The following is a 56,176-nucleotide window of genomic DNA, read 5'->3' as shown; positions in this document are numbered from 1 at the left end:
TTCTTATCACTCCATTTCCCTCTTCTGGTTACGTTGAGCGTAATTACGTTACCCCGAGCGTAATTGTTCTCTAAAAATAGCAATGTTACTTTCTCTCTTGTTTTATTTTCCATAAATGAACGCGCAGAAAGAGAAACGCCATGAGCCAACCAACCGTCAATGCAATAAGGATCGGTGAGTGCTTATTAAAAGCACTATTAATGGAGGTCTGCGCCTGGCCTAAACCAGGCCTGGTGACGCCGCATTCTCAAGGTGCGCATAACGATATGGATATCTGGCTGTTTATTACCAGTACCTCGGCCATTGCCCCCTGTTTTCAGGCTTGCGCGCAGGCCGGAGAATATCATCAGGGCTCACTGGCTGATCTATTTCCCAAAGTACGTCTTATCGGAATTCAATACGAAGCCACGCTGCTGCAATCTACCCGACAGGTAAATACCCAGCGCGGCATTCTCTTTGCCGGGGCTATTCTGGCCGCCGCCGCCGGTTGGCTAAAAGGCCAGAATCAGTCGCTTACTCGCGAGTCATTAAGCCAGTGCGTCGCCGGTCTATGCCTCGATCTCTGCCGCAATGATTTCGCCGCGCTCACCCATCGTTCAGCACAAACCCACGGCGAGAAACTGTACCTGGAGTTTGGTGTGACCGGCGTGCGCGGCGAGGCGGAACAGGGCTTTCCGCTGGTCTGCCATATCGGGCTTCCTGCTCTGCATCAGGCGCTCTCTCTGGGGTTTGGCTGGCGTGAAGCGTTAATCCATACGCTGCTCGCGCTGATGGCACGCTGCGATGATACGACGGTGATTTCACGCGCGGGCCACCACACGTTGGATGAAATGAAACAACGTGCGCAGCGTCTGGTAAATATGGGAGGAATGAGTCATCCCGGTATCGAACATGAGCTTAACGAATTTAATGCATGGTGCCTGGACAAATGGGTCAGCCCAGGAGGGTCAGCAGACTTATTAGCACTGAGCCTGGCCATGTATTTTCTTTGTCATCAATCGTATGAGGATCCTACAAGGGAAGGAATATGAGTATCTATTTATATACGTTATTAACTTATGGCATGACGATTGTTATTTCGTTTGCCGTTGTCGGAATAATTGTAGGTGTTAATAGAGTAATGAATAAGCTGAATATCACCGACGACTAACACGCCCCTATTTTGCGTTATCAGGAATATATTTTATGGATATCTTTGTTAAGCTCTTTTCGGGCATCGGAACCTTTTTTATTGAAGACCCCAAAATAGCGATCGCGCGAATATTACTTATTATTCTGGGCTTTGCCCTGGCATGGATGGGTTTTCGCCGTAAGCTTGAACCGCTGATTATGGTGCCAATGGGCTTAGGTATGATTGCCGTCAACGCCGGGGTACTGTTTCTCGCTGACGGGCAAACCGGGACCTTAATTCTCGACCCGATGATCAGCGACCCAACAGATTTAGTGAACCTGATGCAGGTTAACTTCCTGCAGCCGGTGTACAACTTAACCTTCAGCAACGGCCTGATTGCCTGCATCGTTTTCTTTGGCATCGGCGCGATGAGCGACATCAGCTTTATTCTGCTTCGCCCCTGGGCCAGTATCGTTGTGGCGCTGTTCGCCGAAGCGGGTACCTTTGCCGCGCTGCTGCTGGGCATTGAAGTCTTTGGCCTCCCCGCCAATGAAGCGGCCTCTATTGCGACCATCGGCGGTGCCGACGGCCCGATGGTGCTCTTCGCCTCGCTGATTCTGGCACCGAATCTGTTTGTTCCTATCGCCATCATCGCCTACCTGTATCTGAGCCTGACCTATGCCGGTTACCCGTATCTGGTGCGCCTGCTGGTACCGAAAAAGTACCTCGGGATGGAAGTGGATATTGAGTATCCGACGGTGTCGAAAAAGGCGAAGTTCATCTTCACCGTTTGCGCCTGCCTGCTGCTGTGCCTGCTGTTGCCGGTCGCCGCCCCGCTGATCCTTTCGTTCTTCCTTGGGATCGCTATTAAAGAAGCCGAGATCGAACCGTTCCAGAAGCTGCTTGAATCCACCTTGACCTACACCGCAACGCTGTTCCTTGGCCTGCTGCTCGGCACGCTATGCGAAGCGCAAACCATTCTTGACCCGAAAGTCGGCATCATCCTGATCCTCGGTATCGGCGCGCTGGCTATCTCAGCAATTAGCGCCCTGCTTGGCGGCTGGTTTATCTGGCTTATCTCGAAAGGACGCTACAACCCAGCTATCGGTATCGCGGGGGTCTCGTGCCTGCCAACCACTGCCAAAATCGCACAAAAAGAAGTCAGCCATGAAAACCCTTACGCCGTCATTCTGCCGCTGGCGATGGGCGCAGGCGTCAGCGGCCTGATCGTTTCGGCTATCGCTACCGGGGTCTTTATCTCCACGCTATTCCTGTTGAAATAAGGGAGTTAAAAACATGCTTAAAGAGCACAACTGGCATCAACTTAAGGATGATACGGTACAGCGCCTGAATCTTCTGGCTCCGTATTTCCATGATGGGAAGATCATTGACGCCAAAGATACCGTCGCCGCGCTGGAGGCGGTGATCCGTAGCGCCGATCGCGTCAACATTGAAGGTAACAACCAGAAGCAGGCGGATTTTCTCGCCGAGTGCTTGTGTAAAGTGGATGTGGAAAAGATCTCCGGTCTGCATATGGTGCAGTCATCGGTACCGCTCAGTTCACACCTCGATCTGTTCGAGAAAGGCATTGCTGAAAAGCTCGATTTCGCCTATGCCGGACCGCAGGATGGTCGTCTGGCGCAGCTTATTCAGCAGGGCAAAATCAAGCTCGGGGCGATCCACACCTATCTGGAACTGTTCAGCCGCTATTTTGTCGATCTCACGCCGCGAGTTTCGCTGATCACGGCGTTTGAAGCGGATAAAGACGGCAACCTTTACACCGGCTTCAACACCGAAGATACGCCAGTGATCGCCGAGGCCACCCACTTCCGCCAGGGGCTCGTCATCGCCCAGGTAAACAAGATCGTCGATAAAGTACCGCGCGTCGATATTCCCGGCGACTGGGTAAATGCGGTTATTGAAGCGCCGCGCCCGTTCTATGTCGAGCCGCTATTCACCCGCGATCCGGCGCTAATCACTGATACCCATGTACTGATGGCGATGATGGCGCTTAAGGGTATCTATGCCGAATACGGCGTTGAGCGTATTAACCACGGCATCGGTTTCTTCACCTCCGCCATTGAACTGCTTCTGCCAACTTACGGCGAAGAGCTGGGGCTAAAAGGTAAAGTCTGTACTCACATGGTACTGAACCCGCATCCGACGCTGATCCCGGCGATCGAGAGCGGGTGGATCCAGTCCGTGCACTGCTTTGGCGGCGAGCTGGGAATGGAAAAATACGTCGCTGAACGCCCGGATGTGTTTTACATCGGCCAGGATGGCACCCTGCGGTCTAACCGCGCCTTCGCTCAGGCCGCCGGGCACTACGCGCTGGATATGTTTATCGGCGGCACGCTGCAAATCGACAAGTACGGCAACAGCAGCACCGCCACCGCCAGCCGCGTTTCCGGTTTCGGCGGCGCGCCGAATATGGGCTGCGATGCCAAAGGCCGCCGCCACGTCACCCAATCCTGGCTTAAGTGCGGCGAAGAGTTCAAGGCCACCCAGCAGCAGCTGATTGGCGATATGCCGCGCGGCAAGCGCCTGGTGGTGCAGATGCAGGAGACCTTCCGCGAGAAGCGCCAGCCTGCTTTCGTCGACAAACTGGACGCCTGGGAACTGGCGGAAAAAGCCGGTCTCGCCCTACCGCCGGTGATGGTTTACGCCGATGACGTCACCCACGTGCTCACCGAAGAGGGACTTGCCCACCTGCATCGCTGTGAAGGACTGGAACAACGCATGGCAGCGATTCGCGCCGTAGCGGGTTACACCGAAATCGGCCTCGCCGCCGACCCGGCACAAACGCAAGCGCTACGCGAAGCAGGTATTGTGCAAACGCCGGAAGATTTAGGTATCGACAGACGCCGCGCCAACCGCCAAATGCTGGCGGCGAAGAGTATTCGTGATTTGGTCGAGTGGTCCGGCGGACTGTACAACCCACCGGCTCGATTCCGTAACTGGTAAGGGAATAGCAAATGGCTCTACATCAAATATCACAGCATTTCAGCGGCAAAAGCGACCGTCCGTCCCTGCCGCAAACCGTGCACTGCGGCATCGTGGGCTCCGGCGATCTGGAAGTGTTGCTGGAACCCAAAGCCCTGGCAGGCGGAATCGACATCAGCATTTGTACGCCGGTCACCGGGTTCGATGCTATCTGGGAAATCGTCCTCACCCGTTTTCTCGATAACGGTCCGTTGGGCGATATGCAGGTCAGCATCAACGATAACAACGCGACGCCTGCGGTCGTGGCGTTACGAATTCAACAAGCATTACAACAGGCCATGCCGGGAGAAAACCATTATGAGTGATCTGCGTTTTCTGGAAGCCAGCGCTCGCGTTCGCGCCGAAGGGCTGGTGGATAAAGGCACATTTACCGAGCTTATCGGCCCGGCAGCAAAGCAGGTCAGCCCACATCTGCCGGTGCTGGGCGAAGCCGTGGAGTTCGATGACGGCGTAGTTACCGGTATTGGCCTGCTCGGCCAGCATCCGGCCATCGTTATCTCGCAAGAAGGACGCTTTATTGGCGGCTCCGTCGGTGAAGTCGGCGGCGCGAAGATGGTCGGCGCACTGATGCTGGCCGACGAACTGGCGGCGCAGACCCGCGACCCGGCACGTCGCCCCGTCGTGCTTATCTCCTTTGAAACTGGCGGCGTGCGCCTGCATGAAGCCAACGCCGGTTTGCTCGCCCATGCCGAATGTATGGATATGCTGCAAACCCTGCGCGGTCGCGTACCGGTTGTGGCGCTGATCGGCAGCAAGATCGGCTGCTTCGGCGGTATGGGCTTTGTCGCCGCCGCGACGGACCTGATCGTCATGAGCGAATCAGGCCGCCTCGGGCTGACCGGGCCGGAAGTTATCGAGCAGGAGATGGGTCGCAGCGAGTTCGACGCCTCTGACCGCGCACTGGTGTTCCGCACTACCGGCGGCAAGCATAAATACATCGTCGGCGACTGCAATTACCTGATTGCCGACTCGCTGGATGCCTTCCACCAGCAGGCTGCGCAAATTGCCGATTTATCCTGGCCCGATATTGAAGCAATGCGCCGAATTGGCAGCGAGGTAAAAGTCCGCGCACAGATGGCGCTGACGCAGAAAATCAACGAGCTTGCGCCGACCGATGCGCGCGATGTGTGGGCGGCAGCGGGAAATCCTGCCCCGCAATCACTGGTTGATATGAGCCTGGAAACCTTCCTGAGCAATGTCCAACGCCTGTCCGTGGAGGAAGCATGATGGAAAATTTACTCGGCCAGGGGCGCGCCGCCATCGACCTGATTGTCGATGAAGGCAGCTTTGCTGAAAACGCCCTTACGGGACTTAATCTGCCCTGCGATGACTACGGCCCCGGTGCCGTTGTCGGCAGCGCACGCATCAACGGTGAAATCTGCACGGTGATCGCCAACGACGCCATGACCTTCAATCCGCGCTTCCCGGTCGTTTATGCGGGGATCATCGGTCTGGAAGAGGGCTACAAAATGGCGCTGGCGGTCTACCGCACGCTGGCGATGGATAAAGACAAGCCCGCAGGCGAAAAACGCCCGCTGGTGCTGATTGTCGATACTCCGGGGAACGGGCCAGGCAAACTGGAAGAGATTATCGGCATGAATAAAGCGACCGGCGCATATCAGCTGGCACTAGCCGAAGCGCGCCATGCCGGGCACCCGATTATCGCTATGGTAATTGGTCGCGCCATTAGCGGCGCGTTTCTGTGCCACGGCCTGCAGGCCGACCATATCCTCAGTCTGACCTCAGAATTCGGCACCATGATTCACGTCATGCCACTAAGCAGCATCGCCCGTATTACGCGTCAGGATGTGGAACGTCTGAGCGAACTCTCCCGCAGCAACCCGGTCTTTGCGGCAGGTCCTGAGTTCTTCTGGCAACTGGGTGGCGTGGAGGAGTTAATCAAAACCATCCCGGAGATGAGAGAGGCAATTGTTCGGCATATTGGCGATGTGCGCCGGCAAAAACAGGACGTGAGTATTCAGGCCACCGGTCCGCAGGGCCGCGGGCTCTCCGGCGAAGAGCGCGGCGGCAGAAAAATGCGTGGCGTCATTCTGGCGCAGATGCACGATGAATATCAGCAAGTGGCGGCGCGTTATCTGCCCGACTGATGCAGGGGGAAAAGTAATATGAACGATCCCATCACCACGCTCGAATGGCTGACCCAGGCGCAGCCCGGTATTCCTTCATTTGAAGAGATGCCGCGCCGGACGCTGAACGACAAAGGCATTGCCGGCCCGACGGCGGCGCACGTTATTGAAGAGATCCATACGCCGCTCAACCTGGCGCTGGTCACCTTCACTACCGGCAGCAGCGCGTTTCAGAATATCGTCGGCGTTACGCACAGCGAGCTAACGCTGCGCGCCGCCGCCGGAAAACGGGCGCTGGCTGAATGCGGCGTTACCGCAGGGCAGAACGTGCTGGTGACCTATGCGCCGCTGGTTAACGTGTTTACTCGCCAGGCGCTGGACGAGAACGGCCTTCACTGGTCGTTTTTATCCCGCTCCTGCCGGGATGCGCTGCTTATCGCCCTGTGCCAGCAGTCGCCGGACGTGGTGGTGGGAGAGTCCTCATTTTTACGCGCTACCCTGGAGCAGGCACTGAAGATGGATCTGGCGGACAGGTTGCCGAAAAAGTTGACCTTGATAACCGCAGGAACGCCGTTGGATGAAGAACTGGTTCCGCTGGCGGCTTCGCTGGGCTATGCGCTGCATGACATTTATGGCTGTCAGGAGTTCGGCTGGCTGGTGCTTGATGGCGTCCCGCTACGCGATGATATTTCGCTGGTCCACGCTCCGCAGGGTGGCGACTGGCGGGAGGCCGTGGTGGGCGGTTTGCCGACTGGCGACAGTTTTCCCCTCGCTGCAAGCGGGCATCTTTGCAATCCGCAGGGGAAAATCCAGACCTGGAAGCGCCAGCGCACCACGCCGGAGTACGACATGGTGGTGATGGCAACCACTGCGCAAAGTCGGGAGATAGTTGAACGCACAGCGCGGACAATCTTGCGCATCAAGGGGCGAATTTGTCACGTCTCGACGCAGTTGAAAACCGAAGCTGACGCAACGCATATCCGGCTCTGGCCAAAAATGATCCCCGGCGAATGTACTGCAGGAGTCTCGCCTGTCGATATTATCGGCCCGCAGGCAACGGCCCAGTTCGACGCTCTGCTACAGGCACAACGGGATTTGCAGCAGCAGGCGAAAAACGATCCGGCGTGGTGTAAAGCACGATGATGCCCCTGCAACGGCATACCCTGTGCTGGCTGGAACCTTCGGCGCTGGATGCTATTGCGGCACGGCTCGAGAGTACATTCAGCAAGCTTCCAGCCGAGCTTCGGCGACAAGTTCGGGAATGTCTGTTGAGCGGGTCACTGCCGGGGATTGTGCGTCGTGGCGAACGGCATGAAGGGCTGGCTCCACTGGGTTTTTGTTTCCCTCTGCGCTGGCAAGAGCGGCGTTTACGTCTGGCTACAGAGGTGGCGTCATCGGCAATAACGCGTACCTCAACACCAGAGCAAACGGCCTCGCTTTCGGTTGCCGGACGCACTGATGCGATACGTGCATTTAATGTGTTAGCTCAGGGGTGGTGCTGGCCGGAAATTCAGCTCGGGGTATGGGGGTCGGTGGCACTGGAAATCGTTACTCCATGGCAATGGACTGATGCTCATTCCGATCTGGATATTCGTCTTGTTCCCAGCTCATTGATGGGTCTTAACGAATGCTGGGCCAGCATATGCAATATAGAACGGCAATTTCAGTTACGTATCGATGGCGAGATGTGTTTATCCGATGGATACGCCATCAATATCAAAGAATGGTTCAGTGGAAGCTCAACTCTGCTGGCTAAAAGTGAGAATGATGTTCAATTAATATCGCGACAGCAGATCGCGGCAGCAATGAGAACATTTTTCCGTTAAATATATCAAAGGAAATTAATATGTCAGAAGTTAAATCAAAAGTTCCGGGCGTGGTTGATGAAGTGAAAGCGGCTGCAGGGGATAAAATCGAAAAAGGCCAGGTGGTTATTGTGCTGGAAGCCATGAAAATGAAGATGCCTGTTGCTTCACCAGAGAGCGGAATATTAAAAACGCTCGCGGTTAATGTGGGCGACCGCATCAACCCAGGCATGGTATTATTTGAAATCGTTGCAGAGTAAAGTGAGTTAGTACGCATTTAATTAAAAAACAATGCGACATTCTATTGTGAGATTATTTCTATGTTAATGTCATATCAGTAAGCGCTTCGCTTGCTGATATGATAAATCATAGTGACTGAGAAAAACTGTGTTCTTATGAATGTCTGCAAATAAAAATCGCTATACTAAAAGCCGCTGATTTATTTTCTTATCATTTCCCCAATGCGGGTATCATCAAACCGTTTTGTGTTATTCGCTTTTAGTATGGATAGACAAAGAGAAACATCATGATTATTTACGGATTGATGTTAATGGGATTGTGCATGTTCGCCGGATTAATCATCGGCGATCTTCTGGGCCTGCTGCTGGGTATTTCGGCCAATATCGGCGGTATTGGCTTTGCCATGTTATTTCTGGTAGTCGCTTCGCAAAAGCTGACGGAAAAAGGATTACTATCGAAACCGGCTGAACAAGGAGTCGGTTTCTGGAATGCAATGTATATTCCGATAGTCGTCGCTATGTCCGCAAACCAAAATGTTATTGCCGCGCTCAAAGGCGGTCCGGTTGCGCTCATTGCAGGCCTGGGTGCCGTTTTCATCGGCTTCCTGCTGATTAAACCGTTAAGCAAAATCGGCGGTCGTGGCGTTCAGGGAAGTTCCGCCGTTAGCGAGGAATGCAAATAATGGAGCAGCTTACAAAGATTCTTACCGGTAACTTCACCAGCAACGGCTTGATTACCGCCTTTGTCGTGGTGGGGATCGTGTGCTGGGCAGCAAGCTGGATCTCTACGCATCTGCTTCGCGGCAAGATTCATAGTTCGGCTATCGCGATCGTCGCCGGGCTACTGCTGGCATGGCTTGGCGGGGAACTGACCGGCGGTAAAAAGGGCATTGCCGACATCAGCCTCTTCAGCGGTATTGCACTGATGGGCGGCGGCATGTTCCGCGATTTCGCTATCATCTCTACCGCCTTCGGCGTAAAGCTTGAAGAGCTGAAAAAAGCAGGGATTGCAGGCGCGCTGGCATTGGTTATCTCAACCGTGCTCTCTTTTTATCTTGGCGCAATTGTCGCATGGGCTTTTGGCTATACAGATGCGATCAGTATGGCGACCATCGGTGCCGGGGCTGTGACCTTTATCGTTGGCCCGGTGACTGGCGCAGCGCTCGGCGCGAGCTCCGATGTTATTGCACTTAGCATCGCCGCGGGTGTCATTAAATCCATTGCTGTCATGATATTAACGCCGCTGGTAGCGAAAGCCGCAGGTTTAAATTCACCAGCCGCCGCCATTGTTTACGGCGGATTAATGGGTTCCACCAGTGGCGTTGCCGCAGGTCTGGCCGCGACCGACCCCAAACTGGTTCCCTATGGCGCGATGACGGCAACGTTTTATACCGGGCTCGGATGTCTATTGGCGCCATCAGCGCTCTATCTCTCTTTAACCCCCTTCTTTTAATAACACACGCCTGCTGCCATCGCGGCAGGCACAAGGGATATCTATGTATTCATTTCAGCGAATGAAGCCTGGACAAATTGCGCTTCTGGCCTCACTTTGCACGCAAGAAGATGAAGAGAATTTTCGTCAGAAACTGACGACCGATAAGCCTGAGCATAAGGTCGGTTTTGCTTTTATGGCGGGAGCATCAGATGAGATAAAAGCTAAGCTACAGCGCTGCGTCATTGGCTGCGCCTTTAAGCACCAGATTATTACCCGGCAGGAGACCGCCATCTTTACACTATGCCAGGCCAGCCATCAGGCGCTTAGCCATGCCTTAGCCAACAACATTAATGGCGATCGTATCAGAATCAAAATCGCCTTGGTGAGTAATCCGCGATGGCTTGCCGTCTCTATTTACGGCGAAACGGTGGTATATCAACGGCTAAGCCAGGAGCTCATGGGGTTTTCTCTGTGTCGTTTTTCTCCATCATAAGCTGCCTTGCATACATGCGGCACTCGGCTAACAAAGACAGCAAGCCAGGGTGATTTTCCTGGCTACGAGGGAAGACCAGCGAGATTTCCTGCTCCATCCGATAGGGTTCCTGCAACGGTAGCAGGCGAATTCCGCTTCTGAACAACCCGCTCATCCGCCCGGGGATCAAGGTATAACCCACTCCGGCATTAACCATACTCATCAATGAAAATACATCATGAACCCGAACGGTAATATCAGGGGTAAATCCGGCAATCTGAAACGCTTCCTGAAAACCTCGCCAGGTGGCAAAACCTTCGCTTAAGGCAATAAATTTTTTATTTTGCAGATGCCGTAAATCAACAGGCGTAGATAAACTGTCAGCATCCGTAACCGGTACCGCAAGGAAAATTGAATCAGAGAATATTGTCCATGTTTCGAATAGCTGAACGTTGTAATCATCGGGCGTCGAAATCAGGACTGCATCAATCTTCCCTTCGTTAAGGGCTTCTAGTAATTTCTTATTAGAGTTCATGATGAATTCAATCGTAAGATCCGGACAGCGTTTTTTTAGCCCCTGGACAATTTGTGGCGCAGTCTTTAATACAAGTGAATATAGTAATCCCAATCGTAGAACCTGAGTGTGATATCCAGAGGCTTCGCGAGTAAGATAAATACATCGCTCCATCGAGTTAATCACTTCCCGAGCTTGTTTCTGCATAACCCATGCCCCAGGCAAAGGATGAAGGTTCCGACCATTATGGGTAAACAAAGGGCAGCGTAAATTATCCTCCAGTGAATGAAGAGCACGATGGACACTAACGGATGAAATGTTCATCAGTTCTGCTGTTTTCGATATATTCATCGATTCCATATAGCTAAGGAAGATCTCGAGTTTCCGCAGAGTAATATCATTATTCAGCATATAAATATTCCCTTATTCAAGACAATATTTATAGTAAGAGAAATTAAGAGAATATTTTTTGAGCCAGATCGTTAAATCTGGCTCGGCTATAAATTCAATTATTGATAAGTCGGTAATACATTAAAACTCGACAGGAAATGCACTATGACGTTACCCAAACCGAACAGTAAAACCAGCGCAATCATCGGCTTTCCACCCCAAACGCGAAACAACGGGCTACCAAAACGTTTACGCGATGCACGAGCTAACAGCGCCGGTACAATTGCCGCCCAGATTGTGGCTGCCAGACCCGCATATCCGATGGCATACAGGAAACCATTCGGCCACAGCAGGCCACCAATCATCGGCGGCATAAAAGTGAGAATCGCGGTTTTAAAGCGCCCTAACGCGGAATCATCAAAACCGAACAAATCTGCCAGATAATCAAACAGGCCGAGAGTGACGCCAAGGAATGAACTGGCAACCGCAAAGTTTGAGAAGATAACTAACAGCAGATCCAGACTACGACTGTTCAGTACGCCACTCAGTGCCTGAACCAGCACATCAATATTACCGCCCTTCTGTGCAATACCGATAAATTCCGGACGTGGAATGTTACCCATCGTCACCAGCAGCCAAACGACATACAGCCCCAGCGCCAGCAGCGTGCCGTAAACCAAGCACTTAACGATAGTGCGTGGATTCTTGCCGTAATACTTCATCAGGCTCGGCACGTTGCCGTGATAGCCAAAAGATGCCAGGCAGAAAGGCAGCGTCATCAGCAAGTACGGCATATACGAAGCATTTTGTTCGGCGACGTTAAACAATGTTGTCGGCTGAACGTGGCCCAGCAGGCTACCGAAGGTCAGAAAGAAGGTAATGACCTTCGCACCCAAAACAATGGCCGTCATTCGACTCACCGCTTTAGTACTCAACCAGACGATAAACGCAACCAGCAGCGCAAAACCAAAGCCTGCGGCTCGAGCCGGAACGTTCAACGACATTTCCGCAAAAGTATGATGCAGGATCGAGCCGCTGGCGGAGATGTAGGCGTAGGTCAGGATATAAAGTACAAAAGCAATAGATACGCCATTGATTAGATTCCAGCCTCTGCCAAGCAGATCTTTAGTAATAGTGTCGAAGCTGGAACCAATCCGATAATTCAGGTTTGCTTCAAGGATCATCAATCCGGAATGCAGCATGCAAAACCAGGTAAAAACCAGTGCTGCCAGCGACCAGAAAAACCACGCACCGGACATGACCACCGGCAGCGAGAACATACCCGCGCCAATAATTGTCCCGCCGATAATCACCACGCCGCCAAACAAGGACGGTCGGGTTGCCGTAGTGGTAAGTGTCGCCATTTGCCGAAATCTCCAGTCGAAAATACTTTATCTCATTATGAATGTGACGCACTGTACCAGTACACGAGTACAAAAGAAATAAAAAAAGCCCCAATCATAAAGATCGGGGCTGTATCATTTACTTTACGTTAGCGGATAATGCTAATTACGCATCGCCACCGAAACGACGACGGCCTGCGGAGTCATCACGACGCGGAGCAGCACCGGCATCATCGCGGCGCGGTGCGCGGTTACCACCGTCACGACGCTCGCCGCTGAAACGACGACCATCACCACGACCACCTTCACGGCGTTCGCCGCCAAACCCACGGCTTTCACGACGCTCACCGCCACCGAAACCACGGCCGCCTTCACGACGCTCGCCGCCGCCGCGACGTTCGCCGCTGCGCTCAGGACGCGGCTGAGCATCACCCAGCAGCTGCATGTTCATCGGTTTGTTCAGAATGCGAGTACGAGTAAAGTGCTGCAGTACTTCACCCGGCATGCCTTTCGGCAGCTCGATGGTGGAGTGAGAAGCAAACAGCTTAATGTTACCGATGTAACGGCTGCTGATATCGCCTTCGTTAGCAATCGCGCCAACGATATGACGAACTTCAACGCCATCATCACGGCCCACTTCAATACGGTACAGTTCCATATCGCCAACGTCACGACGCTCACGCTTAGGACGATCTTCGCCACTGCGTTCAGGGCGATCACCGCGCGGGCCACGATCGTTGCGGTCGCCACGACGCTCGAAACGATCGTCACGGTCACGGAACTCACGCTTCGGACGCATCGGCGCATCCGGAGGCAGGATCAGCGGACGTTCACCCTGAGCCATTTTCAGCAGCGCTGCGGCCAGAGTTTCAACATCCAGCTCTTCGCCTTCAGCAGATGGCTGGATTTTCGCCAGCAGTGCGCGGTACTGATCCAAATCGCTGCTTTCCAGCTGCTGCTGAACTTTCGCGGCAAATTTTTCCAGGCGACGTTTGCCCAGCAGCTCTGCGTTCGGCAGTTCGACTTCAGGAATGGTCAGCTTCATAGTACGTTCGATGTTGCGCAGCAGACGACGCTCGCGGTTCTCAACGAACAGCAGCGCACGGCCAGCACGACCCGCACGACCGGTACGGCCAATACGGTGAACGTAAGACTCTGAATCCATCGGGATATCATAGTTAACAACCAGGCTGATACGCTCAACGTCCAGGCCACGGGCCGCAACATCGGTAGCGATCAGGATATCCAGACGACCGTCTTTCAGACGCTCCAGAGTCTGCTCACGTAGGGACTGGTTCATGTCGCCGTTCAGCGCGGCGCTGTTGTAGCCGCTACGCTCCAGCGCTTCGGCCACTTCCAGGGTCGCGTTTTTGGTACGCACGAAAATAATCGCCGCATCAAAATCTTCCGCTTCCAGGAAACGCACCAGCGCTTCGTTTTTACGCATACCGTAAGCAGTCCAGTAGCTCTGGCTGATGTCCGGGCGAGTAGTGACGCTGGACTGGATGCGAACTTCCTGCGGCTCTTTCATAAAGCGGCGGGTAATACGACGAATCGCTTCCGGCATGGTGGCGGAGAACAGAGCGGTCTGATGACCTTCCGGGATCTGCGCCATAATCGTTTCTACGTCTTCGATAAAGCCCATGCGCAGCATTTCGTCAGCTTCATCCAGTACCAGACCGCTCAGTTTAGAGAGATCCAGCGTACCGCGTTTCAGGTGATCCAGTAGACGACCCGGGGTACCGACAACGATTTGTGGCCCCTGACGCAGTGCGCGTAGCTGCACGTCATAACGCTGGCCGCCGTAAAGGGCAACCACGTTTACGCCGCGCATATGTTTAGAAAAATCCGTCATTGCTTCAGCTACCTGTACCGCCAGTTCGCGGGTCGGTGCCAGCACCAGAATCTGCGGCGCTTTCAGCTCAGGATCAAGGTTGTTCAGCAGCGGTAAAGAAAACGCTGCGGTTTTACCGCTACCCGTCTGGGCCATACCCAGAACGTCACGGCCGCCCAGAAGATGCGGAATGCACTCAGCCTGGATCGGAGATGGTTTTTCGTAACCCAGATCGTTAAGCGCTTCAAGGATGGGAGCCTTCAGGCCCAGATCTGCAAAAGTGGTTTCGAATTCAGCCATGTAGTACGTGTGCCTCAAAATTAATGGCGGCCAGTCTACATAACTCATCGTGAAAATTTACGGTAATTTTCATTGAAAAGTGTGAACCGGCTCAAAGTAGGTGTATTAACGAACAACAACGCCCTCACCCGTTAAGGTGATGGCAATAAAAAAATTGGGCTGATGTGTTCGTCAGCTATTGCTGGTCCGATTCTGCCAGGTCATCTTGCTCCTGGCCCAAGAGCGATAATTCCAACAATGCGTATCGGTGCTCAACGTAGTTATGAACGTTGTTTGCGACCGCCAGTTTGAACAGTGCCGTAGCGCTGTCCTTGTCCCCCAGACTTAGGTAGTACTTACCTAAATAGAAGTTGGTTTCACTGAGATGCTCAGCGAGCGAGGTGTTATCCGTTGCGTCTGCCTTCAGACGGTCCATTAGCTCTTTTTCGCTAATGTCGCCAAGGTAGAACCCGACAATGTTCCATCCCCATTGTTCTTTGTCCGATTTGTCTAAGCGCTGTCTCAGTGCTTCAAGCGCCTGCTTCTCATCGAGCTTACGCTCAGCGAGATAAAGCCACAGGCTTCGGAAAGGATCATTGGGATCGTCTTGATAAAACGCCAGCAGATCATCTTGCGCTAACTTAGCACGACCACCGTAATACAGAGCGATGCCGCGATTTAAGTGCGCGTAGTTGTAAGTTGGATCAAGCTCAAGTACAGAATCAAACGCTTCATAGGCAGCATCAAAATTGCCTGCCTGCGTTAAATAAATGCCTAAGTAGTTGAATACTTCAGGCATATCTGGTCGGATTGCCAGCGCTTGTGAAAAATCATTTCGCGCTAATGCCCTCAGACCGAGACTATCATACAACACTCCGCGCTCATATAAAAGCTGTGCGCGTTCGTCATCGGTTAAAGCCCGACTGGCAAGAATTTGTTCCATGCGCGCCAGAATCACTTCTTGCTGCAAAGTCGGTTGCAATGGCACCGCGAGGACTGCGTCCTTACGCCAGGCAGAATTGCTGCATCCTGCCAGCGTGAGAGCTGTCGCCACGAAACACCAGCGCAAAAAAGGCTTCATTTCCCACTCCCGAAGACAACGATTGGATGAACGTCCAGTTCCCCGGCTGCAAACAAGGCGTCCTGCCCGTAATACGCCCTCCGCAATGCGGAGGGCAAACGGCAACCTTACTCGCCCTGTTCAGCGGCCGGAGCTTCCGGCGCGTTCGCAGGCTGAGTTTGTTCAGTTGCTTCTTTAATGCTCAGACGGACACGGCCCTGGCGGTCAACTTCCAGAACTTTAACCGGTACTTCCTGACCCATCTGCAGGTAGTCAGTCACTTTCTCAACGCGCTTATCGGCGATTTGAGAAATATGAACCAGACCTTCTTTACCGCCGCCAATGGCAACAAACGCGCCAAAGTCAACGATACGGGTCACTTTACCATTGTAGATACGGCCAACTTCGATCTCAGCAGTGATCTCTTCGATACGACGGATAGCATACTTCGCTTTCTCACCGTCGGTCGCTGCGATCTTCACAGTACCGTCATCTTCGATTTCGATAGTAGTGCCGGTTTCTTCGGTCAGAGCACGAATAACAGAACCGCCCTTACCGATAACGTCTTTGATCTTGTCCGGGCTGATCTTAATGGTATGGATACGCGGAGCGAACTGAGAGATGTCGCCGCGCGGCGCGTTGATCGCCTGTTCCATCACGCCCAGGATGTGCAGACGCGCACCTTTAGCCTGGTTCAGAGCAACCTGCATGATCTCTTTGGTGATACCTTCAATTTTGATATCCATCTGCAGCGCAGAGATACCATCGCGGGTACCCGCCACTTTGAAGTCCATATCGCCCAGGTGATCTTCATCGCCAAGGATGTCAGACAGAACAACAAAGTTCTCGCCTTCTTTCACCAGACCCATTGCGATACCCGCAACGGCGGCTTTAATCGGCACACCTGCGTCCATCAGCGCCAGAGAAGCACCACACACGGAAGCCATGGAAGAAGAACCATTGGATTCGGTGATTTCAGACACAACTCGTACGGTGTACGGGAATTTGTCCAGATCCGGCATCACTGCCAGCACGCCGCGTTTCGCCAGACGACCATGACCGATTTCACGACGCTTCGGAGAACCAACCATGCCAGTCTCGCCTACGCAGTACGGAGGGAAGTTGTAGTGGAACAGGAAGTTGTCAGTGCGCTCGCCCATCAGCTCGTCGAGGTTCTGTGCATCACGGGTGGTGCCCAGGGTCGCGGTAACCAGCGCCTGAGTTTCGCCACGGGTGAACAGTGCAGAACCGTGAGTACGTGGCAGTACGCCAGTACGAACGTCCAGACCGCGGATCATGTCTTTTTCGCGACCATCAATACGCGGCTCGCCTGCCAGTACGCGGCTACGAACAACGTTTTTCTCGATAGCGTGCAGGATTTCACCCAGTTCGTTAGCGTCCAGGGTTTCATCTTCCGCAACCAGAGTAGCGATGGTTTCAGATTTGATCACGTCAACCTGAGCATAACGCTCTTGTTTGTCAGTGATGCGGTAAGCATCGCTCAGGCGAGCTTCAGCCAGCGCAGCAACCCGCGCATTCAGCGCTTCGTTTACGGCTTCAGGCTGCCAATCCCAGCGTGGTTTACCGGCTTCTTTTACCAGGTCGTTGATCGCCTGGATAACAACCTGCTGCTGATCGTGACCAAACACAACAGCACCCAGCATCTGGTCTTCACTCAGCAGTTCCGCTTCGGATTCAACCATCAGCACAGCACCTTCTGTACCGGCAACAACCAGGTTCAGCTTGCTTTCCTTCAGCTCGTCCTGAGTCGGGTTCAGTACGTATTGGTCATTGAGATAACCAACACGTGCAGCGCCGATAGGGCCGTTGAACGGAATGCCGGACAGGGACAGGGCAGCAGATGCACCAATCATTGCCACGATATCCGGGTTAACCTGCGGGTTAACGGAAACGACAGTTGCAATAACCTGGACTTCGTTAACGAAGCCTTCCGGGAACAGCGGACGAACCGGGCGGTCAATCAGACGCGCGATCAACGTTTCGCCTTCACTCGGACGGCCTTCACGACGGAAGAAGCTACCCGGAATACGACCAGCAGCGTAGGTACGCTCCTGATAGTTAACGGTCAGCGGAAAGAAGTCCTGGCCTGGTTTCGCTTTTTTCTGACCAACAACGGTAACAAATACCGCAGTGTCATCCATGCTTACCATTACGGCGGCAGTTGCCTGACGCGCCATCATGCCAGTTTCCAGCGTTACGGTATGTTGGCCGTACTGGAATTTACGAACGATCGGATTAAGCAAAGTTCTATCCTTTTTATATATCGATGACATCGTATCCACGATACGATATCTAATGACCCGATCCCCTGCATCCTCGCGACTAATGACAACCTTTACCCGCCCCTGCGGATGAAGCCTCTCATTAGCCGCGCGAACCTCTGCACGAAGATCATTAATAGCAACAATACATGAGTTTCCAGTGAATTGCTGCCGCCCGGTCGAAAAAAGGGGCCGTGAGGCCCCTTTTCTGAAACTCGCAGAATTAGCGACGCAGACCCAGACGCTCGATCAGCGAAGAGTAACGTGCAACATCTTTACGTTTCAGGTAGTCGAGCAGTTTACGACGCTGAGAAACCATACGCAGCAGACCACGACGGCTGTGGTGATCTTTTTTGTGCTCTGCAAAGTGACCTTGCAGGTGGTTGATCTGTGCAGTCAGCAGGGCAACCTGAACTTCAGTAGAACCGCTGTCGTTTTCGCCACGACCAAACTCAGAAACGATTTTTGCTTTAGCTTCAACGCTTAGAGACATTTTCAAACTCCAAAAATTAAAAGAAAGAAAGGGTGCCGATCTCTAATTCAGCAACCCCTGATATAACACCCGAAAATGTTAAAACACTTTGGCGGGCATTAAGCGGCGATATTCTACTCGCAGCAGCCTTTTATCGCAAGAAAAGCACTCAGGCAGGGTATTCAACCACCAGCCGACGGGGAGCCACACGGCCTTCGTCGTCAATCTCACCCATGCCAAGAAACTTTTCTTCTTCACCTTCGGTCACACGAACTAATCCGTGCAGCCCCGCGCCCGAGGTACGAACGGGGTTACCGTTTTTAAAGTATACTGCCGAAGTTTCCGGAATATTAACCAGCGGATAATCCGAAGCGGGACTGTCCATTGGCATCAGTAACGGGTCCAAAAGCTGCGCTGCTGGAATATCTTGCGTATTAGCCTGCTCAACCAGAGCCTGCAGTTGCTCCAGTGTCACCATCCGCTCAACCGGGTATTTACTGACCGCAAGACGACGCAGGAAAATCACATGCGCACCGCAGCCAAGTTTCTCACCTAGATCATCGATAATTGTGCGAATGTAGGTACCTTTAGAACAGTGAATTTCCAGCTCAAGTTCATCACCTTCATGACGGATGAACAGTAGCTCATAGACTGTAATTGGTCGGGATTCACGTGGTACTTCAATCCCCTGACGGGCATATTCGTACAGTTTTTTCCCTTGGTATTTCAGCGCCGAATACATCGACGGTACCTGCTGGGTTTCCCCACGGAAGCTGTCGAGTGCCGCAGCAAGCTGTTCCGCGCTAAAGGTCATCGCACGTTCTTCCACGACCTGCCCATCGGCATCAGAAGTATCAGTTCGCTGACCAAGCTTAGCAATCACGCGGTAGCGCTTATCGGAATCCAGCAGATACTGGGAAAATTTGGTCGCTTCCCCAAGGCAAATCGGCAGCATACCGGTCGCAAGAGGATCCAGTGCACCAGTGTGCCCGGCCCGGTTGGCGTTATAAATACGTTTTACTTTCTGTAGCACGTCGTTACTGGACGCACCTTGCGGTTTATCCAGCAACAATACGCCGTGCACATCACGACCGCGACGACGAGGACGACTCATTAGTCCTCCTTACTGTCGTCCGGGTTCACACGACGTTCATCATCATGCTTCACCACGCTGGTTACCAGATTCGACATGCGCATCCCTTCTACTAATGAGTTGTCGTAGAAGAACGTCAGCTCAGGAACGATACGCAGGCGCATTGCTTTCCCCAGCAGCGAGCGGATAAAACCGGATGCTTCCTGCAACGCTTTGATACCCGCTTTTACAGCGGCTTCATCCTGGTCGTTCAGAAAGGTAACAAACACTTTGGCATAGGCCAGATCGCGAGACATTTCCACGCCGGAAACGGTCGTCATCATGCCCAGGCGCGGGTCTTTAATTTCGCGTTGCAGGATAATAGCAATCTCTTTTTGCATCTCCTGCGCTACGCGCTGCGGGCGACCAAATTCTTTCGCCATAATAAATTCTCCAGACAAATAAGGGGGCCACGCGGCCCCCTTTAATTTTGTATAACCGGGTGTGGCGCTGCGCTTCCCCGGCCTACTAAACGATTAATCGATGGTACGTTGAATCTCGATAATTTCGAACACTTCGATCATATCGCCAACGCGAACGTCGTTGTAGTTCTTAACACCGATACCACATTCCATGCCGTTACGGACTTCGTTAACGTCATCTTTGAAGCGACGCAGGGATTCCAGCTCACCTTCATAGATAACCACGTTGTCACGCAGTACGCGGATTGGGTTATGACGTTTAATCGTCCCTTCGGTAACCATACAGCCCGCGATGGCACCGAATTTCGGTGATTTGAACACATCACGCACTTCAGCAAGACCAATAATCTGCTGTTTCAGTTCCGGAGACAGCATGCCGCTCATTGCCGCTTTCACTTCGTCGATCAGATGATAGATGACGGAGTAGTAGCGCAGATCCAGACTTTCCGCGTCGATAACTTTACGAGCAGATGCATCGGCACGTACGTTAAAGCCAACCAGAATAGCATTGGATGCAGCCGCCAGGGTTGCGTCGGTTTCGGTGATACCACCTACGCCGGAACCGATAATTTTCACTTTCACTTCGTCAGTAGACAGTTTCAGTAAAGAATCGGAGATAGCTTCCACAGAGCCCTGAACATCCGCTTTCAGTACGACATTCACTTCGTGAACTTCGCCCTCGGTCATGTTAGCAAACATGTTCTCGAGTTTAGATTTCTGCTGACGCGCCAGCTTAACTTCGCGGAATTTACCCTGACGATACAACGCAACTTCACGCGCTTTTTTCTCGTCACGAACAACAGTCACTTCATCACCGGCAGCCGGAACACCGGACAGACCGAGGATTTCAACCGGAATGGACGGACCCGCTTCCAGTACTTCCTGACCCAGTTCGTTACGCATTGCACGAACGCGACCATACTCGAAGCCACACAGAACGATATCGCCCTTATGCAGCGTGCCTTCACGAACCAGAACGGTAGCAACCGGACCACGACCTTTATCAAGGAAGGATTCGATAACCGCGCCGCTCGCCATACCATTGCGAACCGCTTTCAGTTCCAGAACTTCAGCCTGCAGCAGGATAGCATTCAGCAAATCGTCAATACCGGTACCCGCTTTTGCAGATACAGGGATGAACTGCGCTTCGCCGCCCCACTCTTCCGGCATAACACCGTACTGGGACAGTTCGTTCTTAACGCGATCCATATCAGCTTCTGGTTTGTCGATTTTGTTTACCGCAACGACTAAAGGAACCTGCGCCGCTTTCGCGTGCTGGATAGCTTCAATAGTCTGCGGCATAACGCCATCATCGGCAGCAACAACCAGAACAACAATATCTGTCGCCTGAGCACCACGAGCACGCATGGAAGTAAATGCGGCGTGACCCGGGGTATCCAGGAAGGTGATCATACCGTTATCAGTTTCAACGTGATAAGCACCGATATGCTGGGTAATACCACCCGCTTCGCCGGATGCGACTTTAGTTGAACGAATATAGTCGAGCAGAGAAGTTTTACCGTGGTCGACGTGACCCATGATGGTCACAACCGGTGCCCGCGGTTCAGCCGCAGCGCCAGTATCGCGGTCGCTCATTACCGCTTCTTCCAGCTCATTCTCACGACGCAGGGTCACTTTGTGGCCCATCTCTTCGGCAACCAGCTGTGCGGTTTCCTGGTCGATGACCTGGTTGATGGTAGCCATTGCGCCCAATTTCATCATTGCTTTGATGACCTGAGAGCCTTTGACTGCCATTTTGTTCGCCAGATCGCCAACGGTGATGGTTTCGCCAATCACAACATCACGGTTAACTGCCTGAGCTGGCTTCTGGAAACCTTGTTGCAGAGCAGAACCTTTACGATGCTTGCCGCCTTTGCCACCGCGAACAGCTGCACGGGCTTCTTCACGATCGGCTTTAGACTCAGCGTGTTTATTACCTTTCTTCGCCGGACGCGCAGCCTTAGTACTACGGGTACGACCACGACCACCTTCTACTTCACGATCGTTATCATCTTCAGCCTGACGCGCATGCTGAGAAGTCGTTACGTGATAGTCGGTAGTTTCTTCAGGGGTTTCTGGAGTTTCAGTCCAGTTCTTTTCATTTTCTTGAGCCATACGGCGTGCTTCTTCCGCTACACGGCGCGCTTCTTCTTCAAGTTTGCGGCGTGCTTCTTCTTCCGATTTGCGCTTCAGCTCCGCTGCTTCGTTCTCGCGGCGGGACTTCTCAGCCTGGGCGGTTTTGGTCATATCGTCGGTTTGTTGATTGCTCACTTTGTCTTTTTCCGCGGCTTCACGTTTCGCTTTCTCAGCGAGTTCACGTTTAGCTTGTTCTGCGGCCTCACGTTCAGCTTTTAATTGCGCCTCGCGTTTGGCCGATTCTTCTGCCTCACGACGGGCTTGCTCTTCCGCTTCACGCTGCGCCTGCTCTTCCGCGGCAAGGCGTTCAGCCTCTTGCGGATCGCGTTTCACAAAGGTGCGTTTCTTGCGGACTTCGATTTGTACCGATTTACTCTTTCCACCGGTACCTGGAATATTTAACGTGCTGCGCGTTTTGCGCTGCAGCGTCAGCTTGTCGGGCGCCGAGCCGTGTTCACGGTTCAGGTGCGTCAACAAGGTTTGCTTCTCTTGCGCGGTCACAGAATCATCAACCGATTTGCGAATCCCTGCATCAGCAAATTGCTGTATCAGGCGATCCACAGAGGTCTGAATTTCTGAGGCCAGCGCTTTAATGGTCACATCTGTCATGCTGTTCCTTCCTGCTACAGTTTATTACGCTTCGTCGCCGAACCAACAAATATTACGTGCGGCCATGATGAGCTCTCCGGCTTTTTCGTCAGTTAAGCCTTCGATATCAGCCAGATCATCAATGCCCTGCTCGGCGAGATCTTCCAGCGTACAAACACCACGGGCAGCCAGGGTAAATGCCAGAGAGCGGTCCAAACCTTCCAGATTCAATAAATCATCTGCAGGTTTGCTGTCTCCCAGACTTTCTTCCTTAGCCAGCGCCAGCGTGGTCAGCGCATTTTTCGCACGCTCACGAAGTGCTTCAACGGTGGATTCATCCAGACCGTCAATTTCTAGCAGTTCTTTCATTGGCACGTAGGCCAGTTCTTCCAGAGTGGCGAAACCTTCTTCAACCAGCAGTGTGGCGAAATCTTCATCAATATCAAGATATTTAGTGAAGGTATCAATTGCTGCATGAGCTTCAGCCTGATGCTTAGCCTGTAGGTCGTCAACGGTCATGACGTTGAGTTCCCAACCACTCAGTTGCGAAGCAAGACGCACGTTTTGACCATTACGACCAATTGCCTGCGCCAGATTGCCTGCTTCTACTGCGATATCCATGGTGTGTTTGTCTTCATCCACCACGATAGACGCAACGTCAGCCGGTGCCATCGCGTTAATCACGAACTGCGCCGGATTATCGTCCCAAAGAACGATATCGATACGTTCACCACCCAGCTCAGTTGAAACTGCCTGAACGCGCGCACCGCGCATACCTACGCAAGCACCGACCGGGTCAATACGCTTGTCGTTGGTTTTCACTGCGATTTTAGCACGAGAGCCAGGGTCGCGAGCGGCGGCTTTAATTTCGAGAACTTCTTCACCAATTTCTGGAACCTCAATGCGGAACAATTCGATCAGCATTTCTGGTTTAGAACGGGTGACAAATAGCTGAGCACCACGTGCTTCTGGGCGTACTGCATACAGTACACCACGGATACGATCGCCCGGACGGAAGTTTTCACGCGGCAGCATATCTTCACGCAGGATCACAGCTTCAGCATTACTACCAAGATCCAGCGTAATATTGTCGCGATTCACCTTTTTCACTACGCCGGTGATAATTTCACCTTCGTGCTCACGGAACTGATCGACGACCATTGCACGCTCGGCTTCACGCACTTTTTGTACGATAACCTGCTTCGCTGTCTGTGTAGTGATACGGTCAAAAGTGACGGATTCGATCTGATCTTCGACGTAGTCGCCAGGATTCATGCTTTCGTCTTCGTAGCGTGCAGCTTCCAGCGTGATCTCACGAGTCGGCATTGTCACTTCTTCGACGACCAGCCAGCGACGGTAGGTATCGAAATCACCGCTTTTACGATCGATTTCTACGCGAACATCGATCTCTTGCTCGTATTTTTTCTTGGTAGCCGTTGCTAGCGCACTTTCCAACGCTTCGAAAATCTTCTCACGTGGCAGCGCCTTTTCGTTGGAAACGGCTTCAACAACAGCCAAAATTTCTTTGTTCATCGGGGCCTTTCACCTCAATCCAGACTGTTAAAAGTGGGGAACCAGGTTCGCCTTCTGGATGTTACTCAGCGCGAACACTTCATCTTTGCCTTCGACGGTTACCGTGATCATCTCACCGTCTACCGCTTTGATAATGCCCTGCCATTTGCGTCGGTTTTGTACCGCCATGCGCAGAACCAGCGAAACCTCTTCACCGGAGAAACGCTCATAGTGTTCGGCGGTAAACATTGGACGCTCAAGACCTGGGGAAGAAACCTCCAGATTATAAGCGACGGTGATCGGGTCTTCGACATCCATGACAGCACTGACCTGGTGGCTCACATCAGCACAATCATCAACATTGATGCCATTTTCACTATCAATATAGATGCGCAGTGTGGATGTGCGACTGCGAATAAATTCGATGCCAACCAGCTCAAAGCCAAGCGCTTCAACTGGCGCAGTGAGCATCTCTGTTAATTTTTGCTCTAATGTGGACAAACCCACCCCCAAGACATAAAAAAAGGGCGTATAGCCCAGTTATTCTGAAGTCAGATAACAAAAAACCCCGATAAATCGGGGCTTTAGATAACTGAACCCTGAGATCGCAACTGCGATCTGGAACACTTTCCAGAAGAATTCTTTCAAATTCGGCTACGAAGGACCCGGTCCTCACAGTATATTTGAAAAAGTACTTAATGGGAAAGTGGTTGCGGGGGCCGGATTTGAACCGACGACCTTCGGGTTATGAGCCCGACGAGCTACCAGGCTGCTCCACCCCGCGCCTGAAACGTGGCATATTTTACTCGCTTTGAGTAAAAGACGCAAATACTGCTGGGATTTGGTACCGAGGACGGGACATAAAATCGTGGTGAATTGTATTAATACATCATATATTTTGTCAACATGAATTTCACATTACCCGGTTTTCGTTTGTACTGGTATTTCAGGGGTTTTTTAGTAAAAAGACAATCAGCCCCTTCCTGTCTCCAGCAAAAGATGATTAAATGAAAACTCACAATTAATGCATAAACATGCAATTAAGATTGTTGAGTCGAACTCACCACAGTCTATCTAGCAGGGTTTTATTTTATGACGACGATTCTCAAGCATCTCCCGGTTGGTCAACGTATTGGTATCGCTTTCTCTGGTGGACTGGATACCAGTGCCGCACTGCTTTGGATGCGCAAAAAAGGCGCAGTCCCCTATGCATATACCGCCAACCTCGGCCAGCCAGACGAAGACGATTATGATGCCATTCCTCGTCGTGCTAAAGAATATGGTGCAGAAGGCGCTCGTCTGATCGACTGCCGTAAGCAACTGGTCGCTGAAGGCATCGCCGCCATTCAGTGTGGTGCATTTCATAACACCACCGGTGGATTGACCTACTTTAACACGACTCCTTTGGGTCGCGCTGTCACCGGTACCATGCTGGTTGCCGCGATGAAAGAAGATGGTGTAAACATCTGGGGCGACGGTAGCACCTATAAAGGCAACGATATCGAACGCTTCTATCGTTATGGTCTGCTAACCAATGCCGAGCTGCAAATTTACAAACCATGGCTGGATAGCGACTTTATCGATGAGTTAGGCGGCCGCCTGGAAATGTCCGAGTTTATGATTTCCTGTGGCTTCGATTATAAAATGTCCGTTGAAAAAGCCTACTCCACTGACTCCAACATGCTGGGCGCAACGCACGAAGCCAAAGATCTTGAGTTTCTGAACTCCAGCGTCAAGATTGTTAACCCGATCATGGGTGTCAAATTCTGGGACGAAAACGTCAAAATTCCTGCGGAAGAAGTTACCGTTCGTTTTGAACAGGGTCACCCGGTTGCGCTGAATGGACAGACCTTCAGTGATGACGTTGAGCTGATGATGGAAGCCAACCGCATCGGCGGTCGCCATGGTCTGGGTATGAGCGATCAGATTGAAAACCGTATTATTGAAGCGAAGAGCCGTGGGATTTATGAAGCCCCGGGGATGGCGCTGCTGCATATTGCTTATGAGCGTCTGCTGACCGGTATTCACAATGAAGACACTATCGAGCAATACCATGCGCATGGTCGCCAGCTGGGTCGCCTGCTGTATCAAGGACGCTGGTTTGACTCTCAAGCACTGATGCTGCGTGACGGTCTGCAACGCTGGGTGGCAAGCCAAATCACTGGCGAAGTGACTCTGGAACTGCGTCGTGGCAACGACTACTCCATCCTGAATACTGTCTCTGATAATCTGACTTATAAGGCAGAGCGTTTGACGATGGAAAAAGGCGACTCGATGTTCTCCGCCGAGGATCGTATTGGCCAGTTAACCATGCGTAACCTGGATATCACTGATACCCGCGAGAAGCTGTTTGGCTACGCTCAGTCTGGACTACTGACGGCCTCTTCTGCTACCGGCTTACCGCAGGTGGAAAACCTGGAGAATAAAGGTAAGTAGTTTCCAGAGAAAATACCGAAGGCCGCGCTAGCGGCCTTTTTTATACAGCAAACAACGGCATCAAGGCGAAGCGGAGTAATAACAGGAGCGATGCTTCTTTTCGCTTTCTTTAGACGAAAAAAAAGACGCTTTTCAGCGTCTTTTCTTCGAAATATTGGTACCGAGGATGGGACTCGAACCCACAAGCCCGTTAGGGCACTACCACCTCAAGGTAGCGTGTCTACCAATTCCACCACCTCGGTACGGATACTATTTATTAGCGCGGGATATCACTGCTCGGCTGGGCCGGAGCTGTCGGCTGAGTTTGCTCAGTTTTTGGAGCACTCAGATTATCCCACTCACTTCCTTTATTGGTCTTGTTGCTGTTGATGTTACCCAGCGCCAGACTGATGATGAAGAACAGCGCAGCAAGAATGCCTGTCATGCGGGTCATGAAGTTACCTGAACCACTAGAACCAAACAACGTGCCGGAAGCGCCTGCTCCGAAGGAGGCTCCCATATCAGCGCCTTTACCTTGCTGCAGCATAATCAGACCAACCAGGCCAATCGCCACAATAAGGAAAACAACTAAAAGAGCTTCGTACATAATCAACCTGTTCCTTGCGGATTCGCCGCATACCAAGTGCTTCGACCAATAAAGCGGGACGTTTTGATGTTTCCCACTGAAGCGGGTGTGAATACTAACCAAAGCGAATGACCTTCGCAAGGGCAATTTCAGCGCATTGTATCAAGTGCGGAAAAAAACAGCAAAAAACGTTTATTTGTCGATTATAAGGCGACAAGCGCCGCCTTTTTAATCACTTAGCCAGATATATCAAACGCTCTTAACTGCATCAGCGATACGATGAGCAAACTCATGTACCTGCTCTTGATGTTCACCTTCTACCATCACACGAATTAGCGGCTCAGTTCCTGATTTACGCAGTAACACACGCCCCCGGTTACCCAGCGCGGTTTCCACTTCTGCCGTTACCGCTTTCACATGTTCATGTTCCAGTGGATTACCGCTACCTTCAGTAAAGCGAACATTGACCAGAATTTGCGGGAACATTTTCATACCACTGCATAAGTCATGTAGACTCATGTGGTTACGCGCCATTGCCGCAACCACCTGCAGGCTGGCGACGATACCATCTCCCGTCGTAGTCTTATCCAACAGAATCACGTGACCAGAGTTTTCCGCACCGATACGCCAGCCTTTCTCCTGAAGTTTCTCCAGTACATAGCGGTCCCCTACTTTTGCACGAACAAAAGGAATACCTAGCTGTTTGAGCGCCAGTTCCAGACCCATGTTGCTCATGAGTGTCCCAACGGCACCGCCTCTTAGCTGCCCCTGACGTAACCCTTCACGGGCAATGATGTAGAGAATCTGGTCACCATCAACTTTGTTGCCTTCATGGTCAACCATAATGACGCGGTCGCCATCACCATCATAAGCAATACCCAAGTCAGCTTTTTCTGCCAATACGCGGGCCTGTAGAGCACGAACGTCTGTCGCTCCAACTTCTTCATTGATATTGAGACCATCAGGCTCGCAGCCCATTGTAATAACCTGAGCACCCAGCTCACGGAAAACGCTTGGGGCAATATGGTAAGTCGCCCCATGAGCACAATCGACCACGACTTTCAGAGCATTAAGGCTCAGCTCGTTCGGGAAGGTTCCCTTACAAAATTCAATATAGCGACCTGCTGCATCAACAATACGGCTGGCTTTACCCAGTTCTGCAGAATCTACGCAGGTGAGTTCCTTTTCCATCTCGGCTTCAATGGCTTCTTCAACTTCATCCGGTAACTTAGTGCCCTCGATGGAGAAAAATTTAATACCATTGTCATAGAACGGATTATGCGAGGCGGAAATCACAATCCCGGCTTCGGCACGGAACGTACGCGTCAGATAGGCGATTGCCGGAGTTGGCATCGGCCCGGTAAAGGAAGCAGATAGTCCCGCAGCAGCCAAACCGGCTTCCAGCGCAGACTCCAGCATATAGCCAGAAATACGTGTATCTTTACCTATAATAATTTTACGCGATCCATGGCGTGCCAGCACTTTTCCTGCCGCCCAGCCAAGCTTCAATACAAATTCCGGCGTAATTGGCGCATCACCTACGCGGCCACGAATACCATCAGTCCCAAAATATTTACGGTTACTCATAACGTTTATTTTCCTTAGCGGCCAAGGTAGCTTCCACCACACGCAGCGCTTCTACCGTTTCTTTGACATCATGGACGCGGATAATCTGCGCGCCCTGCATTGCTGCAATGACTGCGCAAGCCAGGCTACCATTCAGGCGCTCTGTCGGCCCAACATTAAGTAGCTGACCTACCATTGACTTACGCGACATACCTACCAGTAGCGGGAGACCGAAATGATGGAATTCCCCAAGCCGGGCAAGCAGTTCATAATTATGAGAAAGATTTTTACCGAAACCGAATCCCGGGTCGAGCAGCAATTTCTCTTTTGAGATACCAGCCTGCTCGCAACGCACAATATGTTCGACAAAAAAGCGCTCAACATCAGCAAAGACATCAGCATACTTTGGCGCTTCCTGCATTGTTTTCGGCTGTCCCTGCATGTGCATGAGACATACAGGTAACCCGGTTTCAGCTGCCGCTTCCAGCGCACCTGGCTCCGTGAGCGAACGAATATCATTGATGATATGCGCGCCGACCCGCGCTGACTCTCGAATGACTTCCGGCTTCGATGTATCAACGGAAATCCACACCTCGAAGCGCTGAGCAATAGCTTCCACCGCTGGAATCACTCGTGCCAGCTCCTCCTCAACGCTAACATCCACAGCCCCCGGGCGTGTCGATTCTCCGCCGATATCAATGATAGTTGCCCCTGCATTGATCATCAGATTGGCATGTTTAACCGCTTCCACCAACGTATTGTGGGTTCCGCCGTCAGAGAACGAGTCCGGGGTAACGTTAAGAATACCCATCACATGTGGGTGAGAGAGATCGAGGGTTGAGCCCTGGGCTACGAGTTTCATCACAAAATCCCTGAATCAGAGAGAGGTTAAAAAAGAAAAACCCCGGAGCGGATGCCCAGGGGTTTTAGAAAAGTACAGCAGATCAATAGCGGCTAACTTATTTGTCGCCTAGCTGTTCTGACATGGTGTTGCCCGGGTTTGGCGTACGCGGTTCATCGACCGGACGCGGCGCACTCGGGGTGCCATTATTGCCAGAATTATTAGATGAACCCGGTTCTTCCCAGCCAGCTGGCGGGCGAACATCGCGGCGAGCCATCAGATCATCAATCTGCGGTGCATCGATGGTCTCATATTTCATGAGCGCATCTTTCATCGCGTGCAGGATGTCCATGTTATCGTTCAGAAGGCGACGTGCACGATCGTAGTTACGCTCAATCAGCGATTTCACTTCCTGGTCGATAATACGTGCCGTTTCATCGGACATATGCTTCGCTTTCGCAACGCTACGGCCAAGGAATACTTCGCCTTCTTCTTCCGCATACAGCAGCGGACCGAGTTTGTCAGAGAAGCCCCACTGGGTCACCATGTTACGCGCCAGGTTAGTCGCGACTTTAATGTCGTTCGACGCCCCGGTAGAAACATGCTCTACGCCGTAGATAATCTCTTCTGCAAGACGACCACCGTACAGAGTTGAGATCTGACTTTCCAGTTTCTGACGGCTGGCGCTGATTGCGTCGCCTTCAGGCAAGAAGAAGGTCACACCCAACGCACGTCCGCGCGGAATAATCGTCACTTTATGCACCGGATCGTGTTCCGGAACCAGACGACCAATAATCGCGTGGCCAGCTTCGTGATACGCGGTGGATTCCTTCTGCGCTTCTGTCATCACCATGGAGCGACGTTCCGCGCCCATCATGATTTTGTCTTTCGCTTTCTCGAACTCAACCATCGAAACAACACGCTTGTTGCCACGCGCAGCGAACAACGCAGCTTCGTTCACCAGGTTTGCCAGGTCAGCACCGGAGAAACCAGGTGTTCCGCGGGCAATGATTGCTGCATCGATATCAGGAGACAGCGGTACGCGACGCATGTGAACTTTAAGAATCTGTTCACGGCCACGGACATCCGGCAGACCCACCACAACCTGACGGTCAAAACGGCCAGGACGCAGCAGAGCCGGGTCAAGTACGTCAGGACGGTTAGTCGCAGCAATCACGATAATGCCTTCATTACCTTCGAAGCCATCCATCTCAACCAGCATTTGGTTCAGAGTCTGCTCACGTTCATCATGACCGCCGCCAAGACCGGCGCCACGCTGGCGACCAACGGCATCGATTTCATCGATGAAGATAATGCATGGAGCCGCTTTCTTGGCCTGTTCGAACATGTCACGCACACGTGATGCACCGACACCCACAAACATTTCAACAAAGTCAGAGCCCGAAATAGTAAAGAACGGTACTTTAGCTTCGCCAGCGATCGCTTTCGCCAACAGCGTTTTACCCGTACCCGGAGGACCAACCATCAGGACGCCTTTCGGGATTTTACCGCCCAGTTTCTGGAAGCGGCTTGGCTCGCGCAGGTATTCAACCAGTTCAGCCACTTCCTCTTTTGCTTCGTCACAACCCGCAACATCGGCAAAAGTGGTTTTGATCTGATCCTCTGTCAACATGCGCGCTTTGCTCTTACCGAACGACATGGCACCTTTGCCACCGCCGCCCTGCATCTGACGCATGAAGAAGATCCAGACACCAATCAACAACAGCATTGGGAACCAGGAAATGAAGATAGAAGCCAGCAGGCTTGGCTCTTCTGGCGGTTCGCCAACCACTTTGACGTTTTTCGTCAACAGGTTATCGAGCAGCTTCGGATCGTTAACCGGAATGTAAGTCGTGTAACGGTTACTATCTTTCTTGGTAACGTTAATCTCACGTCCGTTGATACGCGCTTCGCGAACCTGGTCCTGATTGACCTCTTGCAGGAAGGTTGAATAATCTACCTTTCGGCCATTCGACTCGCTGGGCCCAAAGCTCTGGAATACTGACATCAGCACAACGGCAATGACCAGCCAGAGTATTAGGTTTTTCGCCATGTCACTCAAGGGATTAACCTCTTATTACAACTGTGTTAAAAACAGCGTCAGGATACTCTATATCCAGTTTCTTTCAAACTTTCGTTTGAAATCTACCGGTTATGGTTTACGCCCGGTCGCTACAATGTACACTTCACGCGAACGGGCGCGAGAAGAGTCCGGCTTACGAACTTTGACCTTCGTAAACAGGGAGCGAATCTCTCTTAGATACTCATCGAAGCCTTCGCCCTGGAACACCTTCACTACAAAACTACCACCTGGCGCTAATACATCACGAGCCATTCCAAGCGCCAATTCCACCAGATACATGGCCCGGGGAATATCCACCGCCGGTGTTCCACACATATTTGGTGCCATATCGGACATGACCACTTGTACTTTACTGTCACCTACGCGCTCAAGTAACGCTTTCAGGACTAATTCATCACGAAAGTCACCCTGAAGGAAGTCCACACCGACGATTGGATCCATAGGTAAAAGATCGCAAGCAATGATGCGGCCGCTGTTACCGATCTGCGTAACCGCGTATTGCGACCAGCCACCGGGTGCAGCGCCGAGGTCAACAATCGTCATCCCCGGTTTAAAAATTTTGTCACTTTGCTGTATTTCATCAAGTTTAAACCAGGCACGGGAACGTAACCCCTTTTTCTGTGCCTGTTGAACATATTTATCGCTAAAGTGTTCCTGGAGCCAACGACTTGAGCTGGCAGAACGCTTTTTACCTGTCATTTAACATTCCCATTTCGGGTTCATCATACTTTGCGACGTAAAAATCGACACGGTAGTTTGGCGATATATGGGAGATGGCGGTAGAATGAACCGTTTTCAATCCCAACGTAAGCAAAAAAATACGATGAATCTGAGTACTAAACAAAAACAGCACCTGAAAGGTCTGGCACATCCGCTCAAGCCGGTAGTTATGCTTGGCAACAATGGTTTGACCGAAGGGGTACTGGCCGAGATTGAACAAGCGTTAGAGCACCATGAACTTATCAAGGTGAAGATCGCCTCGGAAGATCGCGACACTAAAACCTTGATCGTGGAAGCCATCGTGCGCGAAACCGGCGCCTGTAACGTACAGGTCATCGGTAAAACGCTGGTCCTGTATCGCCCGGCTAAAGAGCGTAAAATCTCGCTGCCACGCTAAGAATATCCTGGTTATCGACACAACTTTGTGTAAATCGAGGGTTTTCTGCGGGTAGACGAGCAAAATGCCATGCTCCGGACGTTGATAAAAGGCCGCTATGCGGCCTTTTTCCTTTCTTTACAATCCATCAACATCGTAGCCGTAAATTCGGATTAAAGGTACTCAACCTTAATAATTTCGAATTCGACTTCACCGCCTGGTGTACGGATTACGACAACATCATCCTGTTCTTTACCGATCAGGCCACGTGCAATCGGCGAGTTTACAGAAATCAGATTTTGCTTAAAATCAGCTTCATCGTCGCCAACGATACGGTAAGTCTGCTCTTCATCGGTATCAAGATTCAGAACGCTGACCGTAGAACCAAAAATCACCCGACCATTGTTGGGCATTTTGGTGATATCGATAACCTGCGCATTCGACAGTTTCGCTTCGATATCCTTAATGCGACCTTCACAAAAACCCTGCTGTTCACGAGCGGCATGATACTCAGCATTCTCTTTCAGATCGCCGTGCTCACGGGCATCAGCGATAGCTGCAATAATTTCAGGGCGGCGCACGGACTTCAGAAAATCCAGTTCTTCGCGCAATTTTTCAGCGCCACGTAAGGTCATCGGAATAGCTTGCATTTGTTATACCTCTTTATCATTCTTTCATGGAACGGACACCGCCGTTCCGCAACCGGCCAAGCCTTAAGCAAGACAGGAGCAAAAAGAAAACCGACCCGGGAAGCAATCCCCAGGTCAGCAGCAATTTTCAATTTGATATGTATTTTACCCTGAAGTTCACTATGGGTCATCGTTTACTTTACAGGGTGTTGCACCGTAGTATGACGGCTCGGTTTCAGGTTGTTAGCGCGAGATTATGCGATTTTCCAGATTTATCATCGGATTGACTGCCGGCATAGCGATTAGCGCTCAAGCGGCGAATATTGACGAGTACATCAACCAGCTTCCTGCGGGTGCGAACCTTGCCTTTATGGCACAAAAGGTAGGCTCCCCGACGCCGGAGATAGACTTTCACAGCCAACAAATGGCGCTCCCAGCCAGTACCCAGAAAGTGATAACCGCTCTGGCCGCGCTGCTGCAACTGGGTCCGAATTTCCGCTTCACTACGACGCTGGAAACTAAAGGCAATCTTGAAGGTGGCGTACTAAAGGGCGATCTTATTGCCCGTTTCGGCGGCGATCCAACGCTTAAACGCCAGGATATACGTAATATGGTCGCCACGTTGAAAAAAGCGGGTGTCCAGCGTATTGAAGGCAATGTGCTTATCGATACTTCTGTGTTTGCCAGTCATGACAAAGCGCCAGGATGGCCGTGGAATGATATGACACAATGCTTTAGCGCGCCCCCCGCGGCGGCTATTGTCGATCGCAACTGCTTCTCCATTTCGCTCTACAGCGCGCAAAAGCCGGGAGATCTGGCGTTTATCCGCGTGGCATCTTACTACCCGGTGACCATGTTCAGCCAGGTGCGCACTTTGGCCCGCGGCTCTTCTGAAGCACAATACTGTGAGCTTGATGTGGTCCCCGGCGATCTAAATCGCTACACCTTGACCGGATGTCTGCCGCAGCGCAGCGAGCCGTTACCGCTGGCCTTCGCCATCCAGGATGGTGCGGGCTATGCCGGTGCGATTCTGAAATCTGAACTGACTGATGCCGGTATTACCTGGAGCGGTACGCTGCTGCGCCAGACATTGGCTAACGACCCCGGTACCGTGCTTGCAACAACCCAATCTGCACCGCTGCACGACCTGCTGCGGATCATGCTGAAAAAATCAGACAATATGATTGCCGATACCGTATTTCGTACCATTGGACACGCCCGTTTCGGCGTACCGGGCACCTGGCGAGCGGGTTCCGATGCAGTACGGCAAATCCTGCGCCAGCAGGCCAGTGTGGATCTCGGGAATACCATTATTGCCGATGGCTCAGGTCTGTCGCGCCATAACCTCATCGCACCCGCGACGATGATGCAAGTGCTGCAGTACATTGCTCAGCACGATAACGAGCTTAACTTTATCTCAATGCTGCCACTGGCTGGCCATGATGGTTCTCTGCAATACCGTGCAGGTCTACATCAGGCAGGGGTTGATGGAAAAGTGTCGGCCAAAACGGGTTCACTGCAAGGGGTGTATAACCTGGCCGGGTTCATCACTACAGCCAGCGGGCAGAAGGTCGCTTTCGTGCAATATTTATCAGGCTATGCCGTACCGCCAGCCGATCAGCGCAATCGACGTATTCCGCTCGTGCGGTTTGAGAGCCGCCTGTACAAAGACCTGTATCAGAATAACTAAAGCAAAAGGGCCGCATCATATGCGGCCCTTTCAGTTTATCCAGGTTAACGTTTGTAGATGAATTCGACGCCTTCTTCGTCGTCTTCGTCCCAATCGTCATCCCAATCTTCATCATCTTCCACTTCAGCTTCTTCAAGCTGCTGACGGTGGTAGTCATCCCACATAAACTCGACTTTTTCTGCGGGCTTCGCTTCTTCCGCATGAACGATTGGATTTTCGATGATAAAGGTCATCACGTCCCAGCACAGATCCTTCACCCCCTGCTGGCTGGCGGCAGAAATCAGATAGAACTTGTCTTCCCAGCCCAGCGCTTCAGCAATGGTTTTCGCTTTGGCTTCCGCCTCGACTTTATCCATCAGGTCGATTTTGTTAAAGACCAGCCAACGCGGTTTAGAAGCCAGTTTCTCGCTGTACTTCTCCAGCTCACCGATAATGATCCGCGCGTTCTCAACCGGATCGGAGCCGTCAATCGGTTCGATATCAATGAGGTGCAAGAGTACACGGCAGCGTTCAAGGTGCTTCAGGAAGCGAATACCAAGACCGGCTCCCTCTGCTGCACCTTCAATCAGTCCTGGGATATCCGCAACGACGAAGCTCTTCTCGTTGTCCATACGCACAACACCGAGGCTCGGTACCAGCGTAGTAAACGGATAATCAGCGACTTTGGGCTTCGCTGCTGAGACTGCACGAATAAAGGTGGATTTACCCGCATTCGGCATTCCCAGCATCCCTACGTCTGCCAGCAGCATCAGCTCCAGTTGCAGATCGCGTTTATCGCCTGGTGTACCCATGGTTTTCTGACGCGGGGTACGGTTGACGGACGATTTGAAGCGGGTGTTACCCAGACCGTGCCAGCCGCCTTTTGCGACCATCAGACGTTGACCGTGCTTGGTCATATCGCCCATCGTCTCACCGGTCCCCTGGTCAATCACACGGGTCCCTACCGGCACCTTCACCGTCACATCTTTACCGCGCTTACCGGTACAATCGCGACTCTGACCATTCTGTCCACGCTCAGCGCGGAAGGACTTCTCAAAACGGTAGTCGATCAAGGTATTCAGGTTCTCATCCGCTTCAAGCCAGACATCACCACCATCACCACCATCACCACCGTCCGGGCCGCCTCTCGGGATATATTTTTCGCGGCGGAAGCTAACGCAACCATTGCCGCCATCACCTGCTACGACCAGGATCGTTGCTTCATCAACAAACTTCATTTTACTCTCCGTAAATCATTCGCCTGAGCGGGGCAGCGGCACAACCGCTCCTCGCTTTCGCCACCGTCCCCAAAGACGATGGCCGACGGCGGAATACATCGCGCCCGCAACCACGACAAACGCACCGAGATAACCCATCAGGTTCAACAGCGGTCTGGCGAAAACGTCTGGCCAGGCCAGTGATAATAAATCTGAAAATAACAGCGTAAACAGCGGCGTTAAGGTAATCAACGCGCTCACTTGCGCCGCCTGCCAGCGCGCCATAGCTTCCGCCAGCGCACCGTAGCCCACCAGAGTATTCAACCCGCAAAAAACCAGGCAGGCCAGTTGCCAGTCGCTTAGTGCCAGTACCTGCGATGGTGTCGCTAACGGCAGAAGCGCTATCGTACATAAAGTGTACAGCAAAAAAAGGATCTGCTGTGATGCCAGACGGCGTAATAACACCTTTTGCGCGACGCCATAACTCACCCACACCGTCGCGGCCCCAACACCAAAAATTACCCCCCACGTGTAATCAGTCAGGCGGGTAAAAATCTCAATCAGGCTGGTGTTGAAGAACATCACCAGACCGCTAACCAGCATCATCGCCCCCACAATCTGAGTGCCGCGCATTCTCTCTTTGAGGATAAAAACGCTGGCAACCATCATACCGACAGGGGACAACTGACCAATCACCTGGGAAGCGGTGGGACTGAGATATTGCAGGGAAGAACTAAACAGAATGAAGTTACCGAACAAACCACCTGTCGCAATAGCCAGCAGTATCAGCCAGCGCGGCTTGCGAAAGATGCGCAGCGGAGGTAGCTTTCTTTTGATAGCCAGGATGGCCCCAAGACCAAAACTTGCCATCAAGAAGCGATAAAAGACCACCGTCGGTGGCTCCATCACTTCAAGAACCTGCTTCATAGCGATCGGCAAAGCACCCCAGCACATTGCAGTGGTGAGCGCTAAAAGAATGCCGATGCCGGCCTGCTGCTTCATGCCCGTTTTCCCTGCAGAAAAATATCCGGGATTCTAATGTAAAAAGCCCCGCAACACGTTGCGGGGCTTTAATCCGTTACCGGACCACGAAAAACTTACTCAGCAACGATGCTGATGTATTTACGGTTGTTCGGGCCTTTAACTTCAAATTTCACTTTGCCGTCTGCTTTAGCAAACAGAGTGTGGTCACGACCGCAACCTACGTTAGTGCCTGCGTGGAATTTGGTACCACGTTGACGAACGATGATGCTACCCGCCAGAACGGATTCGCCACCGAAACGCTTAACGCCAAGGCGTTTAGCTTCTGAATCGCGACCGTTACGAGTTGAGCCGCCAGCCTTTTTATGTGCCATTTAAATCTCTCCTCAGGTCTTAGGCGCTGATGCCAGTAATTTTCACATCAGTGAACCACTGACGATGGCCCTGCTGCTTACGGTAGTGTTTACGACGACGAAACTTAACGATTTTAACTTTCTCGCCACGACCATGAGCAACAACTTCAGCTTTGATTACGCCGCCCTCAACAAAAGGAACGCCGATCTTAATTTCTTCACCGTTTGCGATCATCAGCACTTCAGCGAACTCAACAGCTTCGCCAGTTGCGATGTCCAGCTTTTCCAGGCGAATGGTTTGACCTTCGCTTACTCGGTGTTGTTTACCACCACTTTGGAAAACCGCGTACATATAAAACTCCGCTTCCGCGCACCTCTTCGTATGATTCAGAGTGCACTATAAATATTCACAATAGGGCGCGAATATTACGCAAAACGCGAGCCTTTGACAAGAGCGATCAGCGATCAACGCAGAAAAAAAACACAACTTTCACTACAACGTTTATCTACGCCAATTTTTCAGTACAATCACTTATTCTTTTAATTCTATCTTAATCCTTCTGTGATCCCATTCGGATACGCGGTAACAGGACATTTGGCCCGGCTTTTGCGATGAATTTAGAAAAAATCAATGAGTTAACCGCGCAGGATATGGCGGGCGTCAATGCGACAATCCTTAAGCAACTCGACTCTGATGTTCAGCTTATCAATCAGTTAGGCTTTTACATCGTCAGTGGAGGCGGCAAACGTATTCGTCCGATGATCGCCGTGCTGGCCGCACGGGCCGTCGGTTACCAGGGTAACGCGCACGTCACCATCGCCGCTCTGATCGAATTTATCCATACCGCCACCCTCCTGCATGATGACGTCGTCGATGAGTCAGACATGCGCCGAGGAAAAGCTACAGCAAACGCCGCTTTTGGCAACGCAGCAAGCGTACTGGTGGGTGATTTCATCTATACACGCGCCTTTCAGATGATGACCGCTCTTGGTTCATTGAAGGTTTTGGAAGTGATGTCAGAAGCCGTTAACGTCATTGCAGAAGGCGAAGTTCTGCAATTAATGAACGTCAACGATCCCGACATCACTGAAGAAAACTATATGCGGGTTATTTACAGCAAGACCGCCCGCCTGTTTGAAGCCGCAGCCCAGTGTTCCGGGATTCTGGCCGACTGTACTGCAGAACAAGAGAAAGCGTTGCAGGATTACGGACGCTATCTGGGTACTGCTTTCCAGCTAATCGATGATTTACTCGACTACAGTTCCGATGGCGAGCGTCTTGGCAAAAACGTCGGGGATGATCTCAACGAAGGCAAACCCACCCTTCCGCTGCTGCACGCAATGCGTCATGGCACAGTAGAGCAATCCGCTATGATTCGTGGCGCGATTGAGCAGGGTAACGGCCGTCACCTGCTGGAAGCCGTACTGGAAACCATGGCGGCCTGCGGTTCGCTTGAATGGACCCAAAAACGCGCAGAGGAAGAGGCGGATAAAGCAATTGCCGCACTTCAGGTCCTTCCTGACTCCCAGTGGCGCGAAGCGCTAATTGGTCTCGCCCATATTGCGGTACAACGCGATCATTAATCTCACCCTCACTTTCCCGCGCACCGAGCGGGAAAGTTCCAATAAAACTCAATAACGCCTCCAATAACTTGATGTATTCCTAATATCCATCTCATTAAAAGAACTTGTTAGAACAATACTGGAACTCAAGGTATAGTCATTTCGTCGCTCGTTAAGGACGATCGGATCTTTATTACCAGGAGAATTTATGGATAAGTTCATTGACTGGCATCCGGCGGATATCATTGCTGGATTACGCAAAAAAGGGACGTCGCTGGCGGCTGAATCGCGGCGTAATGGTTTGAGTTCCTCCACGCTTGCCAATGCGTTAACCCGCCCCTGGCCCAAAGGTGAGCTAATTATTGCGAACGCGCTGGAGACAACGCCATGGGTCATTTGGCCATCGCGCTATCACGACCCCAATACCCATCAGTTTATCGACAGGACGCAGATGATGCGTCAAAGGAAGAATAACAAGTAAAGCGAGGTCATACAGACAACAGCCCCCGGACAAGCGTCAGAGGGCTGCTGCCGCTACAGGTTTATTCGCCTTTGACGCGTTCGATATTTGCGCCCAACGCCTGCAGTTTGTCTTCGATACGTTCGTACCCACGGTCAATGTGATAGATACGATCGACAATCGTCGTACCCTCCGCAATGCAGCCCGCCAGCACCAGACTTGCTGACGCACGTAAATCGGTCGCCATCACCTGAGCACCAGAAAGCTGCTCTACGCCGTGACAAATCGCCGTATTACTCTCGATTTCCGCATGAGCGCCCATACGGATCAGTTCCGGTATGTGCATAAAGCGGTTTTCAAAGATGGTTTCGGTGATCACACCCGTTCCCTCTGCAACCAAATTCAGTAAGGTAAACTGAGCCTGCATATCGGTCGGGAAACCCGGGTGTGGAGCAGTGCGAACGTTGACGGCCTTCGGACGATGACCATGCATATCCAGACTAATCCAGTCCTCACCCGTTTCGATATCTGCACCGGCATCACGGAGCTTCGCCAGAACAGCATCCAGGGTATCAGGCTGGGCATTACGGCACAGGATCTTACCGCCAGAAATGGCGGCAGCCACCAGGAAAGTACCCGTTTCGATACGATCTGGTAGAACACGGTATACGCCGCCGCCCAGACGCGCGACGCCTTCGATGATGATGCGATCGGTACCCTGACCTTTGATCTTCGCACCCAGCGTATTCAGGAAGTTCGCGGTATCGACAATTTCCGGCTCGCGCGCGGCGTTTTCGATAACAGTAGTGCCTTCCGCCAGCGTCGCAGCACTCATGATGGTCACAGTCGCACCAACGCTGACCTTATCCATCACGATATGCGCGCCCTTTAAACGCCCATTGACCGACGCTTTAACATAGCCTTCTTCCAGTTTGATTTCCGCGCCCAGTTGTTCAAGACCGGTGATATGCAAATCAACCGGACGAGCGCCAATGGCGCAGCCGCCTGGCAGTGAAACCTGGCCCTGACCAAAACGAGCCACCAGCGGCCCCAGCGCCCAAATAGAGGCGCGCATGGTTTTAACCAAATCGTACGGAGCACAGAAGACGTCAACTGGGCCAGCATCGATCCATACAGAACCATTACGCTTAACGTTCGCGCCCAACTGGCTCAGCAGTTTCATGGTGGTATCAATGTCTTTCAGCTTCGGTACGTTTTGGATCTCAATCGGCTCGTCGGCTAACAGCGCGGCAAAGAGGATTGGCAGGGCGGCGTTTTTCGCACCGGAAATCGTGACTTCGCCCTGAAGACGAGTCGGCCCCTGAACACGGAATTTATCCATTGATTCTGTTCTCTGTTAAGAATTCACATACGCTGTGGGGAACATCCCCACAGCTTATAAGCCATTTAGTTTGCGGTCACGCGCCCACTCCTGCGGGGTAAACGCTTTAATCGACAGAGCATGGATGCGGTTGTCGGCAATAAATTCCATTAACGGGGCGTAGATAGCCTGTTGCTTCTTGACCCGGCTCATGCCGTCGAACATCTCACCCACAGCAATAACCTGAAAGTGGCTGCCATCGCCAGAGACGTGGACTTCCTGAAGGGAGAGTGCGTTCATCAGCACGGTCTGAATTTCATGATTTTCCATGGGCTAGTTTTATCTGATAGTGAAAACAGCCCAACATCTTAGAGGAAAGTGACGCGGTCTTAAACAAGCAAAAAGCCCCATCGAAAAGTTTGATGAGGCTTTCAGAATAGCTTTAGCAGTAAGACACTGAAAAATTATGGGATCATGTCGTCCGGGAGGTTGTAAAGACCGATCAGGGTTTGCACGTTTTCACTCTTACCCATTAACCGTGCTGCCCGGCCCTGACGACGAATCAGAGCAATGAAATGCACCAATAGCGCCAGACCTGCAGTGTCCACGCGGGTCACCTCATTCAGATCAATTACCGACACGCCATCCGTCGCCTGCGTGCGAGCTTCCCAGAGCGGGACCAGCAGATCCTGGTCCAGCTCCCCGTGCAGCACTAGCGTCTCACCATCGCGAGTCCAGCTCAGCTGCCCGGTCATTATTTTTTCTGTTCCAGGGTAATCGGCTGTGCGGAGCTTGCCTTCAGTTGCGCCGTCAGTCCATCTACGCCTTTAGTTCGCAGCAGATCGCTCCACTCGTTCTGTTTGGTGGTGATCATGCTCACTCCTTCCGCAATCATGTCGTAAGCCTGCCAGTTGCCAGTCTGGGTATTTTTACGCCACTGGAAATCCAGACGAACCGGCGGACGGCCGTTCGGGTCAAGGATTGTCACGCGGATAGGAATAATAGTCGCATCGCCCAGCGGCTGCTCCGGTGCAATCTGATAGGTCTGACCGTGATACATCGCCAGCGCCTGGCCGTAGGCTTGTTTCAAATATTCGCGGAAGGCGGCAAAATAGGCTTCACGCTGCGCGGGGGTCGCTTCTTTGTAATAACGGCCCAGCACCAGCGCGCCAGCATATTTCACCTGAACATATGGCAGCAGTTCCTGATCGACGATGTCGCGCAGGTAGTTCGGGTTAGCCTGGATCTTCGGCTGCTCATTCTTCAGGCGATCAAAGGTTTTCTGCGCCGCTTCATCCATCAGCTTGTACGGATTAGATTGATCCGCAGCGGTCGCGGCAGTCAAGGGGGCAATCACCAGCATGGCGACCATTAGTAAGCGTTTAAACATATCTTATCTCCTGAAATTAATGCGTCGTGCCGGCTGGCTGCGTAGCGTCAGTATGACTCTCTCCCGCCGCCTGATCATCGCCAGAATTCTTATTGTCACTCCCCTTACTGTTGTAAAGGAACTGACCAATCAGGTCTTCCAGCACCATCGCGGATTTGGTGTCCTGAATGGTGCCGCCATCTTTAAGGATAGATGTTCCCAGCTCAGGGTCTTCAAAGCCAATGTTCATCGCCAGGTACTGCTCACCCAGCAAACCGGAAGTTCTGATTGCCAGCGAGCTGGTATCCGGAATGTGGTTGTAACGCTCATCAATATCGAGGGCCACACGCGGCAGATAGGTTTTCGGATCGAGCGTGATATCCGCCACGCGCCCTACGACAACACCACCAATACGTACCGGAGACCGCGCTTTCAGACCGCCAATATTGTCAAAGGTGGCGTAGAGTCTATAGGTCGGTTCGGTACGCAAAGAGGTCACGTTTGCCGCCTTGAGGCAGACAAACAGCGCTGCCAGCAGCGCGACCAGTAAGAACACCCCTACCCAGATTTCATTTTTTCTCGTTTGCATGAACTCAATTCCCAAACATCAGCGCAGTCAGCACAAAATCCAGCCCCAGAACCGCCAGCGACGCATGTACCACGGTACGCGTTGTCGCCCGGCTAATCCCGGCGGAAGTGGGGATAGCGTCATAACCGTTAAATAACGCGATCCATGTTACCGTAATGGCGAAAACCAGACTCTTAATCAGGCAGTTAACCAGGTCCATCCGCCAGTCGACGGCATTTTGCATCGCAGTCCAGAAAAATCCGCCGTCGATGCCCTTCCAGCTAACGCCGACCAGCGAGCCTCCCCAGACGCCGACTGCCACGAAAATGATCGTCAACAACGGCAGTGAAATCACCCCGGCCCAGAAACGCGGAGAAATCACCCGGCGAAGCGGATCAACCGCCATCATCTCCATACTGGAGAGCTGCTCGGTCGCACGCATCAAGCCGATTTCAGCGGTCAGCGCCGAACCGGCACGCCCGGCGAACAGCAGCGCGGCGACAACCGGCCCCAGTTCACGCAGCAGAGACAACGCCACCAACATACCCAGACTGGTTTCGGCGCTATAGGTGGTTAAGACCAGATACCCCTGCAGCCCCAGAACCATACCAATAAACAGCCCCGAGACGATAATGATCAGCATCGACAACACGCCGACGTTGTATAGCTGACGCATCAGCAGCGGCGCATGCTTACGAAACTCGGGCTTGCCCACTACAGCGTTGAAGAGCATTAATCCAGCACGCCCGAACGTCGCGATACTTTTAATACCACGATGTCCGAGCGCGGCCAGCGCATTTAACAGCATGAGTCGCTTAACTCCCTTTGCCTAATAAATCATGGTGATAGTCGCCCGCTGGATAGCGGAACGGCACAGGGCCGTCGGCAATACCATCAATGAACTGACGAACCCGAGGATCGGCATTTTCACGCAGCGACTGCGCGCTCCCATGCGCCACAACTTTTTTGTCCGCCACAATATACGCAAAGTCCGCAATGCTGAGCACTTCCGGCACATCATGCGAAACCACGATACAAGTGACACCCAGGGTACTGTTGAGTTCAGAAATCAGCTTCACCAGCACTCCCATAGTAATGGGATCCTGCCCGACAAAAGGCTCATCGAACATGATTAAATCAGGTTCCAGCGCAATGGCCCTCGCCAAAGCGGCGCGGCGCGCCATCCCACCGGAGAGCTCAGAAGGCATCAGCTTCGCGGCTCCTCGTAGCCCGACGGCTTCCAGTTTCATCATCACCGTGGTGTGCAGCAATGCCTCCGGCAGACGAGTATGCTCACGTAGCGGATATGCAACGTTATCAAACACATTCATATCGGTGAACAGCGCGCCGGATTGAAACAACATACTCATACGCTTGCGGACGGTATACAGGCGCGAACGCGACATCTGCGGTACGTTTTCACCATCAAACAGGATCTCGCCCTTATCAGGCGGGATCTGGCCGCCGATCAGACGTAACAGGGTAGTTTTGCCGATCCCTGATGGTCCCATGATCGCGGTGATTTTACCGCGAGGTACCGACAGCGAGATATCATCAAAGATCACGCGATCGCCCCGCGAGAAGCGAATACCGCGCACTTCGACTAAATTCGCCAAACTTTGGCTCATAAAATCATCCTTACTAGACACCCATCGGGCTAAGCATGGCGCTTTCTTTCACCACAAACCCAACATTTTTACAGAATCTTACCTGCCTGAGTTAGCCAAAGCTGGCATTTGTTTTACTTTTGGCACACATAAAGTCAAAATTAAGAATTCGTTACGCTGCCTACGGACGGCCAGCGAGGCGACGATTATACCTGAAGAAAGGACTTTAGATGCTCTTAGCGACGGCTCTGTTAATTATTGGTTTATTGCTGGTTGTCTACAGCGCCGATCGTCTGGTTTACGCCGCTTCAATACTCTGTCGCATGCTGGGGATCCCGCCGCTCATTATCGGTATGACGGTGGTCAGCATCGGCACCAGTCTGCCGGAGATCATCGTATCTGCCGCCGCTTCTCTGCATGGTCAAACCGATCTGGCAATTGGTACGGCACTGGGATCCAACATCACCAATATTTTACTGATCCTTGGTCTCACCGCGCTATTTCAGCCATTTACCGTGCATTCTGATATCCTGCGCCGCGAATTACCGCTAATGTTGCTGGTCAGTTTACTGGCGGGCTTTGTGCTATATGACGGTCAGCTTACGCGTATGGATGGCCTTTTTTTGCTGGCGTTGGCAATACTGTGGCTACTGTTCACGATTAAAATAGCCCGTCTCGCTGAGCGTCAGGGTAACGACAGCCTGACCCGAGAGCAGCTCGCGGAGCTACCGCGCGAAGGTTCACTTCCCGTCGCCCTACTGTGGCTGGGCGTCGCGATGATTGTGATGCCGATGGCTACACGTATGGTGGTCGATAACGCTACGGTGCTGGCGAACTTTTTTGCCATCAGTGAACTGACCGTCGGTTTAACGGTGATTGCTATCGGTACCAGTTTGCCAGAGCTGGCAACCGCCATTGCCGGCGCGCGAAAAGGTGAAAACGATATCGCCATCGGCAATATCATCGGCGCTAATATTCTTAATATCGTACTGGTTCTCGGGCTTCCCGCGCTGATTGCGCCAGGCACCTTCGCTGCCGAGGCCTTTGCCCGCGACTATGGCGTCATGCTGCTGGTCAGCCTGATCTTTGCCCTACTGTGCTGGCGGCGTAAACAGCAGCCAGGTCGGCTAGCAGGCCTACTGCTGGTGGGCGGATTTATGCTTTGGTTGGCGATGCTGTTCTGGACAGCGCCGCTCTTCGTTGAATGATTCGGGATAACATTATGTCGCAAATAGATTTGCCAGCGGATTTTGACTTTCAACGGGCAGGCCGTGAGGTTCTGGAAATTGAACGTGAAGGTCTGGCCCAGCTTGACCAATATATTAATGAAGATTTCGCCCGCGCCTGTGAGAGCATTTTTCACTGCAACGGCAAAGTTGTCGTGATGGGGATGGGCAAGTCTGGTCATATCGGGCGAAAAATGGCGGCTACCTTTGCCAGCACCGGAACTTCATCATTCTTTGTTCATCCGGGCGAGGCCGCGCACGGCGATTTAGGTATGGTCACCCCACGTGATGTAGTTATCGCACTCTCAAATTCGGGTGAGTCAAATGAAATCCTCGCGTTGATCCCGGTCCTTAAACGTCAGCAGGTTTCGCTTATTTGTATCACCAGCCGCCCGGAAAGCAGCATGGCGCGCGCGGCGGACATTCATCTGTGCGTGAAGGTGCCAAAAGAGGCCTGCCCATTAGGGTTGGCGCCAACGTCAAGCACCACTGCCGCGCTGGTGATGGGTGACGCGCTTGCCGTTGCGCTGCTGGAAGCACGCGGTTTTACCGCTGAAGATTTTGCCCTGTCACACCCTGGCGGCGCGCTGGGACGTAAGCTGCTGCTGCGGGTCAATGACATCATGCATACCGGCGATGAAATCCCGCACGTAGGTCTTCAGGCCACGCTGCGCGATGCGCTGCTGGAAATCACGCGCAAAAATTTAGGCATGACCGCTATCTGTGATGATGAAATGAATATCATCGGTATCTTCACCGATGGCGATCTGCGTCGGGTATTTGATACCGGCGTCGATATGCGTAATGCCAGTATTGCCGAGGTGATGACCCGAGGTGGCATCCGTATTCGCCCCGGCATCCTGGCCGTCGATGCGCTGAACCTGATGCAATCCCGTCATATCACCTGCGTGTTGGTTGCTGATGGCGACCGTCTGGTAGGTGTGGTACATATGCACGATCTCTTGCGCGCGGGCGTAGTGTAAGTAAGGAAAAAATAATGAATAATGCTGATGCCCTGATCGCGACCTGTTATGGGCCGGTAAGTCAGGACTTTATTGATCGCGCAGCGAAGATCCGTTTACTGATCCTCGATGTCGACGGCGTCCTGTCCGATGGACTTATCTTCATGGGCAACCACGGCGAAGAGCTAAAAGCGTTTAACGTACGTGATGGCTACGGGATCCGCTGCGCCCTGACTTCAGATATTGAAGTGGCGATAATTACCGGACGAAAAGCTAAACTGGTAGAAGACCGTTGCCAAACTCTTGGCATCACGCATCTGTACCAGGGGCAGTCTAATAAACTACTGGCATTTCATGAATTACTGAACAAACTGGCCGTTCGCGCTGATGAAGTGGCCTATATCGGTGACGATCTGATCGATTGGCCGGTGATGGCTGAGGTTGGTTTAAGCGTAGCGGTGGCAGATGCGCACCCGTTGCTGATCCCACGCGCAGATTACGTCACTCGCATTAATGGCGGTCGCGGGGCGGTACGGGAAGTTTGCGATTTGCTACTATTGGCGCAGGGTAAGTTGGATGAGGCCAAAGGGCAATCTATATGAGTAAAACCAGACGTTGGGTTATCATTTTACTGTCGCTGGTCGCGCTGATTCTGATCGGCCTGAATCTGGCGAGTACGGACGAGACCACCCAGCAAGCGGTCAATCCTGATGAGCCAACGTATACCAGTGAGCATACCGATACCGTCGTTTATAGTCCGGAAGGGGCGCTTAATTACCGGCTGATCGCTGAACACGTGGAGTATTTTTCCGAACAGCAACTGTCGTGGTTCGCAAAACCAGTAATGACCACCTTCGATACTAACAAAGTACCAACCTGGTCTATCAAAGCGGATAAAGCCAAGTTGACGAATGACCGCATGCTGTATCTTTACGGGCACGTTGAAGTGAATGCGCTGACGGCGGATTCTCAACTGCGCAAAATTACGACGGATAACGCTCAGATAAACCTGATGACGCAGGATGTTACCTCCGATGACATGGTGACGTTGTACGGAACAACATTTAATTCCAGCGGCCTGAAAATGCGTGGGAACCTGCGCAGCAAAAATGCCGAGCTGATTGAAAAGGTTAGAACCTCATATGAAATTCAGAACAAACAAACTCAGCCTTAAGATTGCGCTCGCCAGCGCCTTACTGGCCGCCAGCCTGCCGGCACTGGCAAAAACCGGTGACACCGATCAGCCAATTCATATTGAATCCGATCAGCAGTCGCTGGATATGCAAGGTAATGTCGTCACGTTTACTGGTAATGTCGTTGTTACCCAGGGAACCATCAAAATCAACGCCGACAAGGTTGTCGTAACTCGCCCGGGCGGAGAGAAAGGCAAAGAGGTTATTGACGGTTATGGTAACCCAGCGACCTTCTTCCAGATGCAGGACAACGGCAAGCCGGTTAAAGGCCGGGCGTCAAAAATGCATTATGAACTGCAAAATGACTTTGTCGTGCTGACCGGCAATGCGCATCTGGAACAGATCGATAGCAATATCCAGGGTGACAAAATCACCTATCTGGTAAAAGAGCAAAAAATGCAGGCGTTCAGCAATAAAGGTGGGCGAGTGACCACGGTTCTGGTTCCTTCGCAGTTGCAGGACAAAGGCACCGACCAGTCAAAGAAGGGTAAGTAATTCGTTATGGCAACATTAACTGCAAAGAATCTCGCCAAAGCTTACAAAGGCCGCCGCGTGGTGGAAGATGTCAGTCTGACTGTGAATTCAGGTGAGATTGTTGGCCTGCTCGGCCCGAACGGTGCGGGTAAAACCACTACCTTCTATATGGTTGTCGGTATCGTTCCGCGCGACGCTGGCAACATCATTATTGACGATGAAGATATCAGCCTGCTGCCACTACATGCTCGCGCGCGTCGCGGTATAGGCTATCTGCCGCAGGAAGCCTCCATTTTCCGTCGCCTGAGCGTATACGATAACCTGATGGCGGTATTGCAGATCCGTGACGACTTAAGCAACGAGCAGCGTGAAGATCGCGCCAAAGAGTTGATGGAAGAGTTTCACATTGAGCACCTGCGCGATAACCTCGGCCAGGCGCTCTCCGGTGGTGAACGTCGCCGCGTCGAAATCGCCCGTGCGCTGGCCGCTAACCCGAAATTTATCCTGCTGGATGAACCTTTTGCTGGCGTCGACCCTATTTCCGTCATCGATATCAAACGTATCATTGAGCATCTGCGCGATAGCGGCCTGGGTGTCCTGATTACCGACCATAACGTCAGGGAAACGCTCGCCGTTTGTGAACGTGCCTATATCGTCAGCCAGGGCCATCTGATAGCTCACGGTACACCTCAACAAATCCTTGAAGACGAGCAGGTTAAGCGCGTGTATCTTGGGGAAGACTTCAGACTCTGATAGGGTAGAGGTTACAGACGTTTTAGTCGGAGATATTGGCCCTGAATATGAAGCAAGGTTTGCAATTAAGGCTAAGCCAACAGCTTGCCATGACGCCACAACTGCAGCAGGCGATTCGTTTACTGCAGTTGTCCACGTTAGAACTCCAGCAAGAACTCCAGCAGGCGCTGGATAGCAACCCGTTGCTGGAGCAAACCGATCTTCACGATGAGGTAGAAACCAAAGAGGCCGAGGATCGCGAATCTCTGGATACCGTCGATGCCCTTGAGCAAAAAGACATGCCTGAAGAACTGCCGCTTGATGCCAGCTGGGATGAGATTTATACAGCAGGAACGCCATCAGGTAACGGCGTCGATTATCAGGATGACGAACTGCCCGTCTACCAGGGTGAGACCACTCAAAGCCTGCAAGATTACCTGATGTGGCAGGTTGAACTTACGCCGTTCACTGATACCGATCGCGCCATCGCGACCTCCATCGTCGATGCCGTTGATGATACCGGCTACCTCACAATTTCTGTCGAAGACATCGTGGAGAGCATTGGCGATGATGAAATCGGACTTGAAGAAGTTGAAGCCGTCCTCAAGCGCATTCAGCGTTTCGACCCCGTCGGCGTAGCGGCAAAAGATCTGCGCGACTGCCTGCTGGTTCAACTTTCGCAGTTTGCCAGAGAAACACCCTGGATTGATGAAGCACGTCAGATCATCAGCGATCACCTTGATCTACTAGCGAATCATGATTTCCGCTCTCTCATGCGCGTAACCCGCCTCAAAGAAGAAGTATTAAAGGGAGCGGTAAGCCTGATCCAATCCCTGGATCCGCGCCCTGGTCAATCCATCCAAACCGGCGAACCAGAATATGTCATTCCTGACGTGCTGGTGCGTAAGGTGAATGACCATTGGGTTGTTGAACTCAATTCAGATAGCCTACCGCGCCTGAAGATCAATCAGCACTATGCTGCAATGGGTAACAGCACGCGCAATGATGCCGACGGCCAGTTTATCCGCAGCAATCTGCAGGAGGCTCGCTGGCTGATCAAAAGCCTGGAGAGCCGTAACGATACGCTACTGCGCGTCAGCCGCTGCATTGTTGAGCAGCAGCAGGCCTTTTTCGAGAAAGGTGAAGAGCATATGAAGCCGATGGTACTGGCTGATATTGCCCAGGCCGTCGAAATGCATGAATCGACCATTTCACGCGTTACTACCCAAAAATACCTGCATAGTCCACGCGGTATTTTTGAGCTGAAGTATTTCTTCTCCAGCCATGTAAGCACAGAAGGCGGCGGCGAAGCATCGTCGACGGCCATTCGCGCGCTGGTGAAGAAGTTAATCGCCGCGGAGAACCCCGCGAAGCCGTTGAGCGACAGTAAGCTCACCACCATGTTATCCGATCAGGGTATTATGGTGGCGCGCCGAACCGTCGCTAAGTATCGAGAGTCTTTATCCATTCCGCCGTCGAATCAGCGTAAACAACTGGTTTGACCCAACCGATAAGGAAGACACTATGCAGCTCAACATTACAGGACACAATGTAGAAATAACCCCTGCTCTGCGCGATTTTGTTAACACAAAATTTAGCAAGCTGGAGCAGTTTTTCGATAGGATCAATCAGGTCTACATTGTGTTAAAGGTAGAGAAGGTAACGCAAATTGCGGATGCCAACCTGCATGTCAACGGTGGTGAAATCCATGCCAGTGCGGAAGGGCAGGATATGTATGCCGCTATCGATGGTCTTATTGATAAGCTGGCAAGACAGCTAACAAAACATAAAGATAAACTGAAACAACGCTAATTGTCCGGGCATAACCTACGCCAACCGCCAGCAGGCGGTTGGTCAGGGCGAGCTCAGGTGAAATTATGATAAATAACGATTCGGCTCTACAACTGAGCAATGTCCTTAACCAGGAATGTACCCGTAGCCAGGTTCACTGCCAGAGCAAGAAACGTGCCCTGGAAATCATCAGCGAGCTGGCAGCAAAACAGCTAGGCTTGCCGCCTCAGGTGGTGTTCGAAGCGATCCTCACTCGCGAGAAAATGGGCAGTACCGGGATCGGTAACGGTATCGCGATCCCACACGGAAAACTCGAAGAGGATACGCTTCGGGCCGTTGGCGTTTTTGTCCAACTGGAAACCCCGATCGCTTTTGATGCGATCGATAATCAACCTGTCGATCTCCTGTTTGCGCTTCTCGTTCCCGCCGATCAGACCAAAACTCATCTGCATACGCTTTCACTGGTCGCAAAACGTCTGGCGGATAAAGCAACCTGTCGCCGACTACGCGCCGCCCAAAGCAACGAAGAGTTGTATGAAATTATCACCGAAGCAGGAAGCAACGATGGGGCATAACGGGAGTCGCACCTTACTCTTTATCGTACTGAGGAGAAACGGTACATGGTACTGATGATCGTCAGCGGCCGTTCAGGATCGGGGAAATCCGTCGCCCTGCGAGCGCTGGAAGATATGGGTTTCTACTGCGTGGACAACCTGCCGGTGGTTTTGTTACCCGAACTGGCACGCTCGCTCGCAGATAGAAATATCTCGGCTGCCGTCAGCATTGACGTACGTAACATGCCTGAGTCACCGGAAATCTTTGAGCAGGCAATGAAAAATCTGCCCGCAGAATTTTCGCCTCAGTTGCTGTTTCTTGACGCCGATCGCAACACCTTAATTCGCCGCTACAGCGATACGCGCCGCTTACATCCGCTGTCGAGCAAAAATCTGTCGCTCGAAAGCGCTATTGATGAAGAGAGCGACCTGCTGGAACCGCTGCGTTCTCGCGCCGATCTGATCGTCGATACTTCCGAGATGTCGGTGCATGAGCTGGCAGAAATGCTGCGTACTCGTTTGCTAGGCAAACGCGAACGTGAGCTGACGATGGTCTTCGAATCTTTCGGCTTCAAGCATGGTATCCCTATCGATGCCGACTACGTTTTCGATGTGCGCTTCTTGCCTAATCCACACTGGGATCCGAAGCTGCGCCCGATGACAGGTCTGGACAAACCTGTCGCCGCCTTCCTCGACCGACACACGGAAGTTCACAATTTTATCTACCAGACTCGTAGCTATCTTGAACTATGGTTACCCATGCTGGAAACCAATAATCGCAGCTATCTGACGGTGGCCATTGGTTGTACTGGCGGTAAACACCGTTCGGTCTACATCGCCGAACAGCTGGCTGACTACTTCCGCTCGCGCGGTAAGAACGTGCAGTCTCGTCATCGGACGCTGGAAAAACGTAAATCATGACCGTTAAGCAAACCGTTGAGATCACCAATAAGCTGGGCATGCATGCCCGCCCGGCAATGAAGTTGTTTGAGTTAATGCAGAACTATGATGCTGAAGTCCTGCTGCGCAATGATGAAGGCACTGAGGCAGAGGCCAATAGCGTAATTGCCCTGCTGATGCTTGACTCAGCCAAAGGACGTCAGATTGAGATTGAAGCGAATGGCCCGCAGGAAGTTGAAGCGCTGGCAGCGGTTATCGCGCTGTTCAACGCCGGTTTTGATGAAGACTAGCACAACCCCCGGTTGCGTTGCGTAATGCTTACCGGGGTTATAAATTTAGCCACTAAAAACATCAATGTAGCTTATTTTTCTGCATAAACTCTTCCCCACCCAATTGACGCATCTGGCGTAAAATCCACGCTTGCCGACTACGGACGTATCCTGACGGTGCGTCTGCGCGAAAGCGAATCGGGTTAGGTAAGACCGCAGCTAACAACGCCGCTTCAGAAGCGGTCAACTTACTGGCCGGTTTATGAAAATAGCGCTGTGATGCGGCTTCCACACCAAACGTCCCTTCACCAAACTCAGCAATATTCAAATAAACCGTGAGGATACGTTTTTTGCTCCAGACGGTCTCGATACCGACGGTCAGCCCAGCCTCCAGCCCTTTTCTCAGCCAGCTGCGACCATCCCATAAGAACAAATTCTTTGCGGTCTGCTGTGATAGCGTTGAGGCACCGCGAATGCGGCTCTCGTTGCGCTCATTATGTGCCAACGCCTTCTCAATGGCAGACACATCAAAACCCCAGTGCTCAGGGAATTTCTGATCTTCAGCAGCAATCACCGCAAGCCCCATCCAGGGAGATATCTCATCCATCCCCACCCAATCAGAATGGGCGACGTAATGAAAATTTCCAGAGGCCCAGGCGCTAACCTGTCGCTCCAGCATCACTGCTGAAAAAGGAACCGGAACGATGCTAAACAGCACAATGCCACCGCCCCATACCACCAAACATGCCAACATCAACCGCAGCAAAAGACGTTTGATCATTCTCAGCGGGGAAAAACGAGACTTCATGCAGTCAAAACCAGCACACGAGCGACCAGTTTTTCAATTCCGCTCGCCGCTTCAGCAATATTCGGCGCCAGCATATATGCCGGAGTCGTCACCACTTTGTGGTCTTCATCAACCACTATGTCATCGACCGGGCAAGGCACGTGTTCAGCGCCCATCTCCTCTAATGCATCTGCGGTATCCAGATCGGTGCCGATAGTCACGCGTAGCGGAAATGAGAAAATTTTAGGTAGCAACGCCGGAGCGATACAGATAAAGCCCAACGGTTTACCCGCCAGATGCATGGCCAGAGCCAGTTCTTTCAGATCGCTATCCACCGTACATTCACTGCCCTGGGAAGCAAAGCTACTGAGGTTTTTCGCCGCGCCAAATCCGCCGGGCACAATCAGCGCATCCAGCTCATCCGCTCGGGCATCTGCCAGGGGGCGAATTTCCCCGCGCGCAATACGTGCGGCCTCAACGAGCACATTACGGCTTTCAGCCTGCGCTTCCCCGGTCAAATGATTGATAACATCAGTTTGTACTTTATCAGGTGCAAAACAGATGGCCTGGGCGCCGCTGCGAGCAATCGCCAGCAAGGTAATAACCGCTTCATGAATTTCGCTGCCGTCAAAAACACCGCAACCGCTTAGCACCACACCAATTTTCTTCATCACATCAGCCCCTTAGTACAAGTTTATGGAACCAGTCAAAAATTTTGATTTACTCGCTATGCTTCACATATTTTACCGATTCACGTAACAAATTATTTAAGCTTTGCTATCTTAATCAGCGAGCAAGCCAAATCCTCAGGTTGCGCCGTGTAAAAAAATCACTCAAATGATTCTGGCACAACAACCAGTTCCCTGGTGTTGGCGCAGTATTCGCGCACCCCGGTTTATCCGGGGTCATTTTTTATCAGCCGCCGCTACCCACGCTTTCAGTACCGCAACGTCGCTTTGCCACTCGGATTTCATCTCTTCAACCCACTCTGCAACGTTATCTGACCATGCCGGCAAATCTGGTGACTGAATCTGTTGCCCAAGCTGCTGAATGTGACGCAAACCAATTGAGCCAGCCGCCCCCTTAATTTTATGCCCTTCGTCGACAATGCCTTTCTGGTCACGCGCGGTTAGATTCGATTCCAGAACTGCCAGATAGCCCGGCATCATTCTCTCGAAAACCACCAGACCGTCATTGATAAGCTTCGGTCCCACCAGTTCGATATACTGCTCAAGCATCGGAATATCCAGTACAGAAGTCGATTTACTGACATCTACGGATGGCATATCGTTCTCTTCCTCTTCCGGTGAATCCCAGAATTTTTTGATAATTGCGGTTAGCGCCGGGACCGATAACGGTTTACTCAGGACATCGTCCATCCCGGCGTCCAGATACTCGTTTTTGTTCTTCAGTACATTAGCGGTGAGCGCCACCAGCGGCGGGAGTTCATCAGCAGCAAAGCGTTGTTTCAGCTGGCGAGAGATATCCAGTCCCGTCATATCCGGCAGCTGAATATCGAGCAGAACCAGATCGTATTCACCGGGCACAAACATCTCCAGCGCGGCCTTACCGGTCATTGCCACATCCACGCTATTGCCCAGTTTCTCCAGCACCGAGCGCGCGACGATCACATTCAGTTCAATATCTTCCACCAACAACACGTTCAGCGCCGGTAATGGCATTTCATCTTCTGCCAAAGTGTCTTCGACTTCTTCAGCAATAGCAGGTGCATGTACGGTGAGCGTAAAGGTCGCCCCTTTGCCCGGCAGGCTGGAAACGCAGATATCACCGCCCATGTTGCGCGCCAGACGACGCGATACCGCAAGGCCAATACCGGTGCCGGTCGCGGGCTTGCCTCCTTGGCTATCTTTAACCTGATAATACATGGCGAAGATTTTGTCCTGTTCCGCTTCAGGAATACCAATACCGGAATCTTCTACTTCAAAATGCAGAATATCGCCTTCGTCATAACGCACGCGGACGTTTACATTCCCGCCCTGCGGAGTAAATTTCACTGCGTTACTAATGAGGTTCCACAGAATCTGGCGCAACCGCGTACCGTCGGTTATCACTTGATGCGGCAGCGGAAGTGCGGGATCCAGCACAAAGTGCAGACCTTTCTGCTGCGCCTGCAGGCCAGAGAGGTTTTCCAGGTCAGCGAGGAAGCCAGTGAAATCAACCGGCTGATTATCCAGCTGAATTTTACGCCGCTCCATTTTGTCCATCTCAATAATATCGTTGAAGATATTACCCAGCGTCACGGCTGAGATATGGATAGTTTTCAGGTATTTTTCCTGCTCTGCGGTTAGATCGGTATCCAGCAGGATCCTGCTAAGCCCCACGATGCCATTAAGCGGCGTACGCAGCTCATGGCTAATGGTAGAGATAAAGGTGGTCTTATCACGGCTGGCCCGTTCCAGCGCGTCCTGATAGCGCTTACGCTCGGTAATATCGCGACCGAAGCCCATCAAGCCACGTCGCTTACCTACGCGGTCATAATACGGTACCTTGCGGATTTCAAAGCAGGCCTTGCGCCCATCCGGATAATCCAGCCACTGCTCGTAGGTTAGCGATACGTTATGGCGGAAAACTTTCTCATCCGTTTCCAGTACTTTCTCCGCCACTTCTGCGCTGTAAACATTCTGTGGTTTCAGATGAATAAGCTGCTTCTCACTTTTACCGGTTAATAGCTCCATCGCACGGTTACAACCGGAAAATTCTTTGTCTTCATTACGATAGAAAACCAAATCAGGTGACGCATCAAGGAAGGAGCGCAGGAAGGAGGATTGCTGCTCAAGCTGAATTTGCGCCTCTTCACGTTCCTTCATCTCAATTTTCAGTTGCTCAA

General features: G+C 52.1%; 60 protein-coding genes and 2 tRNA genes (1 of these 62 running past the window's edge). 28 read left to right on the top strand and 34 right to left on the bottom strand.

The features are described from left to right. Positions 1-140: 140 nt before the first annotated feature. The 12 genes from QVF11_RS00790 to QVF11_RS00735 all read left to right on the top strand — a co-directional run bounded on the left by QVF11_RS00790 (position 141) and on the right by QVF11_RS00735 (position 10,173). The gene (locus QVF11_RS00790; RefSeq protein ID WP_112213584.1) at positions 141-1,031 is read left to right on the top strand and encodes a triphosphoribosyl-dephospho-CoA synthase; all 891 of its coding nucleotides are present in this window, start codon (positions 141-143) and stop codon (positions 1,029-1,031) included. 154 nt (positions 1,032-1,185) lie between these two features. Then, the gene (madB, locus tag QVF11_RS00785) at positions 1,186-2,394 is read left to right on the top strand and encodes a Na+-transporting malonate decarboxylase, carboxybiotin decarboxylase subunit (RefSeq protein ID WP_112213583.1); all 1,209 of its coding nucleotides are present in this window, start codon (positions 1,186-1,188) and stop codon (positions 2,392-2,394) included. 13 nt (positions 2,395-2,407) lie between these two features. After that, entirely contained in the window at positions 2,408-4,075 is a 1,668-nt protein-coding gene (gene mdcA, locus QVF11_RS00780; protein WP_287854825.1) for a malonate decarboxylase subunit alpha, read from the top strand. An 11-nt stretch (positions 4,076-4,086) separates the two neighbouring features. After that, positions 4,087-4,419, top strand: coding sequence for a malonate decarboxylase acyl carrier protein (gene mdcC / locus QVF11_RS00775; protein WP_110272885.1), 333 nt, complete (start codon positions 4,087-4,089; stop codon positions 4,417-4,419). Next, entirely contained in the window at positions 4,412-5,341 is a 930-nt protein-coding gene (locus tag QVF11_RS00770; protein WP_112213581.1) for a biotin-independent malonate decarboxylase subunit beta, read from the top strand. The genes mdcC and QVF11_RS00770 overlap by 8 nt, the downstream gene beginning before the upstream one ends. After that, positions 5,341-6,222 (top strand): biotin-independent malonate decarboxylase subunit gamma, encoded by an 882-nt coding sequence (gene mdcE / locus QVF11_RS00765; protein WP_142512730.1) that lies wholly within the window; start codon positions 5,341-5,343, stop codon positions 6,220-6,222. The genes QVF11_RS00770 and mdcE overlap by 1 nt, the downstream gene beginning before the upstream one ends. Positions 6,223-6,240: 18 nt before the next feature. After that, positions 6,241-7,344, top strand: a complete 1,104-nt coding sequence (locus tag QVF11_RS00760) for an acyl carrier protein (protein ID WP_287854823.1) — start codon at positions 6,241-6,243, stop codon at positions 7,342-7,344. Next, positions 7,341-8,027, top strand: a complete 687-nt coding sequence (gene mdcG / locus QVF11_RS00755) for a malonate decarboxylase holo-[acyl-carrier-protein] synthase (RefSeq protein WP_287854821.1) — start codon at positions 7,341-7,343, stop codon at positions 8,025-8,027. The genes QVF11_RS00760 and mdcG overlap by 4 nt, the downstream gene beginning before the upstream one ends. 20 nt (positions 8,028-8,047) lie before the next feature. Continuing rightward, the gene (locus QVF11_RS00750; RefSeq protein WP_112213577.1) at positions 8,048-8,266 is read left to right on the top strand and encodes an acyl-CoA carboxylase biotin carboxyl carrier protein subunit; all 219 of its coding nucleotides are present in this window, start codon (positions 8,048-8,050) and stop codon (positions 8,264-8,266) included. Positions 8,267-8,532: 266 nt separating this feature from the next. Then, positions 8,533-8,928: a malonate transporter subunit MadL gene (madL, locus tag QVF11_RS00745; protein WP_112213576.1), complete on the top strand. Its 396-nt coding sequence runs from the start codon at positions 8,533-8,535 to the stop codon at positions 8,926-8,928. After that, a complete protein-coding gene (madM, locus tag QVF11_RS00740; protein WP_112213575.1) occupies positions 8,928-9,698 on the top strand; it encodes a malonate transporter subunit MadM in 771 nt (256 codons plus the stop codon). The genes madL and madM overlap by 1 nt, the downstream gene beginning before the upstream one ends. 43 nt (positions 9,699-9,741) lie before the next feature. Further along, positions 9,742-10,173 (top strand): HutP family protein, encoded by a 432-nt coding sequence (locus QVF11_RS00735; protein WP_112213574.1) that lies wholly within the window; start codon positions 9,742-9,744, stop codon positions 10,171-10,173. On the opposite strand, the gene QVF11_RS00730 is transcribed toward QVF11_RS00735, so the two are convergent. The 13 genes from QVF11_RS00730 to QVF11_RS00670 all read right to left on the bottom strand — a co-directional run bounded on the left by QVF11_RS00730 (position 10,136) and on the right by QVF11_RS00670 (position 24,900). Next, complete coding sequence (locus QVF11_RS00730; protein WP_112213573.1) at positions 10,136-11,077, bottom strand: LysR family transcriptional regulator; 942 nt, start codon at positions 11,075-11,077, stop codon at positions 10,136-10,138. The genes QVF11_RS00735 and QVF11_RS00730 overlap by 38 nt on opposite strands. A 98-nt stretch (positions 11,078-11,175) precedes the next feature. Continuing rightward, positions 11,176-12,420, bottom strand: a complete 1,245-nt coding sequence (mtr, locus tag QVF11_RS00725) for a tryptophan permease (RefSeq protein ID WP_287854815.1) — start codon at positions 12,418-12,420, stop codon at positions 11,176-11,178. A 145-nt stretch (positions 12,421-12,565) separates the two neighbouring features. After that, positions 12,566-14,533 carry a DEAD/DEAH family ATP-dependent RNA helicase gene (locus QVF11_RS00720; RefSeq protein WP_142512704.1) on the bottom strand — a complete coding sequence of 656 codons (1,968 nt, stop codon included), beginning with the start codon at positions 14,531-14,533 and terminating at the stop codon, positions 12,566-12,568. Then, positions 14,526-14,606, bottom strand: coding sequence for a protein YrbN (gene yrbN / locus QVF11_RS00715; RefSeq protein ID WP_085903200.1), 81 nt, complete (start codon positions 14,604-14,606; stop codon positions 14,526-14,528). The genes QVF11_RS00720 and yrbN overlap by 8 nt, the downstream gene beginning before the upstream one ends. A gap of 102 nt (positions 14,607-14,708) precedes the next feature. Continuing rightward, on the bottom strand, positions 14,709-15,593 hold the full coding sequence (gene nlpI / locus QVF11_RS00710; RefSeq protein WP_110272873.1) for a lipoprotein NlpI: 885 nt from the start codon (positions 15,591-15,593) through the stop codon (positions 14,709-14,711). A 107-nt stretch (positions 15,594-15,700) separates the two neighbouring features. Continuing rightward, positions 15,701-17,836, bottom strand: a complete 2,136-nt coding sequence (pnp, locus tag QVF11_RS00705) for a polyribonucleotide nucleotidyltransferase (protein ID WP_112213570.1) — start codon at positions 17,834-17,836, stop codon at positions 15,701-15,703. A 241-nt stretch (positions 17,837-18,077) separates the two neighbouring features. Then, positions 18,078-18,347, bottom strand: a complete 270-nt coding sequence (gene rpsO, locus QVF11_RS00700; protein ID WP_004106090.1) for a 30S ribosomal protein S15 — start codon at positions 18,345-18,347, stop codon at positions 18,078-18,080. Between the two features lie 148 nt (positions 18,348-18,495). Continuing rightward, positions 18,496-19,440, bottom strand: coding sequence for a tRNA pseudouridine(55) synthase TruB (gene truB, locus QVF11_RS00695; RefSeq protein WP_112213569.1), 945 nt, complete (start codon positions 19,438-19,440; stop codon positions 18,496-18,498). Continuing rightward, positions 19,440-19,841: a 30S ribosome-binding factor RbfA gene (gene rbfA, locus QVF11_RS00690; protein WP_110272870.1), complete on the bottom strand. Its 402-nt coding sequence runs from the start codon at positions 19,839-19,841 to the stop codon at positions 19,440-19,442. The genes truB and rbfA overlap by 1 nt, the downstream gene beginning before the upstream one ends. A 93-nt stretch (positions 19,842-19,934) precedes the next feature. Then, positions 19,935-22,625 carry a translation initiation factor IF-2 gene (gene infB / locus QVF11_RS00685; protein WP_112213568.1) on the bottom strand — a complete coding sequence of 897 codons (2,691 nt, stop codon included), beginning with the start codon at positions 22,623-22,625 and terminating at the stop codon, positions 19,935-19,937. Positions 22,626-22,649: 24 nt separating this feature from the next. After that, positions 22,650-24,137, bottom strand: coding sequence for a transcription termination factor NusA (gene nusA / locus QVF11_RS00680; protein WP_110272868.1), 1,488 nt, complete (start codon positions 24,135-24,137; stop codon positions 22,650-22,652). Positions 24,138-24,164: 27 nt separating this feature from the next. Further along, positions 24,165-24,617, bottom strand: coding sequence for a ribosome maturation factor RimP (rimP, locus tag QVF11_RS00675; protein ID WP_142512701.1), 453 nt, complete (start codon positions 24,615-24,617; stop codon positions 24,165-24,167). A 206-nt stretch (positions 24,618-24,823) separates the two neighbouring features. Beyond that, positions 24,824-24,900 (bottom strand) — tRNA-Met (locus QVF11_RS00670). Positions 24,901-25,208: 308 nt separating this feature from the next. On the opposite strand from QVF11_RS00670, the gene argG reads away from it, so the two are divergent. Continuing rightward, a complete protein-coding gene (argG, locus tag QVF11_RS00665; RefSeq protein WP_112213567.1) occupies positions 25,209-26,552 on the top strand; it encodes an argininosuccinate synthase in 1,344 nt (447 codons plus the stop codon). 155 nt (positions 26,553-26,707) lie between these two features. On the opposite strand, the gene QVF11_RS00660 is transcribed toward argG, so the two are convergent. From QVF11_RS00660 to rlmE, 6 genes are all read right to left on the bottom strand, one after another. After that, positions 26,708-26,794: transfer RNA gene (locus QVF11_RS00660), tRNA-Leu, on the bottom strand. A gap of 14 nt (positions 26,795-26,808) precedes the next feature. Continuing rightward, positions 26,809-27,138: a preprotein translocase subunit SecG gene (gene secG / locus QVF11_RS00655; protein WP_112213566.1), complete on the bottom strand. Its 330-nt coding sequence runs from the start codon at positions 27,136-27,138 to the stop codon at positions 26,809-26,811. 228 nt (positions 27,139-27,366) lie between these two features. After that, positions 27,367-28,704 (bottom strand): phosphoglucosamine mutase, encoded by a 1,338-nt coding sequence (gene glmM / locus QVF11_RS00650; protein WP_110272865.1) that lies wholly within the window; start codon positions 28,702-28,704, stop codon positions 27,367-27,369. Further along, entirely contained in the window at positions 28,697-29,545 is an 849-nt protein-coding gene (folP, locus tag QVF11_RS00645; RefSeq protein WP_181484727.1) for a dihydropteroate synthase, read from the bottom strand. Before folP ends, glmM begins: the two co-directional genes overlap by 8 nt. 97 nt (positions 29,546-29,642) lie before the next feature. Continuing rightward, positions 29,643-31,577, bottom strand: coding sequence for an ATP-dependent zinc metalloprotease FtsH (gene ftsH / locus QVF11_RS00640; protein WP_112213564.1), 1,935 nt, complete (start codon positions 31,575-31,577; stop codon positions 29,643-29,645). Between the two features lie 99 nt (positions 31,578-31,676). Next, positions 31,677-32,306, bottom strand: a complete 630-nt coding sequence (gene rlmE / locus QVF11_RS00635) for a 23S rRNA (uridine(2552)-2'-O)-methyltransferase RlmE (RefSeq protein ID WP_004106110.1) — start codon at positions 32,304-32,306, stop codon at positions 31,677-31,679. A gap of 124 nt (positions 32,307-32,430) precedes the next feature. Here rlmE and yhbY point away from each other — a divergent pair, with 124 nt between their 5' ends. Then, on the top strand, positions 32,431-32,724 hold the full coding sequence (yhbY, locus tag QVF11_RS00630) for a ribosome assembly RNA-binding protein YhbY (RefSeq protein WP_142512729.1): 294 nt from the start codon (positions 32,431-32,433) through the stop codon (positions 32,722-32,724). A 152-nt stretch (positions 32,725-32,876) separates the two neighbouring features. On the opposite strand, the gene greA is transcribed toward yhbY, so the two are convergent. Further along, positions 32,877-33,353, bottom strand: a complete 477-nt coding sequence (gene greA, locus QVF11_RS00625; protein WP_112213563.1) for a transcription elongation factor GreA — start codon at positions 33,351-33,353, stop codon at positions 32,877-32,879. Between the two features lie 235 nt (positions 33,354-33,588). Here greA and dacB point away from each other — a divergent pair, with 235 nt between their 5' ends. Next, complete coding sequence (dacB, locus tag QVF11_RS00620) at positions 33,589-35,022, top strand: serine-type D-Ala-D-Ala carboxypeptidase (protein ID WP_287854756.1); 1,434 nt, start codon at positions 33,589-33,591, stop codon at positions 35,020-35,022. A 44-nt stretch (positions 35,023-35,066) separates the two neighbouring features. Here the strand turns inward: dacB and cgtA are convergent, their stop codons facing one another. The 4 genes from cgtA to rplU form a co-directional block, all read right to left on the bottom strand. Then, the gene (gene cgtA, locus QVF11_RS00615; RefSeq protein WP_142512700.1) at positions 35,067-36,239 is read right to left on the bottom strand and encodes an Obg family GTPase CgtA; all 1,173 of its coding nucleotides are present in this window, start codon (positions 36,237-36,239) and stop codon (positions 35,067-35,069) included. Positions 36,240-36,254: 15 nt separating this feature from the next. Next, positions 36,255-37,220, bottom strand: coding sequence for a DMT family transporter (locus tag QVF11_RS00610; RefSeq protein ID WP_112213560.1), 966 nt, complete (start codon positions 37,218-37,220; stop codon positions 36,255-36,257). Positions 37,221-37,315: 95 nt separating this feature from the next. After that, entirely contained in the window at positions 37,316-37,573 is a 258-nt protein-coding gene (rpmA, locus tag QVF11_RS00605; RefSeq protein WP_003861831.1) for a 50S ribosomal protein L27, read from the bottom strand. Positions 37,574-37,592: 19 nt separating this feature from the next. Next, positions 37,593-37,904 (bottom strand): 50S ribosomal protein L21, encoded by a 312-nt coding sequence (gene rplU / locus QVF11_RS00600; RefSeq protein ID WP_004106123.1) that lies wholly within the window; start codon positions 37,902-37,904, stop codon positions 37,593-37,595. Between the two features lie 260 nt (positions 37,905-38,164). Between rplU and ispB the strand changes: the two genes are divergently transcribed. Both ispB and sfsB read left to right on the top strand, forming a co-directional pair. Further along, positions 38,165-39,136 (top strand): octaprenyl diphosphate synthase, encoded by a 972-nt coding sequence (ispB, locus tag QVF11_RS00595; protein ID WP_287854751.1) that lies wholly within the window; start codon positions 38,165-38,167, stop codon positions 39,134-39,136. 187 nt (positions 39,137-39,323) lie between these two features. Continuing rightward, the gene (gene sfsB / locus QVF11_RS00590; RefSeq protein ID WP_110272857.1) at positions 39,324-39,596 is read left to right on the top strand and encodes a DNA-binding transcriptional regulator SfsB; all 273 of its coding nucleotides are present in this window, start codon (positions 39,324-39,326) and stop codon (positions 39,594-39,596) included. Positions 39,597-39,657: 61 nt separating this feature from the next. Here the strand turns inward: sfsB and murA are convergent, their stop codons facing one another. The 7 genes from murA to mlaF form a co-directional block, all read right to left on the bottom strand. After that, the gene (gene murA, locus QVF11_RS00585) at positions 39,658-40,917 is read right to left on the bottom strand and encodes a UDP-N-acetylglucosamine 1-carboxyvinyltransferase (protein ID WP_287854749.1); all 1,260 of its coding nucleotides are present in this window, start codon (positions 40,915-40,917) and stop codon (positions 39,658-39,660) included. A gap of 54 nt (positions 40,918-40,971) precedes the next feature. Beyond that, positions 40,972-41,226 carry a BolA family iron metabolism protein IbaG gene (gene ibaG / locus QVF11_RS00580; RefSeq protein ID WP_110272855.1) on the bottom strand — a complete coding sequence of 85 codons (255 nt, stop codon included), beginning with the start codon at positions 41,224-41,226 and terminating at the stop codon, positions 40,972-40,974. A 134-nt stretch (positions 41,227-41,360) separates the two neighbouring features. Then, positions 41,361-41,651, bottom strand: coding sequence for a lipid asymmetry maintenance protein MlaB (gene mlaB, locus QVF11_RS00575; protein ID WP_112213558.1), 291 nt, complete (start codon positions 41,649-41,651; stop codon positions 41,361-41,363). Further along, positions 41,651-42,286, bottom strand: a complete 636-nt coding sequence (gene mlaC / locus QVF11_RS00570; protein ID WP_112213557.1) for a phospholipid-binding protein MlaC — start codon at positions 42,284-42,286, stop codon at positions 41,651-41,653. The genes mlaB and mlaC overlap by 1 nt, the downstream gene beginning before the upstream one ends. Before the next feature lie 16 nt (positions 42,287-42,302). Then, positions 42,303-42,854 carry an outer membrane lipid asymmetry maintenance protein MlaD gene (gene mlaD, locus QVF11_RS00565; RefSeq protein ID WP_112213556.1) on the bottom strand — a complete coding sequence of 184 codons (552 nt, stop codon included), beginning with the start codon at positions 42,852-42,854 and terminating at the stop codon, positions 42,303-42,305. Between the two features lie 4 nt (positions 42,855-42,858). Next, a complete protein-coding gene (gene mlaE, locus QVF11_RS00560; protein ID WP_110272851.1) occupies positions 42,859-43,641 on the bottom strand; it encodes a lipid asymmetry maintenance ABC transporter permease subunit MlaE in 783 nt (260 codons plus the stop codon). Between the two features lie 7 nt (positions 43,642-43,648). Beyond that, positions 43,649-44,461, bottom strand: a complete 813-nt coding sequence (gene mlaF, locus QVF11_RS00555) for a phospholipid ABC transporter ATP-binding protein MlaF (protein ID WP_112213555.1) — start codon at positions 44,459-44,461, stop codon at positions 43,649-43,651. A gap of 209 nt (positions 44,462-44,670) precedes the next feature. On the opposite strand from mlaF, the gene QVF11_RS00550 reads away from it, so the two are divergent. From QVF11_RS00550 to npr, 11 genes are all read left to right on the top strand, one after another. Next, a complete protein-coding gene (locus tag QVF11_RS00550; protein WP_112213554.1) occupies positions 44,671-45,648 on the top strand; it encodes a calcium/sodium antiporter in 978 nt (325 codons plus the stop codon). Next, positions 45,645-46,649 (top strand): arabinose-5-phosphate isomerase KdsD, encoded by a 1,005-nt coding sequence (gene kdsD / locus QVF11_RS00545; protein WP_376767683.1) that lies wholly within the window; start codon positions 45,645-45,647, stop codon positions 46,647-46,649. Before QVF11_RS00550 ends, kdsD begins: the two co-directional genes overlap by 4 nt. Before the next feature lie 14 nt (positions 46,650-46,663). After that, a complete protein-coding gene (gene kdsC / locus QVF11_RS00540; protein WP_112213553.1) occupies positions 46,664-47,230 on the top strand; it encodes a 3-deoxy-manno-octulosonate-8-phosphatase KdsC in 567 nt (188 codons plus the stop codon). Next, positions 47,227-47,802 carry an LPS export ABC transporter periplasmic protein LptC gene (gene lptC, locus QVF11_RS00535; protein WP_110272847.1) on the top strand — a complete coding sequence of 192 codons (576 nt, stop codon included), beginning with the start codon at positions 47,227-47,229 and terminating at the stop codon, positions 47,800-47,802. The genes kdsC and lptC overlap by 4 nt, the downstream gene beginning before the upstream one ends. Beyond that, positions 47,771-48,316, top strand: a complete 546-nt coding sequence (gene lptA / locus QVF11_RS00530) for a lipopolysaccharide ABC transporter substrate-binding protein LptA (protein ID WP_110272846.1) — start codon at positions 47,771-47,773, stop codon at positions 48,314-48,316. Before lptC ends, lptA begins: the two co-directional genes overlap by 32 nt. 6 nt (positions 48,317-48,322) lie before the next feature. Beyond that, positions 48,323-49,048 (top strand): LPS export ABC transporter ATP-binding protein, encoded by a 726-nt coding sequence (gene lptB / locus QVF11_RS00525; RefSeq protein WP_110272845.1) that lies wholly within the window; start codon positions 48,323-48,325, stop codon positions 49,046-49,048. A 47-nt stretch (positions 49,049-49,095) separates the two neighbouring features. Further along, positions 49,096-50,529, top strand: coding sequence for an RNA polymerase factor sigma-54 (gene rpoN / locus QVF11_RS00520; RefSeq protein ID WP_287854743.1), 1,434 nt, complete (start codon positions 49,096-49,098; stop codon positions 50,527-50,529). Between the two features lie 22 nt (positions 50,530-50,551). Beyond that, the gene (gene hpf / locus QVF11_RS00515; RefSeq protein ID WP_112213551.1) at positions 50,552-50,839 is read left to right on the top strand and encodes a ribosome hibernation promoting factor; all 288 of its coding nucleotides are present in this window, start codon (positions 50,552-50,554) and stop codon (positions 50,837-50,839) included. A gap of 65 nt (positions 50,840-50,904) precedes the next feature. Next, positions 50,905-51,393, top strand: a complete 489-nt coding sequence (gene ptsN / locus QVF11_RS00510; protein ID WP_182235062.1) for a PTS IIA-like nitrogen regulatory protein PtsN — start codon at positions 50,905-50,907, stop codon at positions 51,391-51,393. A gap of 45 nt (positions 51,394-51,438) precedes the next feature. Further along, entirely contained in the window at positions 51,439-52,293 is an 855-nt protein-coding gene (gene rapZ, locus QVF11_RS00505; protein WP_004106169.1) for an RNase adapter RapZ, read from the top strand. Then, entirely contained in the window at positions 52,290-52,562 is a 273-nt protein-coding gene (gene npr, locus QVF11_RS00500; RefSeq protein WP_004106170.1) for a PTS phosphocarrier protein NPr, read from the top strand. Before rapZ ends, npr begins: the two co-directional genes overlap by 4 nt. Positions 52,563-52,623: 61 nt before the next feature. Here the strand turns inward: npr and mtgA are convergent, their stop codons facing one another. From mtgA to arcB, 3 genes are all read right to left on the bottom strand, one after another. After that, a complete protein-coding gene (gene mtgA, locus QVF11_RS00495) occupies positions 52,624-53,349 on the bottom strand; it encodes a monofunctional biosynthetic peptidoglycan transglycosylase (protein ID WP_287854740.1) in 726 nt (241 codons plus the stop codon). Beyond that, on the bottom strand, positions 53,346-53,999 hold the full coding sequence (gene elbB, locus QVF11_RS00490) for an isoprenoid biosynthesis glyoxalase ElbB (protein ID WP_112213548.1): 654 nt from the start codon (positions 53,997-53,999) through the stop codon (positions 53,346-53,348). The genes mtgA and elbB overlap by 4 nt, the downstream gene beginning before the upstream one ends. Before the next feature lie 234 nt (positions 54,000-54,233). Next, positions 54,234-56,176 carry the 3' portion of an aerobic respiration two-component sensor histidine kinase ArcB gene (gene arcB / locus QVF11_RS00485; protein WP_112213547.1) on the bottom strand. 397 nt of this gene lie beyond the right edge of the window, so the window shows 1,943 of its 2,340 coding nt (coding positions 398-2,340); its start codon lies off the right edge, out of view — the gene reads right to left on this strand; the stop codon is at positions 54,234-54,236.

Origin of the sequence: Klebsiella sp. (assembly GCF_027492335.1) — a bacterium.
Lineage (GTDB): Bacteria > Pseudomonadota > Gammaproteobacteria > Enterobacterales > Enterobacteriaceae > Klebsiella > Klebsiella huaxiensis.
The sequence above is the reverse complement of the archived record's forward strand: the minus strand, read 5'-3'. Positions and strand labels throughout refer to the sequence as shown.

Coding starts and splice junctions, on each gene's coding strand:
- nlpI (WP_110272873.1), bottom strand. CDS start 15,593: ATGAAGCCTTTTTTGCGCTGGTGTTTCGTGGCGACAGCTCTCACGCTG.
- argG (WP_112213567.1), top strand. CDS start 25,209: ATGACGACGATTCTCAAGCATCTCCCGGTTGGTCAACGTATTGGTATC.
- lptB (WP_110272845.1), top strand. CDS start 48,323: ATGGCAACATTAACTGCAAAGAATCTCGCCAAAGCTTACAAAGGCCGC.
- rplU (WP_004106123.1), bottom strand. CDS start 37,904: ATGTACGCGGTTTTCCAAAGTGGTGGTAAACAACACCGAGTAAGCGAA.
- QVF11_RS00550 (WP_112213554.1), top strand. CDS start 44,671: ATGCTCTTAGCGACGGCTCTGTTAATTATTGGTTTATTGCTGGTTGTC.
- madM (WP_112213575.1), top strand. CDS start 8,928: ATGGAGCAGCTTACAAAGATTCTTACCGGTAACTTCACCAGCAACGGC.
- QVF11_RS00760 (WP_287854823.1), top strand. CDS start 6,241: ATGAACGATCCCATCACCACGCTCGAATGGCTGACCCAGGCGCAGCCC.
- QVF11_RS00770 (WP_112213581.1), top strand. CDS start 4,412: ATGAGTGATCTGCGTTTTCTGGAAGCCAGCGCTCGCGTTCGCGCCGAA.
- mtgA (WP_287854740.1), bottom strand. CDS start 53,349: ATGAAGTCTCGTTTTTCCCCGCTGAGAATGATCAAACGTCTTTTGCTG.
- QVF11_RS00610 (WP_112213560.1), bottom strand. CDS start 37,220: ATGAAGCAGCAGGCCGGCATCGGCATTCTTTTAGCGCTCACCACTGCA.
- QVF11_RS00735 (WP_112213574.1), top strand. CDS start 9,742: ATGTATTCATTTCAGCGAATGAAGCCTGGACAAATTGCGCTTCTGGCC.
- mdcC (WP_110272885.1), top strand. CDS start 4,087: ATGGCTCTACATCAAATATCACAGCATTTCAGCGGCAAAAGCGACCGT.
- dacB (WP_287854756.1), top strand. CDS start 33,589: ATGCGATTTTCCAGATTTATCATCGGATTGACTGCCGGCATAGCGATT.
- yrbN (WP_085903200.1), bottom strand. CDS start 14,606: ATGAAAATTACCGTAAATTTTCACGATGAGTTATGTAGACTGGCCGCC.
- rbfA (WP_110272870.1), bottom strand. CDS start 19,841: ATGGCGAAAGAATTTGGTCGCCCGCAGCGCGTAGCGCAGGAGATGCAA.
- rapZ (WP_004106169.1), top strand. CDS start 51,439: ATGGTACTGATGATCGTCAGCGGCCGTTCAGGATCGGGGAAATCCGTC.
- lptC (WP_110272847.1), top strand. CDS start 47,227: ATGAGTAAAACCAGACGTTGGGTTATCATTTTACTGTCGCTGGTCGCG.
- mtr (WP_287854815.1), bottom strand. CDS start 12,420: ATGGCGACACTTACCACTACGGCAACCCGACCGTCCTTGTTTGGCGGC.
- mdcG (WP_287854821.1), top strand. CDS start 7,341: ATGATGCCCCTGCAACGGCATACCCTGTGCTGGCTGGAACCTTCGGCG.
- rpoN (WP_287854743.1), top strand. CDS start 49,096: ATGAAGCAAGGTTTGCAATTAAGGCTAAGCCAACAGCTTGCCATGACG.
- QVF11_RS00730 (WP_112213573.1), bottom strand. CDS start 11,077: ATGCTGAATAATGATATTACTCTGCGGAAACTCGAGATCTTCCTTAGC.
- lptA (WP_110272846.1), top strand. CDS start 47,771: ATGAAATTCAGAACAAACAAACTCAGCCTTAAGATTGCGCTCGCCAGC.
- mlaF (WP_112213555.1), bottom strand. CDS start 44,461: ATGAGCCAAAGTTTGGCGAATTTAGTCGAAGTGCGCGGTATTCGCTTC.
- glmM (WP_110272865.1), bottom strand. CDS start 28,704: ATGAGTAACCGTAAATATTTTGGGACTGATGGTATTCGTGGCCGCGTA.
- mlaE (WP_110272851.1), bottom strand. CDS start 43,641: ATGCTGTTAAATGCGCTGGCCGCGCTCGGACATCGTGGTATTAAAAGT.
- npr (WP_004106170.1), top strand. CDS start 52,290: ATGACCGTTAAGCAAACCGTTGAGATCACCAATAAGCTGGGCATGCAT.
- sfsB (WP_110272857.1), top strand. CDS start 39,324: ATGGATAAGTTCATTGACTGGCATCCGGCGGATATCATTGCTGGATTA.
- kdsD (WP_376767683.1), top strand. CDS start 45,645: ATGATTCGGGATAACATTATGTCGCAAATAGATTTGCCAGCGGATTTT.
- secG (WP_112213566.1), bottom strand. CDS start 27,138: ATGTACGAAGCTCTTTTAGTTGTTTTCCTTATTGTGGCGATTGGCCTG.
- cgtA (WP_142512700.1), bottom strand. CDS start 36,239: ATGAAGTTTGTTGATGAAGCAACGATCCTGGTCGTAGCAGGTGATGGC.
- mlaB (WP_112213558.1), bottom strand. CDS start 41,651: ATGACCGGGCAGCTGAGCTGGACTCGCGATGGTGAGACGCTAGTGCTG.
- ispB (WP_287854751.1), top strand. CDS start 38,165: ATGAATTTAGAAAAAATCAATGAGTTAACCGCGCAGGATATGGCGGGC.
- mdcA (WP_287854825.1), top strand. CDS start 2,408: ATGCTTAAAGAGCACAACTGGCATCAACTTAAGGATGATACGGTACAG.
- greA (WP_112213563.1), bottom strand. CDS start 33,353: ATGCAAGCTATTCCGATGACCTTACGTGGCGCTGAAAAATTGCGCGAA.
- mlaC (WP_112213557.1), bottom strand. CDS start 42,286: ATGTTTAAACGCTTACTAATGGTCGCCATGCTGGTGATTGCCCCCTTG.
- mdcE (WP_142512730.1), top strand. CDS start 5,341: ATGGAAAATTTACTCGGCCAGGGGCGCGCCGCCATCGACCTGATTGTC.
- madL (WP_112213576.1), top strand. CDS start 8,533: ATGATTATTTACGGATTGATGTTAATGGGATTGTGCATGTTCGCCGGA.
- kdsC (WP_112213553.1), top strand. CDS start 46,664: ATGAATAATGCTGATGCCCTGATCGCGACCTGTTATGGGCCGGTAAGT.
- QVF11_RS00790 (WP_112213584.1), top strand. CDS start 141: ATGAGCCAACCAACCGTCAATGCAATAAGGATCGGTGAGTGCTTATTA.
- elbB (WP_112213548.1), bottom strand. CDS start 53,999: ATGAAGAAAATTGGTGTGGTGCTAAGCGGTTGCGGTGTTTTTGACGGC.
- QVF11_RS00750 (WP_112213577.1), top strand. CDS start 8,048: ATGTCAGAAGTTAAATCAAAAGTTCCGGGCGTGGTTGATGAAGTGAAA.
- ptsN (WP_182235062.1), top strand. CDS start 50,905: ATGATAAATAACGATTCGGCTCTACAACTGAGCAATGTCCTTAACCAG.
- hpf (WP_112213551.1), top strand. CDS start 50,552: ATGCAGCTCAACATTACAGGACACAATGTAGAAATAACCCCTGCTCTG.
- infB (WP_112213568.1), bottom strand. CDS start 22,625: ATGACAGATGTGACCATTAAAGCGCTGGCCTCAGAAATTCAGACCTCT.
- mlaD (WP_112213556.1), bottom strand. CDS start 42,854: ATGCAAACGAGAAAAAATGAAATCTGGGTAGGGGTGTTCTTACTGGTC.
- folP (WP_181484727.1), bottom strand. CDS start 29,545: ATGAAACTCGTAGCCCAGGGCTCAACCCTCGATCTCTCTCACCCACAT.
- rpmA (WP_003861831.1), bottom strand. CDS start 37,573: ATGGCACATAAAAAGGCTGGCGGCTCAACTCGTAACGGTCGCGATTCA.
- rlmE (WP_004106110.1), bottom strand. CDS start 32,306: ATGACAGGTAAAAAGCGTTCTGCCAGCTCAAGTCGTTGGCTCCAGGAA.
- truB (WP_112213569.1), bottom strand. CDS start 19,440: ATGAGTCGTCCTCGTCGTCGCGGTCGTGATGTGCACGGCGTATTGTTG.
- madB (WP_112213583.1), top strand. CDS start 1,186: ATGGATATCTTTGTTAAGCTCTTTTCGGGCATCGGAACCTTTTTTATT.
- murA (WP_287854749.1), bottom strand. CDS start 40,917: ATGGATAAATTCCGTGTTCAGGGGCCGACTCGTCTTCAGGGCGAAGTC.
- ibaG (WP_110272855.1), bottom strand. CDS start 41,226: ATGGAAAATCATGAAATTCAGACCGTGCTGATGAACGCACTCTCCCTT.
- yhbY (WP_142512729.1), top strand. CDS start 32,431: ATGAATCTGAGTACTAAACAAAAACAGCACCTGAAAGGTCTGGCACAT.
- rpsO (WP_004106090.1), bottom strand. CDS start 18,347: ATGTCTCTAAGCGTTGAAGCTAAAGCAAAAATCGTTTCTGAGTTTGGT.
- ftsH (WP_112213564.1), bottom strand. CDS start 31,577: ATGGCGAAAAACCTAATACTCTGGCTGGTCATTGCCGTTGTGCTGATG.
- nusA (WP_110272868.1), bottom strand. CDS start 24,137: ATGAACAAAGAAATTTTGGCTGTTGTTGAAGCCGTTTCCAACGAAAAG.
- QVF11_RS00720 (WP_142512704.1), bottom strand. CDS start 14,533: ATGGCTGAATTCGAAACCACTTTTGCAGATCTGGGCCTGAAGGCTCCC.